Here is a 57,671-nt window from a genome sequence, read left to right as displayed (position 1 = left end):
GGCGGCCTCCACGAGCAGCCGGCGGGCGTGGGTGTTGCCGGTCTTGGTGATCGGCCCCTGTGCTCTGCTGGCCCCGGAGGAGTGCTCGGAGGGCACCAGCCCGAGGAAGGCGCCGATGGTGTTGCCGGTGAAGCGGTGCCAGTCGCCGATCTCCACCGCCAGTCCGAACCCGGTGAGGGTGGATATCCCGCGCAGGCAGCACACCCGGGCCACCACGGCGGTGAACTCGGAGTCAGCAGCCATCGCCGTGATCGTCGCATCCAACCGGTCAAGGCGGGCCAGGGTGGCCAGCACGGTCTCGTGCCCGGCGTCGAAAGCCATCCGGGTCGCCGGGGTGGGAAGGTGCTGTCGGGCCAGCCATGCGTGATGGGCACCGGTCCAGGCCGCCCCATCGGTGTAGACGATCCCGTGGCGCAGCAGCAGCTTCGAGAGCCGGTGACGGGCGCGCATCAAATCCCCGCGGCAGTCCTCCCTGGCCCGCACAAGGTCCCGGGCGGCCTCCTGGTCCACGCCGGGAACCGTCACCGCGGTGATCTCGTCCAGGCGCAGCAACCGGGCCAGGTGCACCGCGTCGCGGGCATCGGTCTTGATCCGGTCCCCGCAGGGCCGCTGCAGCTTCGACGGGGCCGCCACCACGCACCGGATGCCGTCGGCTTCCAGGGCCCGGGACAGCCCGAAGCCGGTCGGGCCGGGCTCGTAGGTCACCGCCACCGGGCCGGGCAGGTCCTGGATCCAGGACCGGATGTGGCCGTGGTCGGGGGTCAGTCTGGTCTGGACCAGTTCGTCGGTGGCGCCGTCGATCGCCGCGGCTACGACCGATCGGGCGTGCACATCCAGGCCTACGCTCGTACGCTCTGTAAACACCGGGGCCTCCCACTGCTGTCGGATAGGCCGGGCAAGGGAGTACTTGTCCGGTAACCCACGAAGATCAGTGAGCGAGGCCCCGGCCCGCAACCCCCTGCACACCCGGGCGGTCACTACATATCGTCTAGTGCCAAGGGGTTGAACTAACTCAGCGGTTGGTGCGGTGGGATCATGGGTCATGGCGAATCATCCTGCGGCTCCGCTGCTGTTGCGCCAGGGCGACCGCGAGGCGCTGCAAAGGCTGGCGCGCTCCACGTCGGTGCGCGCCGGCCTGGCCCAACGGGCGCGGATCGTGCTGCTGGCCGCCGAGGGCATCTCCAACACCGAGATCGCGCAGAAGGTAGGCACGACCCGCAACACCGTGATCGCCTGGCGGGCCCGCTACGACGAGGCCGGCATCGCCGGGCTGGCCGACCACGACCGGTCTGGACGGCCGCGGAGGATCGACCACCGGCTGATCGTGGCCGCCACGCTGAGACCACCGCCGAAGAAACTCGGGGTCACCCACTGGTCCTCCCGGCTGCTGGCCGCCCGGCTGGGCATCGACCACACCACGGTGGCGAAAGCGTGGCGCGAGTACGGGGTTCACCCCTGGCGGGAGGGCACCTTCAAGTTCTCCACCGATCCTGAGCTGGTGCCAAGGTCGTCGACGTCGTCGGGCTCTACCTGGCCCCACTCGAGAACGCGGTGGTGCTCTGTGTGGACGAGAAGTCCCAGATCCAAGCGCTGGAACGCACGTCCCCGGGGCTGCCGATGCAGCCGGGCAAGGCGGCGGCCCGCACCCACGACTACATCCGTCACGGGACTTCCACCTTGTTCGCGGCCCTGGAGATCGCCACCGGCCACGTCACGGCCGCCTGCAAGCCGCGGCACCGGCGCCAGAAGTTCCTGGCGTTTTTGAAGCAGGTCGCCCGGGCCTACCCGGAGAGTGAGCCGCATCTGGTGATGGACAACTACGCGGTGCACAAGACACATGAGGTGAAAGCCTGGCTGGCAGCCAACCCCCGGTTCCGGGTGCACTTCACGCCCACCTCTGCGTCCTGGCTGAATCTAGTCGAGGTGTGGTTCGGGATCATCGAGCGTCAGGCCCTGCACCGAGCCGACGTCACCTCGGTGCCCGAGCTGAACAAGCGGATCCGGGCTTTCGTGACCGGCTGGAACGACCGCTGCCACCCGTTTGTGTGGACCAAGACCAGCACCGAGGTTCTCAAGAAAGCCAACCGCTCAACGACTTCAAAGACGGGCCACTAGTAGTACAACTATAGCCTCGTACCGACCACCGTTTTGCCGCCATCGTCAAAAATGGGCTGGCTCTTAATTACACGCGCGACCAATAAGACCGCCTGTACGACATAAGCAAACGCCAAACCCGTCGCCGCCCCAATCAAGCCGTAAAAACATACGCCCATTGAAATCGCGACCAATGACAAAAGGGACGTAAGAATTGACACGAAAGCGACATATTGCTCCAAAGCTCGGGCTTGCAAAAGTGAAGTCAAAAGTGATGACGTAGAAGAAAACACTAGCCCCAAAACAGCAATACGGAACGCGCCAGCAGCTGGCCCATACTGTGGACCAAACAACAGCAAAACAATTTCGTCCGCGTAATATGCCATGCCAATGTAAAAAATGGATACCAAAGACAAAACCAAAGCGACAGGGATAACCAAGGATCTTTCGATTTTGCCCTTGGCGCCAGCCGCGATGGGCAGTAAAACTGTCGCCAATGACGATGAAATCATCATGAGTGGACTAAGCGAACGTGCCACGGACCCGTAATAGCCCGCCACCACGGGGGTCGCTAGTGTCGCCACTAAAACCACGTCCAAATTGCGCAATTGAACGCCGATCGAATTAACCCAAAACGGCCTGCATGCCGAAAAGAGCTGCCTACATTCAAGAAGACCAAACCTACCAACATACCTAGGACAGTCTATCACTCGCCTACTTAGCCAAAGGCTAAATAATGATCCTAATAATGTGGCAAGGCCAAAATAGAATATAGCGTCCATTGTCGTGTGAAAGCCGACTAATACTCCTATCAGGGTCAGCAGTCTACGTAACGTTAGACCTAAAGCATTTTTCCAAACGTCGCCATCCGCTATGGCGAGCGTCAGCCTTACATCACCCTGCCGTTCAACATAGCCCGCTACAGCGAGCGGAATTAGTAGCCACCATAGAAGACCAGTAGCATTTGCAAGTATTACGGACGCGACTATTAGAAGGACACAGGCTAAAATTCCAAAAACTTGATGGACCTTTAGTGCCAGTGAGATCTGGTTAGAATTAGGGTTATTGACACGCAGTCTGAGTATGTAGGTGCCGATTCCACCATCGGATACAACTTGAATTATTATAACTAGTCCGATAAAGCTGGCCAGAATCCCAAACTGCGACGGCCCGGTGACCCGTGCTATCAGGACGAGAGCCACAGCCTGGAGCGCCGCTGCCACCACGCGACTAACTGCAATCCACGCGAAGCGCTGGAACAAGACCATCGTTTCCTCAAATTCCCTAATTGACAACCAGATCGAAATAGCGAGCATTTAGGTCCGAAGCATTCCCCATCTCCATGCGATTATGTCTTACGCGGCAAATTTGAACACATCCGTAAAGTTTAAAGTGTGCCCGGGCCACTCAGTTGGAAAACATCCGCACTACTCCTTGAGCATAATTTCTGATCATATCGCTCAGGTCAGGGTAGGGAAATGGCTCTGTGGCCCGTGGAAAACCGGTGAAATTCTTCAGCGTCCACGCGAACTTGGTTGGGTCGTCTGCGCTCGTAATACGACTCTTCCCTTCAACTAGATACTCTGCTTCGGGGGCATGATAAGGCCAAGCGGTAGTAATTACCGGTCGGCCAGCTACTAGAGCGTCAACTGCCACTAGCCCTATCCGACCTGGCATGCATACAGCCATGGACGTCTTAAGGGCTAAGGCTTTGTTGCGTCCGCTGAGATAACCAATGGATACTACTTGACCTCGCCCAATAGCGCTTTTTAGGAGCTTTTCGTCTCGCCCTTTGCCACCAACTATTAATTTTATATTCGAGTCAATCTCCCAGAGCGCGTCCAGTGCCTCGCTCAAGAAGTCGATGCGCTTGCTCTGGTCTAGTCCGCCGATGAAACAAAAGGTTTTCCCAATATTGACCCCCAAGCGATTGCTGAATTCAGCTATGTCTGCATCTGAAACAGCAGCCAAGTCTTGTTGCAATTGTGATGTATCCACGGTATTCATCACCGTTGTAATTTTGTTGGGATCAATTCCTGCACTGGAGGCATATTTTGCCCCACCGGGCGTATAAGCGAAAATATGATTGGCGACACGCATTTGTGCGCGTTCTAGAGCCAGATCAATTCTGTGACCCTGATTGACGTAAGGTTTGACGTGGCCCCATACGCCTACACGAAGTGCACGCGCGCGGCTAGTGGCAAGGGCCTTATACAAAGGAATGGATGTACCTTCCAACCCAATAATTACCCCGTCTGCCCCTTCCCACGGAACGGGGCGGCTCCCCAAGTCAAAGGTACGCCCCTTTATCTCTGCCGTGCGCGATTTAGTGCGCACTATCCAATCCCGCTCAACCGAGTCCTGGCGCGCTGCCTGGATCCCCGACGGCACTCCGGCAGCAATTACGCAATTGATGTCATGTTTATGCAATTGTCTGCGCAGTCCCTCAAAAAAACTAACCCGATAAGTGGGCACGTACGGTTGGAGGATCGTTAGCTCTTTCGTCATGCTGCCACCTTATGTCCTGTCGCGTCGCCGTACACTTTTAGCAGTCGCTTTCCAATAGCCTGCATCGAGTATTGATTTTCCACCGCTTTTCGTGCATGCTTCCCCATCGCAATACGAAGATTGGGGTTCCGTAGAAGTGTGTCGATCGCTTGCGTAACCTCGTGTTGCGAATCGCCACACACAATCCCAGCATGATTTTTTCGGACGACGGGTGCCAAGCCGCAGGATTCGGTTACAACCACTGGAAGACCAATGGCCATGGCCTCGAGCGCAGTCATGCCGAAGGGTTCCTGTACCGCAGGGAGGACGTATATGCTTGCTTCCTGCATTCGCATAAGTGTATAACTTGGGTCCATCGCCCCCTCCCATTCCATTACTTCAGTCAGGTTTTGTGCTAAAATAGCTGCTTCGACTTTCGCCCCTTCCCCTTCGTCTGGGCCGACGATGCGCCACCGTGCGCTGGGCCAATGATTCGCTAACTGCGCTGCTGATTCCACCAAGAAAAGTGGACGTTTGCGTTCGTGCAGACGAGCTAAAAAAAGAACCTCGGGCCGCGGGTTGGCACCGGTGAGTTGTTCTCCAGCAAGATAGTTGCCCGCCACGACACCATTAGCGAGTTGCTGGAGTGTAAGAGTCTTCGAACTTCGGGCTATAAGATCTCCGCGCTCTACCTCTGTGAGGTAAAGAACCGTTGAAGATCTGTGAAGGATCGGGTTAGTAATAGTGCAGTCTAATGGCCGAGCTAAGGGATGCTTTGTTGGAGCAATCATGCCGTGGGTCTGAACCACAAGCGGTTTGTTCCTTAACAGAGCAATGGCGGCTGCTGGAAGGGTCACCATGTCCCTGGCCATGTGTACATGGACGACGTCCGCGCCGCGAACGGCGTGTGCGAGCCAGCGGAGTAGTCCGAGCGATGTCAGGCCGGCGAAGCCGGACTTGGGCACCAGTCGCCGCGCGGGAAAGAGTCGTACTGGGAAGCCGTCGAACTCGGCGGGCAGCGAGCCCTCAAACCCACCCGCTGCCGCCGCGACAACTACGTCGTGACCGAGTTCGGTCAGGACCTTCGCCTGATTGATGGCGACGCGCACTGGCCCGCCATAGGCACCGTCCGGGCTGATGTAGGTCACCACATGCAGAATCTTCACAGGTCAGACCCTCGCTCGTTGGCCTTGAAGCGTTGACCCAGCACCTGCGGTGCAGCTTGGCCAAAGACGGCGTTGGCTGGCACATCCTCAGCGACTCGTGTCAGCGGCTGTACCAGTGCGGAACGCCCGACCGTCACTCCCCCGGTGACGACACAGCGGGAAGTGACCCAGGCGCCGTCGTGGATGGTGACGGGCCGGGTGATGAGTCCCATGTCCGTGCGGTGGGCGTGACTGCCGGTGGTGATGAAGGTGTCCTGGGAGACCACCGCGTCGTGGCCGATGGTGACCTGGTCCTGGTTGTGAATCCACACGCCCTCGCCGATCCAGGCGTGGTCGCCGATTCGCAACTTCCAAGGGAACTTGATGCGGGTGCGGGGCCGGATAATGACGCCTTCCCCAACCTCGGCCCCAAACAAGCGCAAGGCACGGACCCGTAGCGCGGAGCTGACCTGCCAGGGGTTGTAAATCACCAGCTGCTCCGCGGCGGCCCAGGCGTAGATCATCCATTTCGGGCGATCCCATGCCTCGCCGGCGCCGGGCGCCCGGGAAAGATCGATGACAGGGACGTCCTGCTGGGCGCTGTCCTGCACGGTGGGGGGAGAGTCGTTCGACATGGTGGGTCCTCGAGCACGTGACGTGCGACATCAGGGGGCGGGGGGGAGTGTCAGATACATGCATCTGGATGTCACCGGTAACGTTACCGGTCGAGTCCCCCGACTCGGCCCCACCCCCGTCTCACTTCGAAAGAGTTTCCTCGATGTCCCCACGTGTGACGATTATTGGCCTGCACTTTGCCCCCGAGCCCACAGGCAATGCCCCGTATACCTCGTCCCTGGCCGCCGGCCTCGCCGACAAGGGCTGGGAGGTCAAGGTGATTACCGGATTCCCGCACTACCCGCAGTGGCAGATCTACGACGGCTACTCCGGACGGGTCCACTGTGAACGGCACGATAACGCCGACGTCTTGCGGCTGCGCCAGTACGTCCCGAGCCGGCCCAGCCTCGTGACCCGCACCCTGATGGAGCTGCACTTCGGGCTGAAGGCAGCACTCGCCGACTGGGGGGACCCCGACGTCGTCCTTCTCGTCTCCCCCGCGATGTTCTCCACGGCCCTGTGCGCGCTGGCCGCGAAGTTCCGGCACCGGGGTGTGCCCACCGTCACCTGGGTGCAGGACCTCTACTCCCGCGGCGTCGAGGAGTCGCACGCCTCCGCAGCCGTCGTCGCTCCCGTGATGCGGGCCATCGAGGGCGCCGCGCTGTCCTCCGCACGCAGGACGATCGTCATCCACGACCGCTTCCGCCAGCACGTGGTGGATCGGCTCAACGTCCCGGGCGAGCGGGTGCAAGTGGTCCGCAACTGGACGCACATCACGCCGCAGACCTCCGTAGACCGGGACGGAGTGCGCCGCCGGCTGGGCTGGGCGCCGCACCGCACCGTGGTCCTGCATGCCGGGAACATGGGCGTGAAGCAGGGTCTCGACAACGTCGTGGAAGCCGCCCGTCTGGCGCAGGAGCAGGGTTCCTTGCTTCGGTTCGTGCTCATGGGCGACGGAAACCAGCGTCGCCATCTCGAAGAGCTCGGCCGAGGCGTGGCGAACCTCCAGTTCCTCGGCCCCCTGCCCAACGACGAGTACGCGGCCGCGCTGGCCTCGGCCGACATCCTGCTGGTCAATGAACTGGCCGGGGTGAAGGACATGTCCGTGCCCAGCAAGCTCACCTCGTACTTCGTGACGGGCCGTCCGGTGCTGGCTGCCGTGGAACGCGAGAGCGCTACGGCCGGGGAGGTCGAGGCCTCCGGTGCCGGCCGGGTCGTGCCCTCCCACGATCCCCGTCATCTGCTTCGGGCGGCCGAGGAGATGAGCGTGGACCCCGCTGCGGCCAATGCCCTGGGGTCGCACGGTCCCGACTACGCCGCCGCACACCTCTCTTCGGAGGCGGCTATGCGCCGGTGGGACGACCTGCTCCGATCTTTGACGCAACATGTCCGCCGCTGATCACCGGGTTTGCCGGTTGATTCACTAGCATAAAGCTGTCCCCCCAACGGCCCACGCCCCATCCCCCCGAAGGACGATCATGCACGCCACCCCCAAGAAGGCCTTCATCACGGGCATCACCGGTCAGGACGGTTCCTATCTGGCGGAGCTGCTGCTCGCCAAGGGGTACGAGGTCCACGGCCTGATCCGCCGGGCCTCCACGTTCAACACCCACCGGATCGACCACCTCTACTCGGACCCCCACGAGGCGGACGCGAAGCTGTTCCTGCACTACGGGGATCTGTCCGACGGGTCCCGTCTGGTCACATTGATGGCGCAGATCCGCCCGGACGAGGTCTACAACCTCGCCGCCCAGTCCCACGTGAAGGTCTCCTTCGAGGAGCCAGAGCACACCGGGGACACCACCGGGCTGGGCACCATCCGCCTGCTCGAGGCGATGCGCCTGGCCAACGTGGACGCCCGTTACTACCAGGCCTCCACCTCCGAGCTGTACGGGGCGACCCCGCCGCCGCAATCCGAGACCACCCCGTTCTACCCCCGCTCCCCCTACGGGGCGGCGAAGATCTACTCCTACTGGATCACCAAGAACTACCGCGAGGCCTACGACATGTTCGCGGTCAACGGCATCCTGTTCAACCACGAGTCCCCCCGCCGCGGCGAGACCTTCGTGACGCGGAAGATCACCCGGGCCGTGGCCGCGATCAAGGCCGGCCAGCAGGAGAAGCTGTACATGGGCAACCTCCAGGCCATCCGCGACTGGGGCTACGCCGCGGAGTACGTCGAGGGCATGTGGCGGATGCTGCAGGCCGACGAGCCCGAGGACTTCGTCCTGGCCACCGGCACCCCCTGCACCGTGCGGGAATTCCTGGAGATCTCCTTCGACCACGCCGGGCTCGACTGGCGCAAGCACGTCGAGTTCGACGAGCGCTACCTGCGCCCCACCGAGGTCGACGCCCTGATCGGGGACCCCGCCAAGGCCAAGGACAAGCTCGGCTGGGAGGCCACCATCAAGGCCCCCGAACTGGCCCGCCTCATGGTCGACGCCGACATCGCCATGCTCCAGGACGACGCCTGGGTCGACTCCGTCGAGCTCGCCTCCTGGGCCAAGTGACGGAAGATCCCACCATGACAGCGCAAACCACCGAGCACTACACCGAAAAGGCCGCTGACACGACGACGTCGTTCGTCCCCGGCCCGCTGGAGCGCACCGCCCCGTTCTACGTGGCCGGGCACCGCGGGCTGGTCGGCTCCGCGATCTGGCGCAAGCTGCAGGCCGAGGGGTTCACCGACCTCATCGGCCGTACCTCCGCCGAGCTGGATCTGAAGGACCGCGACGCCGTGTTCGCCTTCTTCGCCGAGGCCAAGCCGCGCTACGTGGTGCTCGCCGCGGCGAAGGTCGGCGGGATCCTGGCCAACAACACCTACCCCGTCGACTTCCTCTCCGAGAACCTGCGGATCCAGGTCAACGTCCTCGACGCCGCCCTGAAGCACGGGGTGGAGCGGGTGCTGTTCCTGGGGTCCTCGTGCATCTACCCGAAGCTGGCCCCGCAGCCGCTGAAGGAGGAGTACCTGCTCACCGGGCACCTGGAGCCCACCAACGACGCCTACGCGATCGCCAAGATCGCCGGGATCCTGCAGATCCAGGCCGTGCGCCGCCAGTATGGGCTGCCCTGGATCTCCGCGATGCCCACCAACCTCTACGGGCCCGGGGACAACTTCTCCCCCACCGGCTCCCATGTGCTGCCGGCGATGATCCGCCGCTACGAGGAGGCCCGGATCACGGGGGCCGAGTCGGTCACCAACTGGGGCACCGGCACCCCGCTGCGGGAGTTCCTGCACGTGGACGACATGGCCGAGGCCTGCCTGCACCTGCTCGAGCACTACGACGGGGACGAGCACGTCAACGTGGGCACCGGCACCGACGTCACCATCAAGGAGCTCGCCCACCAGGTGGCCGCCGCCGTCGGCTACGAGGGCCGCATCGAATGGGACACCACCAAGCCCGACGGCACCCCGCGCAAGCTCATGGACGTCTCCAAGCTGGCCGCAGCCGGCTGGACCGCCCGGATCCCCCTCGAGGAGGGCCTGCGCACCACCGTGGACTGGTACCGCGAACACCAGGACGGTATCCGCGAGTGACCGTCACGCAACCCCCCACCCCCGAGCCGATCCCGAGGAGAACCATGGAGCACCCTGACGCAGAGCGCGAAGCCCCGGCGCTCGATGCCCGGGATCTGCTGCGTCTGGTGCGCACCCACTGGCGGGCCATCACGCTGATCACCTTGCTGTGCACGCTCCTGGCCCTCGGCTGGACGCTCATCCAGCCGAAGATCTACTCGGCCACCGCGTCCGGGCTGGTCGTGGCGACCGGGGAGCAGGACCTGGCCAGCGCCCTGGCCGGGAACAACCTGGCGCAGTCCAAGGCGGTGTCCTACGAGTCCTTGGCGACCGCACGGCCCGTCGCGGTCAGGGTGATCGACGAGCTCGGTTTGGAAGCCACGCCCGAGGAGTTGCTTCCCCGCATCGCCACGGACGTCCCGGTGGACACGCCGGAGATCCGCATCACCGCCGATGCGCAGGACCCGACGGAGGCCGCCGATCTGGCGAACGCCTGGGTCGTGGCCCTGTCCGAGCAGGCGCGGGAGGTGGAGAGCCAGGGCGACGAGGATGCGATCAACCGCGTGGCCGTCCAGCCGCTGAGCAACGCCTCCCTGCCGCTGGCGCCCTCCTCGCCGAACCTCAAGCTCAACCTGGCCCTCGGCCTCGTGTGCGGTCTGGGGCTGGGTCTGCTCTACGCCTTCGCCCGGTACAAGATGGACCGGCGGATCAAGTCGGTCGAGGAGATCCGGGACGGCTTCGGCGTCGCGGTCCTCGGCGTGATCCCCACGGACGAGCGGCTGGTCGACCACCGCGAGATCATCGAGACCGGCTACTCCGGCGGACGCGGGCACCACGAGTTCTCCGAGGCCCTGCGCGAGCTGCGCACCAACCTCAGCTTCGTCTCCGTGGACAACCCGCCGAAGATGATCGTGGTCACCTCCTCTCTGCCGGGTGAGGGCAAGTCCTCGATCACCGCGAACCTGGCGGTGGCCATCGCCTCGACCGGGCGCAACGTCGTCGTCGTGGACGGGGACCTCCGGCGCCCGGTGATGACGGACCTGTTCGGCCTCGTGCCCGGGGTCGGTGTCACGGACGTGCTGACCGGTCAGGTACAGGTGGACGAGGTGCTGCAGACCTACGACAAGTTCCCGAACCTGCAGGTGCTCGGCGCCGGCCGCACCGCGCCGAACCCCACCGAGCTGCTGTCCTCGAAGGCCATGCACGCCATGCTGGAGACCCTCGCCGAGGATGCCCTGGTCCTGGTGGACGCTCCCCCGCTGCTGCCGGTCACCGACGCCGCGCTGCTCACGGCCTCGGCCGACGGGGCGATCATCGTGGCCACCGCGCAGAAGACCACCACGGACGAGCTGTCCAAGGCGCTGGAGAACCTGCACCAGGTCCGCGGCAACGTCCTCGGTGTGGTGCTCAACCGGGTCCCCACCACCGGCGCGGACGCCGGGTACTACGGGTACTACGGGAAGTCCTACTACGCGAGCTCGGACGACCAGGCGGCGCCGAAGACCGGCGCGCAGCCGGTCGTGCCGGCTGCGGCTCCGGTGGCGCAGTGGAAGGAGCCCACGGCTCCGGCGGCCGAGGACGCCGCCCCGGCTCCGCGGGCCGAGCAGGCCAAGAGCGAGGACTCCGCCGAGCACGAGACCTTCGGGATCGAGGCGTGGGGCCGGTCCGGCTCGTCCTCCGGATCCACGGCCACGGGGCACTGAGCCCGGCCGGGTCCCGGCTCTCCGTCCACGAGGCGCCTTCCTGCGGGAAGGCGCCTCGTGCGTGTTGGTGCTCCTGCGATCAGCTCAGGGTGCTCGGCCTACCCCGGTTCGTTCATCGCCGCGATCTGGATGAGGTTGCCGCAGGTGTCGTCGAGGACCGCGGTGGTCACCGGCCCCATCTGCGCCGGCTCCTGGACGAAGCGCACCCCCAGGCCGGTGAGCCGCTCGTACTCGGCCTGGACGTCCTTGACGGCGAAGCTGTTGAAGGGGATGCCGTCGGCCACCAGCGCCTCCTTGAACGGGCGGACGGCCGGGTGCTCGGAGGGCTCCAGCAGCAGCTCCACCCCGTCCGGGACCTCGGGCGAGACCACGGTGAGCCAGCGGAAGGGCCCGGCCGGCACGTCGGTCTTGAGTTGGAAGCCGAGCTTGGTGGTGTAGAACTCCAGGGCTTTGGCCTGGTCGTCCACGAAGATGCTGGCGGTGGTGATTCTCATGACTCGTCCTTCGGTGGGGGCGGCAGGGCGTCCAGCCACTGCCGCAGGTCGGTGAGCGGGGCGGTGTCCAGGTGGTGCACCGTGGTGCGGCCCCGGACGGTGCTGGTCACCAGGCCGGCCTCGCGCAGCACGGCCAGGTGCTTGGTCACGGCCTGGCGGGTCAGGGACAGGCCGTGGGCGGTGGTCAGGCGCACGGTCAGCTCGAAGAGGCTCTGGTCGTTGCGCGCGCCCAGCTCCTCGAGCAGGATCCGCCGCGCGGGGTGCGCGAGCGCCTGGAAGAGGATGTCCACGCGACCAGAATAGGCAACCCTGGAGTTGCTGATCAAGGATCGGTGGAAGATTGCGGTCCCGGCGGCCGCGTCGTGATGGTGCCGGAGCCGCTCGGACGGCGGGGTCACCGCCGGCCGGCCAGCGCCGTGAGACCCCCGGCGGCGCAGAGGCCGGCGGCCAGTCCCGCCAGGACGGCGGGGTCCAGGAGGTCGCGGGCCAGCCCGAAGCCGACGGAGCCCAGGGCCTGCCCGGTGGCCAGGGCGATGAAGAGCACGGACGTGCCCGCCCCGGCGCTGCCGGGCCAGACCTGGCGCGCCCAGAGGATGAGCACACCGGACAGGCCCATGTAGCCGGCGCCGAAGAGGGCCATGCCCGCGTAGGCCGCTCCGGCGCTGCCCGCCGCCACGGACACCCCGACACCGGCTCCGGCCACGGCCAGGGCGCCCGCACACCAGCACCATCCGCCGCGGGTGCCGGACCGCCGCACGAGCGCTCCGGTGAGGACGCCGAGCACTCCCCCGAGCCCCAGGGCGATCCACAGCCGGCCGACCCGCTCCGCGGGCACGGCGCCGGAGGCGGTGATCAGCAGTGGCCCGAACGTCCAGATCAGGGCGGAACCGGCTCCGGCGATCACCGCCGCCACGGCCGGGACGGCGAGCAGCCGCCACGGACCCCGGACCGGACGAGCGGGCGGAGTCGCGGCGGGCCGAGCGGCCGGCAGGTCACCGCGCGCCCGGGCGGGCCACCACGCCGCCGCCGTGGCCGCCGCGCAGACCAGGGCCATGAACAGCCAGGCCGCGCCGACCGACGCGGCCGCCGAGGCGACCACGCCGGCCCCGATCACTCCCACGGCCGTTCCGGAGTTCACCACGGACTGTGCCGCCGCGCCGGCGCGCGGGGCCACCACCGCGTCGATGACCGGCACCAGGGCGGGCGAGGCGAAGCCGCCGCCCATCCCGCCGACGAACACTGCGAGCACGAACAGCGCCGGGGTGGGGGCGATCGCCACGCCCAGGCACCCCGTGACCGCCGTGGCCCCTGCCAGCAGCAGGCCGGCTCGAGGACGCCGGTCCACCAGCCGGGCGGCCAGCACGGCCGCCAGGGAGTAGGAGGTGAACTGCGCGGCCCCCGCCCAGCCGAGGACGTCCGTGAGCTCCGGCCGCTTCGCACCGATCCGGGGCGCGAACAGGCCCACCCCGAACCGGGCCATGCCGTACGTCGCCGCGATCAGCAGCATCCCCGCCGCCGCCGCCCCCAGACCGGACGCGGCGCGTCGGTCCACCGTGGTTCCCACCATGCCGGCACCTCCATCAGCATAACGATCGTTTCACCATAACAGTCGTTATACTAGCGGCATGGCCAACCCTCAGCACACCCGGGACCGCATTCTCGACGCCGCCGAGACGCTCTTCTTCCAGGAGGGCATCGCCGTCACGGGCGTGGACCGGGTGGCGGCCTCCGCCGGCGTGGCGATCGTGACGCTGTACAAGCACTTCGGCTCCAAGGACAACCTCCTGCGCGAGGTGCTCTCCCGCCGGCTCGACGCCTGGACGCAGCACTGGGACGCGGCCGTGGCCGGTGCCGGCTCCGCGGAGGGGCGCCTGCTGGCGGTCTTCGACGCCGTGGAGACCTTCCGCGCCGCCGCGGGGCCGACCCAGTGGTGCTGCTTCCTGGCCACCGCCTCGGAGCGTCCCGCCCCCGAGGAGGGGCACAGCGACCCGGTCTTCGAGCTGATCCGCCAGGACACCCGGATCGTCACCGACCGGCTGACGGACCTGGCCCGCGACGCCGGGCACGAGGACCCGGCCACCACGGCCTCCACGCTGCTGCTGCTCTACAACGGGGTGCTCAGCAGCCTGTTGCGCGGTGCGCCCTCCGATCCCGTGGCGCTCGCCCGCACCACGGCTCGCGTGCTGCTCGGCTCCCGCGCCGGGCGGCTGTCCTCCAGCCCGGGCTGAGTCCGCGGAGCACCGCCCCGCCCGCGGACGGCCGCACGGCCCCGGAGGTGACCTCCGGGGCCGTGCGGATCGTGGGCTCACCCGGCGCGGCTCAGGCGCGGGTGCCGGTCGTGAGCAGGTACTCCATCTCGAAGCGGGCCCGGTCGGCGGTGCCGCAGTTCCAGCGCTCGCACAGCTCGTCGAGCGCCGCGTCGAACTCCGCGGCACGGCCTTCCCGCTCCGCGTTGGCCCGGACGGCGACAGCGGGGCCGTAGTTGACCCGGAAGTGCTCGCCGAAGTCGCGGGCCCGCGCGAACGCCGTGACCTCGAGGACGTCCCGGCGGACCGTGGCGAACTCCACGCGCCCGCCGAAGAGTCCTCGCTGGTGCTCCTCGCTGCCCCACAGCGGCGCCGGCTGCACACCCGGCGGCGGGGCGGGGGCGAAGGGCTTCATGGTGCGGAAGAGCTCCCCCACCAGCCCCTCGGGCGTCCAGCTCAGCAGCGCGAGGGTCCCGCCGGGGCGGGTCACCCGCACCAGTTCGTCGGCCGTGCGCTGGCGGTGGGGGGCGAACATGGCGCCGATGCAGGACATCACCACGTCGTAGGAGCCGTCCGCGAACGGGAGGTCCTCGGCGTCGGCCTCGATCCAGTCGAGATCGAGCCCGGCGGCCTCGGCGCGGCGCCGGCCGACGTCGAGCAGTTCGGGCGTCAGGTCGCTGGCCGTGACGTGGGCGCCCGTGGCGGCCGCGGGCAGGGAGGCGTTGCCGGTGCCGGCGCCGACGTCCAGGACGCGCCGGCCGGCGCTGATGCCGCCGGTCTCGACGAGGCGCGGGCCCAGCGGGAGCAGGAACGTCTCCACCATGGCGGGGTAGTCGCCCGAGGCCCAGATGGCGCGGTGCTTGGCCTTGAGCTGCTGGTCCGCCGTGGGCGTGCCGGGTGCCGGGGTGCTGAGGGTCTGTGACATGGCGGGGTCTCCTGATCGGTGGTGCGAATGCCTCGGGTCGAGGCCTGCTGCTGGTGTGCGCTGAAGTGCTGTCACGCCATCCAGCATCCGCCGATCGGCGGGGCCGGACATCGGGAGAACGCCCTATCCGGTCCCCATCCCCCGGTCCCTATCCGCAGCTCCTGTCCCGCCGCCCCTGCCCCTGTGCCCGGCTCCGGTCCGTCAGCCGCTGTCCCGGCCGCCGGCCACCGTGTGCGCGGCCGCCTCCGCGCGGTTGTGCACCCCGAGCTTCATCAGGATCCGGCTCACGTGGTGCCCGGCGGTCTTCTGGCTGATGCCCAGCACCCGGGCGATCCGCGCGTTGGACATCCCGAGGGCGATGAGGTCCAGCACCTCGTGCTCACGCGCGGTCAGCTCGCCGGTGCTCCGCGGCCGGGGTGCCGTGCCGCCCCCGAGATCGCGCAGGAGCCGGGCCGCGGCGTCCAGCTCCCGGGCGGCCCCGAGCTCCCGGAAGGCGGTCTGGGCGGCCAGCACCTCCTCCTGGGCCAGCTCCGGCGAGTCGTCCAGCACCGCGCGGGCCAGTTCCAGTCGGGCCAGACCGACGTCCAGCGGCATCGCCAGCACGCCGAAGGCCCGCAGGGCCCGCCGGGCGGACTCCGCCGCGGCGGAGCGGTCCCCGGTGGCCAGGGCGAGCCGGGCCGCCGCCAGGTCGGCGCGCGCCGCGCCGAGCCGCACCCCGGACTCCTCGGCGATCCGCTGGAGCTGCTCGACGGCCACCTCCGCACCGGCGGGGTCCCCGGCCGTCAGGCGGGCGTCGACGAGGGCGGCCAGCAGCTGCGCGGTGCGCACCGCGTGCCCCTCCGTCTCGGACAGGCCGCGCTCGAGCAGGGAGACCGCCACCTGCGCCCGCCCTTCGGCCAGGTGCAGCAGCGCCAGGGCCCGCAGGGTCGCGGGGTGCTCCTCGCGCCGGACCAGCAGGTGCTCGGCCTCGCGCAGCCGGCCCTGGTGGATCCGCAGCTCCGCGAGGGAGGCGCGCGCCGGGACGCTCAGCTCCGGAATGGCGCGGGCGTGGGTGGCCAGGGCGGACGTCAGCGCCGCCTCGGCCTCGGCCCAGTGGCCCGTGGCGATCAGCACGTCGGCGTGCACGGTCCGGCACACCCCCAGCAGCGGGGCCGCCTGGTGGGTCTGAGCGAAGTCCTCCACGCGCTCGCACCACTCCACGACGCGCTCCCACTCCTCGGCCTCTGCGCAGGCCGCCACCAGGGTGCAGTAGGTCTCGCCCAGGGTGTGGACGTTGCGGATCCGGCCCGCCGTGGCCGCGACCATGGCCTCCTCGAGCAGCCGCAGGCCCGGTTCCCGGTGGCCGGCGGTCAGCTCCGCCTTGCCCAGCAGGCTCAGCGCGAGGATCTCGAGGTCCTCCGCCCCGGTCTCCCGGCCGATGCGCAGCGCGAGGGCGGCCTGCTCGGCCTGCTCCTCGACGGCCTCGGCCTGCTGCGCCCGCCCGATCGCCACCCAACCGTGCCCCACGCCGGTGGGGGTGTCCCCGAGGACCCGTTCGGCCCGGGCGAGCCAGCCCCGGGCCGCGGACGGACGGCCCGCGATCAGGTGCTGGTCGGACACCCAGGCCGCCACCCGGGCGGCGTCGTGGACCCGGTGCTGGGCCGCGTAGCTCCCGACGGCGCGCTCGCGCCACTCGATGCCCTCCGCGATCCGGCCCTCGAACCACAGGGCCAGGCCCAGGCCCTCGGCGGCCACCGCGTGCTCGGCGGATCCGCCGCTGTCCAGGACGCGCTCGAGGGCCCGGCGCGCGGCGGGCCAGTCGGCCTGCTCGAGCGCCCGCTCCCCCTCCTGGACCAGCTCGCCCACCTGCGGCGATCCCATGCCAGCAGTATCCCACCGCGTCCGCCGCGGGGACAGGCGCGCAGTGATCCGCTCACAGCAGAGGACCCGCCCGCCGGCGCCGGGACGGACCTAGCATGGATCCATGAGCGACGTGACCGAGCCCACACCGGCCTACCTCCCGGCGCCCGCACCCCGGGAGCGGGCGGCGCCGCGAGCGCCCGTGGACCCGCTGTGGCGGTCGGTGCTGGGGATGTTCCTGCGCCGCCACCGCCTGGCCCAGGGCTTGACCCTGGCGCAGGTGGCCCGCACCTCCGGGGTGTCCACGCAGTACCTCTCGGAGATCGAGCGCGGGGTGAAGGACCCGTCCTCGGAGATCATCGCCGCGGTGGTCGGGGCGCTGGGGCTGAATCTACTGGATCTCACGGCGGGGACCACCGGGGTGCTGCGGGACGCGGCCCCGGCCGCCCGGGTGGCGCCGGGCGGTCCGGTGTGCCTGGCCGGGCCTGTGGCCCTGGCCGTCTGAGCGGCCGGGCCCGCAGCGCCGTGCCCGCGGTGCGGATGCCCCGGGTCACCGGGCCCGGACCTCCCGCGGGGTGACCACCCGGTCGGCCACCCCGTAGGCCACCGCCTCCTCGGCGGTGAGCACCAGGTCCCGGTCGGTGTCCTCGCGGATCTGCTGCGGGGTGCGCCCGGTGTGCCGGGCCAGGACCTCCTCCAGCTGCGCGCGGGTGCGGGCGATCTGCTCGGCCTCGAGGATGAGGTCCGGAATGGTGCCCTGGCCCTGGGCGGCGGGCTGGTGCAGGACCACCCGGGCGTGCGGCAGCACGGAGCGGCGGCCCGGGGCGCCGGCGGCCAGCAGCACCGCGGCCGCCGAGGCGGCCTGGCCCACGCAGGTGGTCTCCACGGGGGCGCCCACGTACTGGATGGCGTCGTAGACGGCGAGCATCGCCGTGGTGGAGCCGCCCGGGGAGTTGATGTAGAAGCCGATCGGCTGCTCGGAGCCGTAGGAGTCGAGGTAGAGCAGCTGGGCGATCAGGACGTTGGCGACGCCGTCGTCGATTTCGGTGCCGAGGTAGACGATCCGCTCGGCCAGCAGCCGGCTGAAGACGTCCATGCTGCGCTCCCCGTGGGGTGTGCGCTCGACGACGTAGGGCACGGTGTAGGTGCTCATGACCCCACCCCCGCAGCGGCGGGCGACCCGGCGGGCGTCGCGGTGGGTGTGGCGGCGCGGGGCCGCACGTCGTCGAGCCCGGCGATGACCCGGTCCACGAACCCGTAGGCGCGGGCCTCCTCGGCGGTGAACCAGCGGTCGCGCTGGGAGTCGGCCGTGATCTGCTCGACCGGCCGGCCGGTGTGCTCGGCGATGAGCCCGAGGACCGTGTCCCGGGTGTGGCGCAGGTCCTCGGCCTGGATGGCGATGTCCACCGCGGTGCCGCCGATCCCCGCCGAGCCCTGGTGCAGCAGGATCCGCGCGTGCGGCAGGGCGTAGCGCTTGCCCGGGGTGCCGGCCGAGAGCAGGAACTGCCCGGCGCTGCAGGCCAGTCCCATGGCCAGGGTGGAGACGTCGTTGGGGATGATTCGCATGACGTCCATGATGGCGAGCATCGCCGGGACGGAGCCGCCCGGGGAGTTGATCCACAGGCTGATGTCCCGGCGCGGGTCCTGGGCGGAGAGCAGCAGCAGCTGGGTGCACAGCCGGTTGCCGGTGGCCTGGTCCAGCTCGGCGCCCAGCACGATGATGCGCTGCTCCAGCAGCCGGGAGGCCAGTTCGTCGTCGAGCGGGGTCCTGGGTGGTGCGGTGGTGGTGTTCATGGCCCCAGCGTGGACCCGGCCCGCACCGGGCGGAACCCGTTTCTGCTGTGCGCGGCTCCGCCCTGAGCGGCTCCGCCGTGAGCAGTGCGGCTCCCGCGCTGTGGCCCCGGGGACGGCTCTATCCTGGGCACAGCCGGCGGGCAGCCGGGCCGCACGGAAGGACTCCCATGGACGAGCTGGACCGGATCGCCGCCGCCTTCCCGGACCTGCGCTGGTCCCGGGCCCGGCGCATCACGGAGGGCTGGGACCACGTCGTCGTCCTCCTCGACGACGCCCGGGTGTTCCGCTTCCCGCTCCAGGCGCCCTACGCGGACGGACTCGGCCGGGAGATCGAGGTCCTCGACCACCTCGCCGGTCGTCTCGCCGAGCGCTCCGGCGACGGTCTCGCCGGGCCGCTGCCGGTCCGGATCCCGCGCTACGACCGGGTGGCGCCCGACGGCTCGTTCGCCGGCTATCCGATCGTGCCGGGCCGGACGCTGACCCCGGAGCTGATGGCCGCCCTGCCGGCGGCGCAGCGGGAGACCCTCGTCGGCCAGCTGGCCGGGTTCCTCTCCGCCCTGCACACCGCCCCGGTCGCCGGGACGCCGCTGGAGCGGGTGCCGCCGTCCTACCTGGCCGAGGATCAGCGGGAGGTCCGCGAGGGGGTCGCGGCCCATCTGCCGGCCGTGCTGACGCCCGGTGAGCTGGCCGAGGTGGAGGGAATCCTCGCCGACGTCGACGCGCTGCTGGCCGCGGACCTGCCGATGGTGTTCTCCCACAACGACGTCTACAGCCGGCACCTGCTCTGGGACGAGGCCGCCGGGCGGCTGGGGGTCATCGACTTCAGCGACATGTGCCTGGGGGACCCGGCCGTGGACTTCGCCGAGCTGCACGAGTACGGCGAGGAGTTCGTCCGTGCCGTCTACGAGCGCTACACCGGGCCGGGAGACCCCGGGTTCCTGAACCGGGCGTGGACCTATCAGCGCTGGGTCGGGGTGTACATGCTCACCGACCACTTCGAGGTGGGCAAGACCACCTGGTCGGTGGCCCGGGAGACCTTCGACCGCTGCCGGGCACCCGGCAGCTGAGCCGGCCCCGGACCGGCACCGGGGGCCGCGTCCCGACTCGACGCAGGCGCCGCACCGGTCGGGGCGCCGGCAGTTCCGGCGCACGGCACCCAGCAGGAACGCGCCGGGGGCGCCTCCCCTGCGGAAGGCGCCCCCGGCGCGCTGTGGTGCGGCCGGCCGGCACGCTGCCGCGCCGGCCGGCCTCCGGGCATCAGCCCTCGGCGGTGAACCGGCGGCGCAGCACGATCCCGGTGGCCGCGAGCAGGCCCGCGCCGGTCAGGGCCATGAGGCCCAGGCCGCTGCCCTGCTCCGCGGACCCGCCGGTGCCGGCGACGGCCGTCTGCACGTTCATGCCCTGGTTGGTCTCGTACATCGAGGAGCCGGGCACCCAGTGGCTCGGGGAGGTCCCCGGCGTCCAGGGGGTGCTCGGCGCGGACTGCGGGGCCACGACGACGCCGCGGTCCACGTCGACCTCGATGCCGCCGTCGGCAGCGCCACCGTCGGTGTCGTCACCGTCGTCGGCGGTGCCGCCGTTGGAGTCGTCGTCGTCGGAGTCGCCGTCGGCGGCGGGAGCCGCGCAGGCGTCGAGGGCCGCGTCGAAGAGGGCCTCCAGCTCGTCCACGTCGACCCCGACGTCACCGAGCTCGAGCCGGAGGTCGGCGAGCACCTCGATGGACTCGTCCAGGGCGATCTGCGCCTCGACGGCCGCCTCGACGGCGGCGTCGACGTCCGCCTGGGCGGTCTCGACGCGCTCCTCGGCCGCCTCGACGTCCGCCAGCAGCTGCAGCTCGGCGTCCAGCGCGGCCTGGGCGGCGGCCAGGTCGGCCTCCGCCTCGGCCACGGACGCCTCGTCGGAGGCCACGAGGTCGCGGGCGTCCGTGAGGGACTCCGGCTCCACCTCGGCGGCGGCCAGCTCGGCCTCCGCGGCGGCCACGTCCGCGTCCGCGTCCGCGAGGACGGACGCCGCAAGCTCCACGTCCGCCTCGGCGTCGGCCACGGCGGCCTGGGCGTCCCCGACCGTTCCGGCCGCGTCCACCGCGGCCTGGGCCTCCAGGACCGCCTCCGCGGCGGTGTCAGCGGCCGCGACGGCGGCGTCGAGCTCGGCCTGGGCCGCGACGACGGCCTCGCCGGCGGCGACCTGCGCGGCCACGGCGGCGTCGAGCTCCGCCTGCGCCGCCTCGGCCGCCGCGCGGGCGTCGGTCAGGACACCGACGGCGACGTCGAGCTCGGCCTGCGCCGCCTCGGTCGCGGCGACGGCGACGTCCACCTCGGCCGTGGCCGCGAGGACGTCCGCCTGCTCCGCGGCGACCGTGGCGTCGGCCTCCGCGGCGGCGGTCTCCGCCGTGTCGAGGGCGAGCTGGGCGGCAGCGACACCCTCGACGGCCGCGGCGACGGCCGCTTCGGCGTCGACCACCGCGGCAGCAGCGGCGTCGATGTCGGCCTGGTCGGCCGCCGGGTCCGCCTCCAGGGCGGCGAGCGTCGCCTGGGCCTCCGCCAGGGTCCCCTCGGCCGCGCTCTGGGCGGTGACCGCGGCGTCGACGGCCAGCTGGGCCTCCGTCACGGTGGCGGCGGCCGTGGCCTGCACCGCGAGGGCTGCCTCGAGGTCGGCCTGGGCTGCGGCCTGCGTGCGCTCCGCGTCCGCCTGGACGCCGAGCGCCGCGGCCAGGACCGCGTCGAGCGGCTCGACGGCGGCGGCCGCATCAGCCTGAGCGGAGAGTGCCAGGCGCAGCTGCGTGTCGAGCGGGTCGATGGCAGCGTCCGCCTCGACCTGGGCCGCGAGAGCGGCGTCGACCGCGTTCTCGGCCGGGCCGACCGCGGCGTCCGCGTCGACCTGGGCCGCCAGAGCGACGTCCAGCGCGTCGGCGGCGGCCACAGCGGCCTCGAGGTCGGCCTCGGCGTCCGCGAGGGCGCCCTCGGCGGCGTCGAGGCCGGCAGCGGCCTCGGCCCGGACCTCGACCGCGGCGTCGAGGGAGTCCTGCGCCTCGGCGACCGCGGCGTCGAAGGCCTCGAGCTCGGCTTCGAGCGCGGCCTGGGAGGTCTCGAGGTCCGTGTTGGCGGCGTCCAGGGCCTCCTGGGCGGCGTCGAGGTCCTCCTGGGCGGCCTCGATGTCCACGTCGACGGCGGCCTCGACCGCCGCGTCCAGGGCGGCCTGGGCCGTCTCCAGCTCCACCGCGGCGTCGAGGGCGGCCTGGGCCAGGGTGTTGCGGGCCAGCTGGGCCGTGACGACGGCGTCGACGGCCCCCTCGAGCTGGTCGACGAGCTCGGCCTCGAGACCGGCCTGCTCGAGGGCGGTGCGCAGCTCGGCCTCGGCTGCGAGGCATGCGGCGTCGCCCGGGGCGGCGGCGGCCGGGGTCGCGGTCAGGAAAAGACCACCGGAGGCCAGGGCGGCCACGGTTCCGGTGGCGAAGAATGTCTTGCGGAGGGTCATGGGGGGTCCTCTTCAGGCAGCAGGCGGAGGGGGCTCCACCCTGGGGGGGGGGACTGTCAGCAACCGACCTGGGTGCGGTCGTGTGACCCACGGTACACGTCATTCGCGTTCGTGAAGGGACCTGCCGACGGCGTGCCCGGTGGGCGTGGCGACCACGATGCTCATGCCGGGCCCTCCCGCCCCGTGGCCGCACGGTCGGGGGCGCTGCGGTCCGGTGCACCGCGGTCCTCGGCGGCGCGGTCCTCGGTCCCGGCCGGGTCGGCGACGGCCACGGCGAGCGCCAGCAGGCCCGCGGACACCTCCCGGATGACCTGCTCGGCCTCGGCCCAGGGTGGCTGGAAGCTGTGGGCGCACTCGATCGTGAAGCCCAGCACCCGGGTCCGGGACGGGTCGCTGAAGTGCCGGCTGTAGGCGTAGTCGTCACTGGCCCCGGAGGTGGGATACAGCCCGCCGAAGGCCGGCACCACCGGGTACTCGTCCCCGCGCACCTGCCGGATCGCCTCGCTCATCCGCGCCCCGAGCGCCAGCTCGGCGTCGAGGTCCGCGGCCGGGAGGTACTCCCGGTAGGCGGTGTCCCCGGGGATCCCGCGCAGCGCGTCGAAGGCGGGATTGCGGAAGTTCTGCTCCGGGTCCGTGCTCTGGTGCTCGTCGCTGCCCCAGTTGTGCAGGATCACCGGCACGAAGCTGTGCACGTCCACGTGCCAGCGGATCCCCGGACGGGTGTCCAGCAGGTGCACGACGTTGCGGGTCTCCGGCTCCGAGGCGGCCGCGGGCCCGCGGTAGACCTGGCGGGGGTCGCAGGGGTCGGCGGAGGTGGCCACGTCCGCGTCGGGGTGGAACTTCGCGGTGTGCTCCCAGAGGAAGTCGAAGTTGCGGTTGACGTCCACCCCGGTGCAGAGGCCGCCGGCCGGGTGCGGGCGCCGGTTTCCGCGCCACATGGGCTCGGCGGTCTGGCTGTGCCGGCGCCCGTCCGGGTTGACGCAGGCGACGACGTAGAGGGTGGTGCCCTCCAGCACCTGCCGCACCTGGTCGGCGGGCACCCGGTGGTCCCCGTAGTCGAGGCCCGTGCCGCGGGTGGCGGCCTCCAGCAGGTCCGCGGCCAGGGACACGAGCGCGTCCGGCGGCACCCACTCCCGGGCGTGCACCCCGCCCAGCAGCAGCACCCCGTGGCGCTGCGGATCGGCCCCGATGCGCAGGCACCGCACGCGCCGGCCCTCGTGCGTGCGGTGCGGCAGCTCGATGAGCTCCGTGAGCCCGGGGTACTCGGCGGCCAGGGACTGCAGGGCCGTCTCGATCTCGTCGACGTTGAGGTAGCTCATGGCGATCAGCGCTTTCCCCCCAGGCCCCGTACGGGACGCAGTCGTGTTCCGGGAACGGTGGTCGCGCCGCGGGCGGCTTCACCGTCCGCGGCTTCTCCCGGGGCCGCTCCACCCGGTGCCGCCCGGCCGCGGACCGCCTCGCCCGCCGCCGCGTCACGGGCGAGGAACCGGTTGCCGGTGCCGACCTCGGCCTGGCGCTCGCGGCCCACGGCGGTGGCGTTCTCCCGGACCTCCAGCCGCACGCGGGCCCCGGAGCGGGCGCTGCGGGCGGCCTCGAGCCGGTCCTCCGGCAGGTAGGCGTCCACGGTCCAGCCCTCGGCCTCCCGCCGCGGGGTGGCCCGGCAGCCCAGGTCCGCGCCGGTCTCCCGGGCGAAGTCCCGCAGGTCGCCCAGCTCGGCCCCGTGGACCTCCACGTGGATCAGCGGGGGCAGGAACGGCCCGCCGCCCACCACGTCCTCGGTCGGATCGTCCTCGCTCATGACATCTCCCTCACCGGCGCGGGGAGCAGGGCCTCGGCCGCCTGCACGGCGGCCGCGGCGCTGACCCGCCCGTAGCCGTAGTCGTCGTCGTGCCCGGCGTCGTCGTAGGACGCGCCGCCGATCTTCGTCGCGGACTGCCGCAGGACCGCCCGCAGCTGCGCCCCGGTGAGCCCGGGGTTCACCGCCAGCGCCAGTGCCGCGCAGCCGGCCGCGCACGGGGCCGCGAAGCTCGTGCCGGTGGCCACGTGGTAGCCGCCGTCGCCCCCGGTGCTCAGCACGTCCACGCCCGGCGCGATCAGCTCGACCGCCGGGCCCCGGGCCGCGTGGTCCTCGAGGTCGTCGTGGGTGGAGCGCACCACGGCGACCACGTCCGGGTGGGAGACGACCTCGTCCTCGAGCACGTCGACGTTCCGCCCGTTGCTGGCCGCCCAGAAGACCGCCATGCCGGCGCCGCCGCGGGCCCCGCGCGCCACCGAGGCCAGCGCCAGGTCCAGCACCGTGGCCAGCTCCCACGCGGCGTCATTGGGGCCCAGGCTGCAGACCACGATGTCGGCCCCGGACCCCGGATCGGCCCCGGGGACCTCCGACGACGGATCGGCGGCGCAGGCCACCGCCCGCGCCAGGGTCGTCTGGTCGCCGACCTGGTCCGGCAGGCACGCCAGCAGCACCAGCCCGCACTCGGGGGCGGCCCCGGAGCCGCCCCGGTCGTTGCCCTGCCGGGCGCCGACCATCCCGGCGCAGAAGGTCCCGTGGTCGCCGGACGGCATGCCGGCCGTGCCGGGCACGAACCGCGGCCGCGCGCCGGGTGCCGGGCCGGGGTCGGTGAAGTACCCGGACGTGCCCAGCACGCCGTCCCGCAGGTCCTCGTGCGTGGTCAGGAAGCCGTTGTCGATCACGGCCACCCGCACGCCGGCCCCGCGGGTGCGCTCCCAGGAGGCCTCGGCGGCGACGTCCGCACCGGGCGTGCCGCCGGTCTGCCCGGTGTTCGACCACTGCCACTGCTCACGGTAGCGGGGATCGGCCGGCGCGGCCCGCCCGGGGACGTGCTCCTGGAAGCTGGGCTCGGCGAGGCTGACCCGGGGGTCGTCGTGCAGGGCCACGGAGGCGTCGAGGGCGTCCGGATAGGCCGTGGCGTCCACCTCGAAGAGGTTCGGGGCGAAGCGCAGCCGTCCGACCTCGTCCAGGTCCAGCTCCGCCAGGACGGCGGCGGCGCCCTCCTCGGGGATCTCCTGCAGCAGCTGCACCACCAGGCGGCGCGTGACGATCCCGTAGCGGCCGTCCTGGCGCCTGACCAGGACCCCGGCCGGCGGTGCCGTCCCGTCCGCCCGCGGCTCCGCGACGAGCCGGGTGGTGCCGAGGGTGGGGCGCACGAAGACCCAGCCCGCCCGGTGGAACGCCTCGAGGCAGTCCTCCGGCATTCCGAGGGCGGCGGCGTCGACCTCCGGCCCCAGGGCCTCCCACCGGACCCCCGCGGCCGAGGACTGCACCGGGGCGACGTCCTCGATCTGCTCCACGGTCCTGAGCCGTCCGCGCTGGTAGTAGCTCCGTTCCACTGCGCCCCTCCCGGGATGGTGGCCGTCGCGCCGCGCGGCGGCCGCACGGGTCGTGTCGGCCCCGCCGCCGACCTCGCACCTGCCTCGTGGCACACACCTAACCACTCCGGCGGCACGGCCGCACCTGGGGCGTCGTCACAGTTCGCCCGGTCGGCCCGCTGGTGCCCCGGCCCGGGACACGCGAGACTGCAGAACAGCGGCAGCGCACCGCGCGCTGCGGGAAAGGCGCGTTCCATGGGGTGGGAGCACTGGGTGACCGTGGCACTCGTGCTCCTGGAGTACGGGCTCAAGCTGGTGGCCGTCGGCACGGTTCCGGAGAACCGCCGGCCCTCCTCGTCCTCGGCGTGGCTGCTGCTGATCCTCTTCGTGCCGGTCGTCGGCTTCCCGCTGTACTGGCTGATCGGCAGCCCCTACGTGCGCGGGCGCCGGCACGAGATCCAGGAGCGGGTCAACCGGCTCCTGGCCGAGCACACCGGGCACCGGCCCACGGTGCCTCCCGGCGCCGACCCGTCCGCCGAGCTGGCGTCCGTGCTGCGGATGACCCGCCGGCTCACCGGGATGCCCTGTGTCACCGGGACCCACGAGGACCTGCACGGCGACGCGTCCTGCACCTACGCCGCCATGGCCGAGGCCGTCGCGGGCGCACGGACCTACGTGCACGTGGGATTTTACATCATGGCCTGGGACGGGACCACCGACCGGTTCTTCACCGCCCTGGCCCAGGCCGTGCGCCGAGGGGTGCGGGTGCGGCTGCTCATGGACCACCTCGGGTCGCGGAAGTACCCGGGCTGGCGGGCGTTCCGCCGCCGGCTCACGGACGCGGGCATCGACTGGCACCTGATGATGCCGATCGCCCCGCTGCGCGGCCGGTGGAGGCGCCCGGACCTGCGCAACCACCGCAAGCTGCTGGTCGTCGACGGCGAGGTGGCCTTCCTCGGCTCGCACAACATGATCGACCCGGCCTACGGCAGCGCCCGCAACGCCCGGGCCGGACGGCGGTGGACCGACCTGACCCTCCAGGTGCGCGGCGAGATCGTGCGGGCGGTCGAGGCGGTCTTCGCCACGGACTGGTACCTGGAGACCGGGCAGACCCTGACGCCGGCCGAGCACGTCGTGGACGCACCGTCCCTGGTGCCCTCCGGACCGGCCCACGCGATGCAGCTCATCCCCTCCGGGCCGGGGTTCCCCTCCGAGCCGAACCTGCGGGTCTTCACGGCGCTGGTGCACCAGGCCACCGAGACGCTGGCGCTCACCAGCCCGTACTTCGTGCCCGACGAGTCGCTGCTGTCGGCCCTGACCACCGCCGCCTACCGCGGCGTGCGGATCGACCTGTTCGTCGGCGCGGAGGCCGACCAGTTCTTCGTCGGCCACGCCCAGCGCTCCTACTACCGCGCCCTGCTGGAGGCCGGGGTGCACATCCACCTCTACCCGGCACCGGCGGTGCTGCACGCCAAGTACCTCACCGTCGACGGCACCGTGGCCATGATCGGGTCCTCGAACCTGGACTTCCGGTCCTTCGCCCTGGACTACGAGGTCATGCTGCTGGCCTTCGGCGGGGACCTGGTGGCCCGGCTGCAGGCCAACGACGCGCAGTACCGGGCGATCAGCCGGGAGCTGACCCTGGAGGAGTGGCGGGGCCGGCCCTGGCCCCACCGCTACCTCGACAACGTGTGCCGGCTGGTCTCCGCCCTGATGTGAACCGGTGCGCCGCGGCTCAGCGCAGCCTCGCCACGGCGCGGCGGTACGCGGCCCGGGCGGCGGCGGAGGAGTCCACGCTCCAGTCGCGCTCCTTGCGCTCGTGGAACCAGATGACCCCGAGGACGTCCCCCTGCCGGACGAGGTAGTCGAAGAGCTGGGTGATCCACTCGGCCTTGGAGCGCCCGGGCTCCTGCCCCTCGGCCGACGCCGTCTCCGTCACCATGATCGGCAGCCGGGCCCCGAGTCCGCGGAGCTCCGCCAGGCCGGGGCCGAGGAGTTCTCCGGGAGCGGTCCAGGACAGCGGAGGCTCCGAGGACCCCCAGTTGTAGCCGTCGATGCCGAGGACGTCGACCACGTCCTGCCCGGGGAAGCAGTCGGCCAGCCGAGCGCCGCCCGTGTCCATGCCCGTGTCCACGCACGTGTCCACGCCGAGGGCGGGGACGTTGGGCGCCCAGCACCAGCGCACGTTGGTGGCCCCGGCCGCCGCGAACGTGCTGTGGACGTGCCGCCAGGCCCGCACGTACTGCTCGGCGGTGTTGCCCTGGACGCCTGCCGCCCACGGGTACCAGGTGCCGTTCATCTCGTGGGCGAACCTCAGGACGACGTCGTGGCCCCACGCGGCCAAGGCCTCCGCCCAGGTGCTGATGCGGTGGTCGTGGTCCCCCGCCGCGAACCGGGACAGGGCGAAGGCCGGCTGCTGTGCGGCGTCCGCGGGCACCCCGCCCGTGGCCGGTGCGACCCAGGGCTCCCAGGTCAGCACGGGAGTGGCTCCCTGGGTCCGCACGGCGTCGAGGGCCTCCACCGGCGGCATCTCATGGGTCCAGTCCCGGAAGAGCAGCATCCACCGGGGTGCGGCACCGGTCATGGCCGTGAAGGCCGGCCCGTCCTGGGGCCCGTGGGGCAGGAAGACGCCGTGCTCCAGCGGGCGGATGCGGTGATGGGGAGGGAGGCTCTCGAGGGTGGTCCTGTCCGTGCAGGCCGTCACGAGGACGGCCGTGAGTGCGGCGGTGAGCACGGAGCGCCGGTCCGGTCGGTGGAAATCCATGGTTGTCGATGCCTGACTCGCGGCGGGCTCTGACGGTGCAGTCCTGACGTGATTCCGGAACGGAACGGCATCATCGGGCCTCGCTGTGCACAAGCTCCTCCTCCGGGGTGAAGCCGTCGTAGCGCACGGCCTTGATCAGCACGCTCAGCAGCACGAGGTCGAACACCACCCAGGCGACGTTGACCAGGGTGCCGATCGGCTCGTTCAGCCCCAGGGCCAGGCGCGCGATGCCGATCACCGCCGCCGCGGCGAGCAGGCCCATGGCGATCAGCTGGGGCCGGATCAGGTGCCAGTCCCGGCTGTTTCCCTCCTTCACCTTCGGGGTGACGGCGAAGCCGAGGGGGCGGCCGAACCACACGTTGCGCGCGGCCGTGGTGCACGCCTTGATCCAGGTGGGGAACATGGCCAGGCTGTACTGCTGTCCCCGCCAGGTCTTGGCGCCCCGCCCCGCCACCGCGAACAGCACCTGGTTGATGAGCATGAACGGGATGAACCGGATGAAGAACTCCGTGCTGAGGCTGTTGACGGGCAGCACGCCGAACAGCAGGTAGATGATCGGCGCCGCGATGTAGACCACCGCGGTGAAACCGGACAGGTAGCTCCACATGGTGGCGAAGTACATCAGGCGCTGGGTCCACTTCATGCCCCGCTTGGACAGCGGGTTCTCCCGCAGCAGCACCTGGATGGTGCCCTGCGCCCAGCGCAGGCGCTGCGTGAGCATGGTCTTGAGGTCCTCCGGGGCCAGGCCCAGCGCCAGGACCTCGTGGTGGTAGACGCTGCGCCAGCCCAGTGCGTGCATCCGCATGGAGGTCGCCATGTCCTCGGTCACCGAGATCGTCGCCAGCGGCATGACCGGCTGCGCCTCGTCGCCGCGTTCCACGGAGATGGCGTCAAGCACCGCCTGCACGGACTCCAGCGCCCCGAGCGGGGACCACTTCCGGGAGGAGAGCTGTTCGACGGCTGCCTCGACCTCCTCCGGGGTCAGGTGCCCGTGCTCGCCGTCCAGCCCCAGCGCGGAGATCTCCGCCAGGTCCGCCTGCAGCGCAGTGACGTCCGCGGCCACGAGCTCCTGGACGGCGCGGTCCACCGTGCGCCGCAGGTCGTAGGTGATCTCGCTGTAGGAGCGCCCGGACTGCAGTTCCGCACGGGCCGTGCGGGTGGCCTGCTCCACCTCGTCGAGCAGGCGGCCGACCACCGGGTCGGCGGCCTGCGCGGATCGGCGTGCCTTGCGCACCGCGGAGCGCGATCCCTTGAGCGCGGCGCGGATGTTGCGCTCGACCTCCTGCACGTAGCCGACCAGGCCCAGCTGCATCAGCGCCTCGCGGCGCAGGATCGCGTTGGAGCCGCAGAAGAAGGCCGCGTTCCAGCCGTCCTTGCCCTGCTGGAGCGGACCGTAGAACAGGGGCGCCTGGCTGCCCAGCGGGTCGTCATCGGGGACGTTGACGAACCACTGCGGGGTCTGGACCAGGCAGACCTTGCGGTTGTTGAAGTAGCCCAGCGTCCGGTCGAGGATCTCCGGCTTCGGGACCTGGTCGGCGTCGAGGATCAGCATGAACTCGCCCTGGGTGAGCATCAGGGCGTTGTTGAGGTTGCCCGCCTTCGCGTGGCGGGGCCGGTCCGCCCAGTCCGCGCTGCGGGTGAGATAGCCGATGCCGTGGGCCTCGGCCAGCTCCCGCAGCTCCTCGCGCGCCCCGTCGTCGAGGATCCAGGTGGCGTGGGGATACCGGATGCGCTGGGCGGCCCGGGCGGTGTCCATGACCATGTCCAGCGGTTCGTTGTAGGTGGTGATGAAGACGTCCACGGTCATCCCGGGCGGGGCCTCCGGGGGCGTGCGCTCCTTGACCCGCCACATCGTGAGGCCGAACAGCATCACGTCGATCAGGCTGTAGGTCTCGGCCAGCACCAGCGGCACGGCGATCCACCACGCCGACCAGTTCAGCGACTCCAGCCAGCGCCACGTCACGTAGTTCACGCCGAGGATGACGGTCAGCAGGACCAGCAGGCGAATCACGAAACGGTGCACATCATCTCCCCGGGGGTGTCTGCGGCACGGGAACCCCGCCCACGGTCACCCAGCCTAGTGTGGGCGCAGCGGTCGTCGCCGGGCCGCGCCTTGATCTCCGGCACCGGTCGGCTGGACATGGTGCAGGCACCGACGCCGCGCGAGGTGGTGGCCGAGGCGGTCGCCGCGCGGACCCGGGATCAGAAGTCCTCGCCCGGCTCAGCCGACACGGCGCAGAGCCAGGACGGTCGTGTCGTCCTCGGCCACGGCGGAGTCGGCGTAGTCGCTGCACAGCACCACGAGCTCCTCGGCGGTCGCGGCCAGCAGGTTCAGCGCCGCGGCAGTGGAGACCGCCTCGTCGAGGTCGGTGAAGAAGTCCAGGAAACCGTCCGAGACCACCAGCAAGGTCTCGCCCGGCGCCAGGGCATCGGTGTGCAGGTCCCAGGTCCAGCCCGGCATCACGCCCAGTGGGGGTCCGGAGGAGGTCAGCCGGCGCCAGGTCCCGTCGGGGCGCAGGACCAGGGCCAGACCGTGACCGGCGTCGATGTACTCCAGGGCACCGCTGCTCATGTCCAACCGGGCGATGAACGCGGTGATGAACGCCCCGGCCTCCTCCAGCAGCGGGGTCAGCGCCCCGCTGGCGCGAGCCATCGCCTCGGACGCAGCGTTGTACTGGAACGTGCCGCGCAGCACCGCGCGTGCCGAGGCCGCCAGCAGGGCCGCCGGGATGCCCTTGCCCATCACATCGGCCACCATGACCTGCAGCTGGTCGTCCTGCACCGTCCAGTCGTAGAAGTCACCGCCCAGCGATCTGGCCGGAAGGCACCGCCCGGCCACCTGGATCTCCGGCGTGGTGAGGGCGGTGCGGGGCATCAGCATCTGCTGCACCTGCTCGGCCCGCTCCATCTCCCGGGCCGCGGCCAGCTCGCGTTCGACCCATGCGGCCATCTCGCCCAGCAGACGCCGCTCCCGCTCGTCCAGCTCCCTCGGCTGGCTGTCGACCAGGCACAGCGACCCCACCGGCTCCCCGCCGGGAGCATGCAGCGGGTGCCCGGCGTAGAACCGCACCGGGTCCGGGTCCGCGATGAAGGAGCTGCCCGTGAACCGGTCGTCGGTCCGGGCATCCGGGACCACCAGCAGTTCGTCGGCCTCCACGGTGCGGGCGCACAGCGAGTCGGTGCGCGTGGCGTGGACCAGACCGTCCAGGCCGACCTCCGCCTTGGTGAACTGGCGATCGGCATCGATCAGGTTCACCGCGGCGGCCTTCACCCCGAAGACCTGCTGGGCGATGCGCACCACCCGGTCGTAGCGCTCCTCACGGGGCGTGTCGAGGACGTGCAGCGCGTGCAGCGCCCGGACCCGAGCCGCTTCCTCCGGTGTCTCCGCTTCGATGGTCATGCCCTCTACGCTACCGATCCGTCACGTCCACGGGCCCGGCCGACGACGCACCGGTGACGCACGACCGGATCTCCGTCCGCGTCCGGGCCGCGCGCGGCCGCTGGAGCGGGTCCGTGACGAGGCCCGGATGCCGGTCCGGCGGATCACCACGGCACGTCGGGCCGTCGGCTAGGACGCCGGCGCCCGCCCGGCGCAGCGCCGCTCCCACGCGATGACGGCGTCGGTGGCCTCGAACAGCTCCTCCGTCATCTGCCGGAGCACCGCGTCCTCCTGGCGGTAGGGGTCGATCACGTCGTTGCGCTCGGGGTGGCGCACCGGCACGCGCTGGCGCAGCCGCGGCGCCTGCTGCACCAGCCACGCCCAGCGCTCCGCGCGGTCGGCCGGGACGGCGGCGTCGAGCTCCGGGTCGGTGGAGAGGTACTGGAGGATCCGGGCGAACTCCCGCAGGGTGAAGACCTTCTTGAGCAGCCGCGGCGACTGCTGGAGCACCGGCTGGGTGTGCTCCCGGGCCATGACCAGCACCAGGTCCACGTCCCGCAGGATCTCCGGGGTGACCTGCCGGGCCCGGTGGTCGGCGGCGGCGTCCAGGCCGCGGTCGTGGGCCAGCCGGCCCACCCGCTCCTCGAAGCCCTGGTCCACCAGCGCGTGCATCCCGGCGCTGGTCACCGCGAAGCCGCCCGGGGAGACGGCGTTGAGACCGTGGTCGAGCTCCACCGCCGCCATGGGCGAGCGGCAGACGTTGCCCGTGCAGACCGTCAGGATGCGCGTGGGGGGCATGGTTCTCCTCCGGGAGTCGAGTCCGGTTCATCGTATCCGGCGGGACCGGGCCGAACGGTCCGACGCGCACCCGGCCGAGCCGCGCTCGTCACCGGCCCGTCCAGACTGGATTGAAATGCATGTAACACGACGCGTCGTTATTGATTATTTATGCAAACGCGCCTTTATACTCGTCGTGGCTCCAGAGGATCTTCCCCCCATCCCGATGGCCTTGCACGAGTCGTTCCCCCCAACGATCCATGCGAGTTAGGCAATCCAGCGTGAAAGCATCCCCCCGATTGACGCTGCCCGCCGCCCTGACAGCGGCGGTGCTGGCCATCACCACTCTGACCCCGGTCGCGGCCACGGAGACGGCCGCGGCCCCCACCACTCTCTCCGAGGAGCGGCAGGGCCGTCTGGTCTCCAAGGTCGTGGAGTCCGACGGCGAGGTCTTCTCCACCCTCGTGGACGGCACCACGGGCGAGGCCGTCCTCCCCGACGCGGCGCGCGCCGGCACCCGGCCGGCCGAGGGCGAGACCTCCGGCGGCGCCGTGATGGGCCAGTGGGCCAAGTCCGAGCACCACTTCGAGGACCTGGTCGAGAGCTCCGCGCGCGCCGCGGCGGAGCTCGGCGGCGCGACCACCGGCAGCGCGGCCGGCGGCGAGGACGCCGTCGCAGGGGCCGCGGCGGTCTCCGCCCCCGCCGGGATCAAGGGCACCGACGTGTCGAACTGGCAGCCGTCGCTGAACTGGACGAGCCTGTGGAACCAGGGCTCGCGGTTCGCCTACGTGAAGTCCTCCGAGGGCGACAGCATCCGCAACCAGCTGTTCAACCAGCAGTACACCGGCGCCGGGGCCGTGGGCATGTACCGCGGGGCGTACCACTTCGCGATCCCCACCCGGGACTCCTCGGGGGCCAAGCAGGCCGACTACTTCATCAACAACGGCGGCGGGTGGTCGGCGGACGGCAAGACCCTGCCCGGTCTGCTGGACGTCGAGAACAACCCGTACCCCTCCCTGTACGGCAACCAGTGCTACAACCTCAGCCAGGCCGAGATGGTGCGCTGGATCCGTGACTTCTCCAACCGGTACAAGTCCCGCACCGGCCGCCTGCCGGCCATCTACACCAACGCGTACTGGTGGCGGGACTGCACCGGCAACTCGACCGCGTTCAACGACCACCCGCTGCACATCGCCTCCTACGGCGTGAGCTCTCCCCTGTGGTACCCGGGCGGCTGGTCCACCTACGACTTCTGGCAGTACACCGACGCCGGTTTCGCCGAGCGGATCGACGCCAACGTCTACCGCGGCACCGCGGCCCAGCTCCAGGACCTGGTGCGCAACGCCTACTACAAGCCGATCGGCGGCAGGGCCCCGGCGCGCCCGGCCGCCCCGGCCCCGGCCCCCGTGGTCCCGGGCCCGTTCAAGGACGTGCCCGCCACCCACACCTTCGCCCCGGAGATCACCTGGGTGAAGAACCGCGCCGTGCTGCGCGGCTGGCCCGACGGCACCTACCGCCCCGCCCACCAGATGACTCGCGAACAGGTCGCCGCCGCCCTCTACCGCCTGGCCGGCTCTCCCGCCTACACCGCCCCGCGCACCTCCCCCTTCACCGACGTGCCCACCAGCCACGTCTTCTACAAGGAGATCGCCTGGCTGCACGCCCAGGGCATCTCCACCGGCTGGGCCGCCGCCGACGGCACGCGCACCTACAAGCCCGCCCAGCGGGTCAGCCGCGACCAGATGGCCGCGTTCTTCTACCGCCAGGCCGGCAAGCCGGCCTACACGCCCCCGCGGACCTCCCCGTTCGTGGACGTCTCCACCGGCCAGGGCTTCTACAAGGAGATGGCCTGGCTGCAGGCCACCGGCATCTCCACCGGCTGGAAGGACGGCACCTACCGCCCCGGCGCCGGCACCAGCCGCGACGTCATGGCCGCCTTCCTGCACCGCTTCGGCACCCGCTCCTGACACGCCCCACCCCCCGAAACTCCTCCGCCACGGCACCGCTGTGCCCTCCGAACAGAAATGCGGGTGACGTCCCCATGAAGAAGCACCTCGTCGTCCTCGCGGCCACGGCCGCGCTGACCGCCTCCTCCCTCTCCATCACCGCGCCCGCCGCCACCGCCGCGCAGCAGGACATCGTCTCGATGAACGCGCAGACACGGACCACGGACGCGCAGAAGATGCTCGACCTGATCAACGCCCACCGGAAGTCCAAGAACCTGAAGCCGGTCCGGTACTCGGCGACCCTGTCCGGGATCGCCCAGGGAGAGTCCGACCGCCTGGTCCGCCAGGAGGTCATCGACCACACGACCAACTTCCTGTACGACCAGCGCGCCGGGTCATGGGACGCCGCCGGGGAGATCCACGCGATCTCGTGGCGGCACTCGGTCACCGACCTCGTGGACTGGTGGAAGGGCTCCTCCGCGCACAACAAGGTGCTCACCGACCCCAGGATGGAGGTCATCGGCATCGGCCTGACCTATGTCGACGGCTCCCTGACCGGCAACAAGCAGGGCTGGAAGCTGGTCGGGACCGTCGCCTCGTACGGCTACCCGGACGGCAAGGCGCCGGCCGACACCCGCAACACCGTCCCTCTGGGCGCCCCCGACGCGCACGTGGCCGCCGGCCCCTTCCGTGACGTGGCGGCGAACCACCCGTTCGCCACCGAGATCGCCTGGCTGCACAGCTCCGGGATCTCGACGGGCTGGGCCAGCGGCACCTCCCGGGTGTACAAGCCGGCCCAGGCCATCACCCGGGACCAGATGGCGGCGTTCCTCTACCGTCTGGCCGGCTCCCCCGCCTACACCCCGCCGCGGGTCTCCCCCTTCGCCGACGTGCCGACCTCCCACGTGTTCTACAAGGAGATGGCCTGGCTGCACGCCAAGGGCATCTCCACCGGCTGGGTGTCCGCCAACGGGGTGCGCACCTACAAGCCCGGACAGGCCATCTCCCGGGACCAGATGGCGGCGTTCCTCTACCGCCAGGCCGGCAAGCCCGCCTACACGCCCCCGCGGACCTCCCCGTTCGTGGACGTCTCCACCGGCCAGGGCTTCTACAAGGAGATGGCCTGGCTGCAGGCCACCGGCATCTCCACCGGCTGGGACGACGGCACCTACCGCCCCGGCGCCGCGGTCAGCCGCGACGTGATGGCCGCCTTCCTCTACCGATTCGCACACACCTCCTGATCCCCCCGTCACTACACGCTCGAGGAACCCCATGAAGAAGCACCGCATCCCCCCGTTCGCGGTCCTGGGCGCAGCACTGCTCGTCGCTCTGCCCGCCACCGGCGCGCTCGCCGAGGACGCCCCCGCCCCGCCCGAGGCGGTCCAGACCGCCCCCGAGGACCTGCCCACCGACCGGATGATCGTCAAGTACGCCGGGACGGTCGCCGACGCGCAGAAGAACGAGATCCTGGAGAGCGCGGCGGACCAGGCCGACGTGCCGGAGGCCGAGGACACCACCGAGCTCAAGACCACCGCCGACGGCGCGGACGTCGTCGAGCTCTCCGACGAGGTCACCACCGAGGACGCCGAGAAGCTCGCCGCGGAGATCGCCGCGGACCCGGCGGTCGAATACGCCGAGCCCGACCGGCTGGTCTTCGCGGCCCAGATCCCGGGGATGTCCGACGCGGAGACCGACCGCCTGGCCTCGACCGCCGCGGCCGCCTACGACCCCGGCGTCGCCTCCATGTGGGCGCTGCCCACGCTGGGCGCCTTCAACGCGTGGAACACCGCCACCGGCAAGGGCATGACCGTCGGCGTCGTGGACACCGGCTTCGCCAACCACCCCGACCTGGACTCCCAGGTCATCGGCGGCTACGACTTCGTCTCCAGCCCCGCGCTCGGCAACGACGGCAACGGCCGCGACCCCGATCCCCGGGACCCGGGCACCTACTCCACCTACGGCCAGTGCTACAGCGGCTCCCCCGCCTCGAACTCCATCTGGCACGGCACCCACGTGGCCGGGACCATCGCGGCCAAGCGGGACAACTACGGCACCGTGGGAGTCGCCCCCGACGCGACGCTGCTCAACGCCCGCGCACTGGGGGCCTGCGGCACCGGCTACGTCTCGGACATGGCCGACGCCGTGACCTGGCTGGCCGGCGAGCCCGTGGCCGGGGTGCCGGCGGCGAAGAAGCGCGCAAACGTGATCAACATGTCCCTGAGCATGTACGGGTCCTGCCCGGCCGTGCTGCAGACCGCGATCAACAAGGCCTGGTTCAAGGGCATCCCGGTGGCGGTGGCCGCCGGCAACAACTACGGCGCCCAGGCCATCAACTACGCGCCCGGCAACTGCTACAACGTGATCACGGTGGGTGCCGTGACCTCCAGCCGCACGGTGGCCAACTACTCCAACGTGGGCGCGGCCGTGGACATCTACGCCCCCGGCGACCACATCCTCTCCTCCGGGAACACGGGGACCAGAGGACCCGTGGCCCCCAACGTCCGCTACGACTACGGCACCTCGATGGCGACCCCCCACGTGGCCGGCACCCTGGCGCTGATGAAGCAGAAGAACCCCTCCTTCAGCTCCGACCAGCTCAAGAACCTGCTGCTCACCTCGGGGGACCCCTTCTTCGCCGGCAAGACGCTCAACACCCACGACGGCCTCTACGTCACCTCGGCGTTCAACGACGTCTACTGGGGCCGCACCTTCTACAACGAGATCGCGTGGACACGGGCGGCGGGCATCTCCAACGGCTGGCCCGCCGGCGCCTCCCGGGTCTACCGCCCCACGCACAACGTCTCGCGCGAGCAGATGGCGGCCTTCCTCTACCGGGTCGCGGGCAAGCCCGCCTTCACCCCGCCGCGGGTCTCTCCCTTCGCGGACGTGCCCACCACCCATGTGTTCTACAAGGAGATCGCCTGGATGCGCGCCTCCGGAGTCTCCACCGGCTGGGTCTCCTCGAACGGAGTGCGCACCTACAAGCCCACCCAGGCCATCTCCCGGGACCAGATGGCGGCGTTCCTCTACCGCCTGGCCGGCAAGCCGGGCTTCACCGCGCCGGCGACGTCCCCGTTCGTGGACGTCTCTCCCCGACAGGGCTTCTACAAGGAGATGGCCTGGATGCGCGCCACCGCCATCTCGACCGGCTGGGACGACGGCACCTACCGGCCGTCGGCCTCGGTCAGCCGGGACGTCATGGCGGCCTTCCTGCAGCGCTTCGACCGGGCCTACTGAGCCGAGAGGCGGCGGCGCGCACGGGACGGTCCGTCCCCCGCGGCCATCTTGCGACGACCCCCACCGGGAACTTCCCGGTGGGGGTCGTTCGCGTGTCCGGGCAGCCCCGTCCCGGCGGAGGGGCCGTGTCTCCAGGAGGTCCCAGGAGGAGCACAGCCGGGGGCACGTGAGCGAATTCACCATCGTGACGAAGTTTGACTGTGTTTCTCTTGGCAAACCTGTGAATTCTCCTTCGTCGCGCGTCGGCACAATGGGGGACGATCCGCTCGGCGACTGTCCACAGGTCGGGCCACGTTCCCGAGGATTAACTACTGTGCCGTAGCGACAGAATCGGGGCGCGACGGGGTTCGCGCCCGCATTTCCATGCAGAACGATGCGCTGTGAAGCCTGTGCGCATTCATTCGCATTTGTGACAACCGGGGTGCGGCTTGGCACGCTGACCTGGTCGGCCCGTCCGGGGGGATGCGCCGGCCGGTCCGTCGAGGGGGCGGACCGACTTCCGGGGGGAACGAGCGTGCCGTGACCAGAGGCTTTGACGACCGACGAGCACCGCGCCGACGCGCGGAACGGACCGGCAGCACCGTGGCGCCCCCGGTCTTCTTCGACCCCAGCGGCAAGCGCTGGTACCGGGTCCTCGCCACCGTCCTCCTGCTGCTGGTCGTGGCGGTGGGGTCGGTGTCCTGGCTGGTGCCGCAGGCCCTGGCCCAGACCTGGGACCGGCCCGAGAACCAGGACAGCGGCTACGCGCGGGAGCTGCTGGCGACCGGGGACCCGGAGAACATCCCGCTGCTGGGCGACTCCGCCAACCCGTTCAGCAGGATCGCCCTGGTGGGCCACCGCACCGGCGAGACGGTGCTGACGGACCCGTTCACCGACGAGACCTACCGGTCGCTCACCCCGGAGGAGGTCGAGATCGTCGGGGACAGCCCCTACGTGATGGAGCGCTTCGGGTCCCTGCCCGACAAGCAGCTGATGCTCACCTTCGACGACGGCCCGGACGCGACCTTCACCCCCGAGATCCTCGACGTCCTCTCCGCGGAGGGGGTGCCGGCCACGTTCTTCAACATCGGCACCAACGTCGTCGCCCAGCCGGAGCTGTTCCGCCGGATGCTCCGCGAGGGTCACATGGTCGGCAACCACACCATGACGCACACCACCGTGTGGGACGACGACCTGCGCAGCCGCGAGGAGCTCATCGGCACCGACCGCGCCATGCGCTCGATCGACGGCTACGCCACGCATCTGTTCCGGCTGCCCACCGGGGACCCCGACAACAAGCCCCTGCCCATCCTCGAGGCTCAGCAGCTGGGCTACCTGCACGTGGACTTCGACTACGACACCCTCGACTGGGCGGCCGTGCCCGGAGAGCCCGTGGAACTGCCCGAGCTCGACGGCAAGGGGCACATCGTGCTGATGCACGACGGCGGCGGGGACCGCACCGCCACCGTGGCCGCCCTCAAGCAGCTCATCGCCCAGGCCAAGGCCGAGGGGTACACCTTCTCGACCCTGGCCCCGGTGCTCCCGGAGGGCTACCAGCCGGTGTCCACCGACGCGGTGCTGGCCGACGACGCCACCGCCCTGGCCGTGGCCGGGCTGACGGTGGCCCCGCAGGTGGTGATGACCTGGCTGTTCTGGTTCGGCGTCTCCTCCCTGACCGTGATGTCGGTGCTGTACGTGGTGCTGGCGCTGATCGGGCACCGCCGGCAGCAGCGGCGGGAGTGGCCGGAGGTCCCCGAGGACGAGCTGCCGCTGGTCTCGGTGATCCTGCCGGTGTTCAACGAGGAGCCGGTCGTCGCCCGCACCCTGGCCGCGCTGAAGGCCAGCGACTACCCGCACCTGGAGGTCGTCGCCGTCGACGACGGCTCCACCGACAACACCCTGGCCGTCCTGGAGGAGGCCGCCGCGACCTGGCCGGCGCTGCGGGTGATCAGCCAGCCCAACGCCGGGAAGTCCGTGGCCTCCAACCACGGCATCATGGCCGCAACCGGAGAGATCGTGGTGACCCTCGACGGGGACACCCTCTTCGAGCCCCAGACCGTCCGGATGTTCGCCCGCCACTTCACCGCCCCGCACCGGGGCCGCCCGGTCGGGGCCGTGGCCGGGCACGTGAAGGTCGGCAACCGCACCGGGATCCTCACCATGTGGCAGTCCCTGGAGTACATCTCCGGGATCTGCGTGACCCGCATGGCCGAGTCCGTGGTCGGGGCGATCTCCATCGTCCCCGGCGCCTGCGCGGCCTGGCGGCGGGAGGCCCTGCAGGCCGCCGGCGGCTACTCCCACGACACCCTGGCCGAGGACGCGGACCTGACCATGACCCTGCAGCAGCACGGCTGGGCGATCGTGCAGGAGAACCAGGCCGTGGCCTGGACCGAGGCCCCGATGACCGTGCGCGGGCTGGCCAAGCAGCGCCTGCGCTGGACCTACGGCAACCTCCAGGCCCTGTGGAAGCACGCCGGGATGCTCCTCCGCCCCCGCTACGGGTTCCTGGGCATGGTGGCGCTGCCCTACACCGCCCTGGCCACCCTGGTGCCGCTGGTCTTCCTGCCGCTGACCGTGCTCATGGCCGTGCTCAACCTCGCCGCCGGCACCTGGGTCCCCCTGGCCGCCTTCGCCGCGTTCGTGCTGGCCATCCACGCGGTCATCTGCGTGATCGCCATCCGGATGGTCGGCGAGTCCTGGGCGCACCTGCTCATCGTCCCGGTCTACCGAGTCATCTACGAGCCGCTGCGCGCCTACCTGCTCTACGCCTCCGTCCTGCAGGCCCTCAAGGGCCGGATGATCGGCTGGTACAAGCCCGAGCGCACCAACACCGTCCTCGACCTGGCTCCCGCGGCGGAGCCCGCCGACCACCCGGTCCCCTGGCGGGAGGACCGGCGCGATGAGCGGGTCTGAGCCGGGCCGGGACCGGTACCTCGACCTGCTGCGGTCGATCGCGCTGGTCCGCGTGGTGGCCTACCACACGTTCGCGGGCGCCCTCTTCAGCCTGCTGTTCCCCGCGATGGGCGTGATGTTCGCCCTGGCCGGGGCCCTGATGGCGCGCTCCCTGCGCCGGCCGGCGGCCGGGGTGCTCCGCTCCCGCGCCCGCCGGGTGCTGGTCCCGCTGTGGGTCTACGCCGCCACAGTGCTCGCCCTGCTCGTGGGACAGGGCTGGTCCCCCGGCGCGGACGGTTCCTGGGGACAGGTGCTGCTGTGGTTCCTGCCGGTCGGCGACCCGGTCTTCCCGGAGAGCGCCGGGACGGGGACGGTGGACCCCACCTGGCCGGTGCAGGCCGGGGAGATCCTCTGGTACGTGCGGACCTACTTCTGGTTCATGCTCCTCTCCCCCGTGCTGCTGCGGGCCTTCCGCGCCCGGCCCTGGCCGGTGCTGCTCGCCCCGCTGGCCCTGAGCGGGCTGCTGGCCCTGGGCGCGGTGCCGCTGCCCTCCTGGGCCGACGCCCCGGTCACGGACGCCGCGACCTACGGCTCCTGCTGGCTCCTCGGCTTCGCCCACCAGAGCGGGCTGCTGCGCCGCGTTCCCCGCGGCCTCGTCCTCGCGGCCGGTCCCGCGGTGATGGTCCTGGGCCTGTGGTGGGCGGCCGGGCACCTCGGGGAGTCGGGGTGGGACCTCAACGAGATCCCCTTCGCCCAGGCCCTGTGGTCCTTCGGCTTCTGCGCCGTGCTGCTGCGGATCTCCCCGAGCTGGCAGGACCTGCCCCGGCCGCTGCGGTTCCTGGACGGGGTCGTGAGCCTGCTCAACGCCCGGGCGATGACCGTCTACCTGTGGCACAACCTGCTGCTGGTCGTCACCGTGGTCCTGATCGACGTGCTCTGGAGCAGCGACCTGCTGGCCACGGCCGTGCCCGGGATGCTGGAGAGCCCGTGGCTGTCCTTCCTGCTGGTCTGGCCGCTGCTGGCGGCGGTGGTGCTCGCCGTGGGCTGGGCGGAGGACCTCGCCGCGGGACGCCGGCCGCGGCTCTGGCCGGTCCGCCCGGCGCCGGTCCGGATCGTTCCGGGCAGCCCGAGGTCGGCCGGCACGGGCCGGGTGCACCCCGCTCCGGCGGGTCCTGCTGCGGCCGGTTCTGCTCCGGCAGGTTCCGCTGCGGACGGTTCTGCTGCGGCGGGTTCTCCTGCGGCGGATTCTGCTGCGGACGGCACCGGCCCGGGCGCGCCGGTGCCGGTCCGGCCGACGGGCGCTCCGGGCTTCTCCGGCCGGTCCTGGCTGTATCCGCGCGCCGCGCGGGAGCCGGTGCCGCCGGAGGCGCTCAGTCCCCGAAGCCCTGGCCCAGGACCCGGGTGAACTCCCCGGCCTCCTGCTCCAGGCCGCTGCAGAAGTCGTTCGCCTCGGACGGGTCGCCGTGCTCGGCCGTGCAGGGCCGGTCCCGGTTCAGCGACCAGTAGGAGATCCGGCCGACGCCCTGCTCGCGGGCGAACGCGTTGAGCGCCGCGGCGGCCTCCGGGTCCACGACCTCCCCGGGGACGTCGTTCACCCCGATCATCGGGGTCAGGCCGATCCGGCGCCAGGCCTGCTCCTCGGACAGCTCCTGGCCCGCCGCGGCCCACAGCTCCCGCACCTGCCCGTGGGCCGCCCGGGCCGCCTCCGCCGAGGCCTCCACCATGGACTGCCCGTCGGGTCGGCTCTCGCCGTAGTTCATGGTCATGACGTTGACCCCCGCCAGGTCCACCCCGGCGGCGAGCATCTGGGCGACGACGTCCTCGCCGTCCTCGGACAGCCCGGCCGGGGACACCGGCAGGGTCAACCACACCTCCAGCGGCGTGCCCGCGGGGCGCTCCTCCTGCAGCCGGGCCACGGCCTCGGCGCGGCGCTGGTTCGCCGCGGGGTCCTGGAGGTCGTTGAGCTCGACGTCGAAGTCCGCGACCGGGACCTCGTACCGGTCGAGCACCTGCCGGTAGGCGCCCAGCAGGGCCTCGGGGTCGGCGCAGGCGGTGGCCGGCTCGTCGCGGGCGGCGCCGCCGAAGGAGACCACCACGTCACCGCCGGCCTCGCGCAGCGCGGCGATCTGCTCCCCCATCCGCAGCGTCGTCTCCGCCTCCTCCAGGCCGTAGTAGCCGCCCCAGGAGGGCGTGCAGGGCTCCTCCGGGTCGGCGACCACGAAGCCCAGCACGGTGTGCGACTGCCCGGCGGCCGCGGCGCCGAAGTCGAAGTACGGGTAGGCGGTGACGTTGACGTAGGCACCGGCCCAGGGCTCGCCCGGGTCCGGCCCGCAGCCGGTGAGGGCGGCGGCCGCCACGGACCCCAGGGCCAGGGGCGGCAGGAGGCGGCGGGCGCGGGAGGGGGTCATGGGAGGCGGGACGTCCTCTGCGGCGCGGCGGTCCCGGCGACGCCGCAGCCCCTCACCGGGCGGCGAGGGGCTGCGGCGTCGTGGGCCGGGAGATCGGTCACGGAATCGGTCGCGGGATCGGTCAGGAGCGGCCGTTGAACAGGCTCGTCACCGAGCCGTCCTCGAAGACCTCCTGGATGGCCCGGGCGATGAGCGGGGCGATGGACAGGACCGTGAGGTTCTCGAACTGGTGCTCCGGGGGCACGGGCAGGGTGTCCGTGACCACGACCTCGAGGGCGCCGCAGGAGGACAGCCGCTCCACCGCCGGGTCGGAGAACACGGCGTGGGTGGCGGCGATGATGACGTCCTTGGCGCCCTTCTCGCGCAGCACCTTCACGGCGCCGGTGATCGTCCCGCCGGTGTCGATCATGTCGTCGATCAGCACGCAGGTGCGGCCCTCGATCTGCCCGACGACCTCCTTGGACACCGCCTGGTTCGGGACCGTGATGTCGCGGGTCTTGTGCACGAACGCCAGCGGGCAGCCGCCCAGCAGCTCCGTCCACTGCTCGGCCACGCGCACGCGGCCGGTGTCCGGGGAGACCACGGTGACGTTCTCGACGTCGACGACGGAGCGCACGTGGTCCGCCAGCAGCGGGATGGCCATCAGGTGGTCGACCGGGCCGTCGAAGAAGCCCTGGATCTGCGCGGTGTGCAGGTCCACGGACATCAGCCGGTCCGCGCCGGCCGTCTTGTAGAGGTCCGAGATCAGGCGGGCCGAGATGGGCTCGCGGCCGCGGTGCTTCTTGTCCTGCCGGGCGTAGGGGTAGAACGGGGAGACCACGGTGATCGACCGGGCCGAGGCCCGCTTCAGCGAGTCGATCATCAGCAGCTGCTCCATGATCCACTGGTTGATCGGCGCCGGGTGGGACTGGATGAGGAAGGCGTCCGTGCCCCGCACCGACTCCCCGAAGCGCACGTAGGTCTCACCGTTGGCGAAGTCGTAGGCGGCCGTGGGGATCAGCTCGGTGCCGAGCTCCGACGCGATGCGCTCCGCGAGCTGCGGGTGCGCCCGGCCGGAGACCAGGACCAGCTGCTTCGCACCTGCGTTGGTGATGGCGGTCGTCATTCTTGCTCGCTTTCCTCGGTGGTGTGCGCGGCGGTGGTGTGCCCGGCGGCGGTGCGCCCGGTCGTGCTCTGTCCGGGGACGTCCCCGGCCGTCGCGGCGCCGTCCGCCCGGGCGCGCAGCGCGGCCTCGGCCGCCGCCGTGCCCTGGCGGTGCTCCACGACCCAGTTCTCGACGATCCGCTGCGCGCCCTCGGTCAGCGCCAGCGCCCCGGCCGGCACGTCCTTGCGGATCGTGGTGCCGGCCCCGGAGTAGGCGCCGTCCCCGACGGTGACGGGAGCGACGTACATGTTGTCGGAGCCCATCCGGACGTGGTCGCCGATCACGGTGCGGTGCTTGCGCACGCCGTCGTAGTTGACGAACACGGAGGCCGCCCCGATGTTGGAGTGCTCGCCGATGGTGGCGTCCCCCACGTAGGACAGGTGCGGGATCTTCGAACCAGTGCCGATCCGGGAGTTCTTGGTCTCCACGAACGTGCCGATCTTGCCGTCCGCGCCCAAAACCGTGCCGGGGCGCAGGTAGGCGAACGGCCCCACGGAGGCGCCGGGGCCGATCACCGAGCCGGAGCCGTGCGTGCGCACCACGTGCGCGCCGGGGCCGACCTCCACGTCCGTGAGGGTGGTGTCCGGGCCGACGACGGCGTCCTCGGCCACCCGGGTGCCGCCGAGCAGCTGCGTGCCCGGCAGGACCGTGACGTCCGCGCCGATCCGCACCTGCACGTCGATCCAGGTGGTGGCGGGGTCCACGATGGTCACCCCGTTGCGCATGTGCGCCTCGAGCACGCGGCGGTTGAGGTGGGCGCCGAGCTGGGCCAGCTGCACGCGGTCGTTGGCGCCCTCCACCTCCCAGCGGTCCTCGATCTTCAGCGCGTCCACGGCGCGGCCGGCCTGCCGGGCCAGCAGCGGGACGTCGGTGAGATACATCTCGCCCTGGGCGTTGTCCGAGGTGACCTGCGCCAGGGCCTCGCGGAGGGCGTCGGCGTCGAAGGCGAAGATGCCGGAGTTGATCTCGGTGACCGCGAGCTCGGCCTCGGTGGCGTCCTTGGCCTCCTTGATCTCGCGGAACGAGCCGTCGGCGTCCCGCAGGACCCGGCCGTAGCCGCCGGGCTGCTCGTGGTCGGCGGTCAGCACGGTGACCGCGTTGCCGCGCTCCTCGTGGTGGGCGACCAGCTTCTGCAGCACCTCCGGGGTCAGCAGGGGGACGTCGCCGTAGGTGACCACCACGGTGCCGGCCAGCCGCTCCTGGGCGTCGAGCGCCTCCACCGCCACCTGCACGGCCCGGCCCGTGCCGGGCACCTCGTCCTGGTCCACGATCAGCGCCGCGGGATCCTGCTCGAGCACGTGCGGGGCCACCAGGTCCCGCTCGAAGCGCACCACGGCGGCCAGCCGCCGGGGGTGCAGGCTGCGGGCGGCCACGAGGCTGTGCCCCACCATGGAACGACCCCCGATCCGGTGCAGGATCTTGGGGGTCTTGGACTTCATCCGGGTGCCCTTGCCGGCGGCGAGGACGATGACGGCGGCGGGGCCGCCGGCCGTCCCGGGCGCGGAGGCGGAAGTGTGGGGGGTGCTCACAGCGGGATGCAGCTCCTCGGTCGTCGATCGTCGAGAGGCTCCGGTGGGCTCACCGGGTCCGTCTCGGCTCCGTCTTGCAGGCTGTCGGCGGTCAGGCCGTCGGGCGGGATGCGGACGTTCCGCCTCTAGGACTCGAACCTAGACTCCGCGGCTCCAAAGGCCGGGGTGCTGCCGATTACACCAAGGCGGAGCACCGCCGTGGAACGGCAGTGGTGCACACCGTGCACAGGGAGTCACCCTACCACCAGGCGGTCAGGCGCCGGCCGGTCCCGGGCGCCCCAGGATGACCAGGATCCGGGCCGTCGCGGCGGCCTCCCGCAGCTCCGGCACGGCGGCGAACAGGTTCTCCACCGCGTCCTCGTCCACCCCGCACACGATCAGCGGGGCCAGGTCCAGCAGCGGCCGCATCCGCTCGAACGCGGCGGCCGGGCCCTCCCCCGCGGCGGTGGACGCGGCGACGTTCCAGGCCACGGAGGCCAGGTAGTGCGGGTCCACGTCCAGCGTGCCCTCCTTGCGGGCGCGCTCCAGGAACTGGATCAGCTCCACCTCGTCCGCGGTGGCGCCCTCCGTCTCCAGCAGCAGGTGCACCTGGTGGGCCGAGGCAGCCTCGGCGAGCGCCGCGAGCATGGAGAAGATCCGGTCCTCGCTGCGCCCGCGCCCGCCGACCCCGGCCCGGGGCACCACGAGGTACTCGGCGCCCACGCCGGCGGCCAGGGACAGGTGGTCGTCGAGGACGGCGATGACGCCCTCGTCCGGGATGTCCTCGTCGATGGAGATGTCCGCCCGCAGGATCAGGGGCGCGGCACCGGCCCCGCGCAGCGCCTCGCCGACCTGCCGCTGGGGCACCGACCCGAGGTGGCGCCCGGCCAGCTGACCGGGCCCGGCAGGGATCTCCACCGGCCCGGGGTGCTCCCGCACCGTGCGCACGGCTTCCTCCAGGTCCGTGACCCCGTCCAGGCGGGTGCCGATCGGGTGGACGGTGGTCGCGGAGGGTCGCTCCGTCGGGTTCTGCTGCTCCATGCCTCCATGGTCTCACCCGTGCTTGTGCCGTGGCTGAAAGCCCGCTGTCCGCACTTCGGCACCACCCTGGGCGCCCCCTCCTCCCCCGCCGAGTGCCCCAGCCACGCCTTCTGCGCCGACTCCCCCACGTCATGCCTCTCGCACCGAGCCTCCCTGCCACGCCCCTCGCGCCGAGTCCCCCATGTGCTCGCAGATCCCCCCGATGGATCGGGGGGATCTGCGAGCACATGGGGGACTCGGCAGATAGAAGGGGGACTCGACGAGCAGAGGGGGACTCGACGGGAGGGGCGTGGCGGGGAGCTGGGGTGTACGGGGGCAGGGGTGTGCGGGGGCGGCGGGTGCTGGGCGGGGAGCCGGCCACCGCACGCGAGTACCCTTGACGGGTGGCACATCTACTCGGCGGCGAGAACCTGCACCTCGAATTCCCCACCAAGACGGTCTTCGACTCCGTCAGCCTCGGCATCGACGAGGGCGACCGGATCGGCATCGTGGGCCGCAACGGCGACGGCAAGTCCACGCTGATGAAGCTGCTCGCCGGGCGGCTGAAGCCGGACGGGGGCCGCGTCACCGTGCGCTCCGGCGTGCGGGTGGGCATGCTCGACCAGGCCGACGTGCTGGACCCGGGGCTGACCGTGGGGCACGCCGTCGTCGGGGACCGCGAGGAGCACGAGTGGGCCGGGGACGCGAAGGTCCGGGACGTGATCGCCGGACTGGTCAAGGACCTGGACTGGGACGCCCGGATCGGGGAGCTCTCCGGCGGGCAGAAGCGCCGCGTGGCGCTCGCCGCGCTGCTGGCCGGGGACTGGGACGTGATCTTCCTGGACGAGCCCACCAACCACCTGGACGTGGACGGCATCACCTGGCTGGCCCGCCACCTGAACAACCGCTGGCCCAAGAACCAGGGCGGCATGGCCGTGGTCACCCACGACCGCTGGTTCCTGGACGCCGTGTGCACCGACACCTGGGAGGTGCACGACCGGATGGTCGAGCCCTTCGAGGGCGGCTACGCGGCCTACGTCCTGCAGCGGGTGGAGCGGGACCGGCAGGCCGCCACCGTGGAGGCCAAGCGGCAGAATCTGATGAAGAAGGAGCTGGCCTGGCTGCGCCGCGGCGCCCCGGCGCGCACCGCGAAGCCCAAGTTCCGCATCGAGGCCGCCAACCAGCTGATCAACGACGTCCCGCCGCCGCGCGACACCGTGGCGCTGTCCCAGCTGGCCGTCTCCCGGCTCGGCAAGGACGTGGTGGACCTGGAGAAGGTCTCCGTCTCCTACCCCACCGAGGACGACGGCCCGCGGGAGGTGCTCCGGGACGTCACCTGGCTGATCGCCCCCGGCGAGCGCACCGGCATCCTCGGCGTCAACGGCGCGGGCAAGTCCACGCTGCTGGGCCTGGTCACCGGTGACGTCCAGCCCACCAGCGGGCGGGTCAAGCGCGGGAAGACCGTGCGGATCGCCACGCTGACCCAGCAGCTGTCCGAGCTGGAGGACGTGGCCGAGGACCGGGTCTCGGACGTGGTCGCGTCCAAGCGCACCACCTACCTCGCCGACGGCAAGGAGATGACCCCGGGACAGCTGCTGGAGCGGCTGGGTTTCACCAACGAGCAGCTGGCCACCCCCGTCAAGGACCTCTCGGGCGGGCAGAAGCGGCGGCTGCAGCTGCTGCTGATCCTGCTCGACGAGCCCAACGTGCTGATCCTCGACGAGCCGTCCAACGACCTGGACACCGACATGCTCGCGGCGATGGAGGACCTGCTGGACACCTGGCCGGGCACCCTCCTGGTGGTCTCCCACGACCGCTACCTCCTGGAGCGGGTCACCGACCAGCAGTACGCCGTGATCGACGGCCGGTTCCGGCACCTGCCCCGGGGCGTGGAGCAGTACCTGGAGCTCGCCGCCCAGTCGCGCACCGGCACGGCCGCCGGCTCGGCGAACGCCTCGAACCCGCTGGCGGCCACGGGGGCGTCCTCGAACGGGTCCAAGGGGGCGACGGCGCAGGGCGCGCCGAAGCTCTCCGGCGCCCGGGCCCGCAGCGCGCAGAAGGAGGTGAGCGCGATCGAGCGGAAGCTGGAGAAGCTCACCGCGAAGGTCGACACCATCCACGCGGAGATGGCCGCCCACGACCAGTCCGACTACACCGGCCTGGCGGGCATCACCGCCCGGCTGACCGCGGTCCAGGACGAGATCGAGGAGCTCGAGCTGCGCTGGCTCGAGCTGTCCGAGGACCTGGCCTAGACCGGTGGCCGACCCCGAGCGGGAGGCCGTGGCCCTGCTGACCGGCCCCCGGATGGGCCCGGTCCTGGAGCAGGTGCTGCGCCCGGCCGGGCTGGACGCCGACCGGTGGACGCTGCGGCGGGTCCACCACCGCCCCGGGGCGGGCGCGAGCGCCATCTTCGACGTCGTGGCCCTGGACGGACGGCGGCGGGTCGCCGAGGTGGTCTGCGTGAGCACCACCGCCCCTCCGCGGGAGGCCGTCGAGCACGCCGGTGGCCCGCTGCTGCTCGCGCACGAGGGCCTCGCCCTGACCGCGTGGCGGCATCCGCACGACCCCTGGCTGCCCGGGCTGCCGTGGGCGAGCTCGCCCGAGGCGGTGGGGCGCACGGTCTTCGGCTCCGCCGTGCCGGCCGAGCTCACCACGATCTCCTACCGGCCGACCCGCCGGGCGGTGCAGCGGGCCACCCACGACTCCGGGGTCCGCTACCTCAAGGTGCTCCGGCGCGGCCCGGCCGCCGCCCTGCACGGCCGGCTGCGGATGCTGCTCGACGCCGGGCTGCCCGTGCCGGCGCCGGCGGGCGAGCCGGTGCAGGAGGTGGTGGTGCTCCACGAGCTGCCCGGGGCGCCCCTGGCGAGCGCGGTGCGGGACGACGGCGCCGCCGCGCTGCGCCCCGAGCACGTCCTGGCGCTGCTCGACGCCCTGCCCGCCGCCGCCGCGGAGCTGCCGCGGCGGGCCGGCTGGACCGACCGGGTGCTGGACTACGGGCACGCGGCCGCCGTCGCGCTGCCCGAGGAGCGGGAGCGCGCCGAGCGGCTGGCCACCGCGATCGAGGACGCCCGCGGCACCACGGACCCGGGCCCGGCGGTGCCGGTGCACGGGGACCTCTACGAGGCCAACCTGCTGGTGGGCCCCGACGGGCGCGGGCGGTTCGGGCCGCTGACGGGACTGCTCGACGTCGACTCCGTGGGACCGGGCCACCGGGTGGACGACCTCGCCTGCCTGGTCGCCCACGTGGCCGTGCTGCCCACGGTCAGCGACCGCTACGGGCACGCGCCGGCCACCGCCGAACGGCTGCTGGCCGGTTTCGGGGACGCGGTGGATCCCGCCGCGCTGCGCGTCCGCTGCGCCGGGGTGGCCCTGTCCCTGGTCGCCGGCGCCCGGCGCTCGGGCGGCCCGCCGGACCGGGCCCGCCGGCGGCTGGAGATCGCCGAGCGCTTCCTCGCCCAGGCCGAGCAGCGTTCGGCGGGCTGAACACACCGAGCCGAGCGCGTCAGGTCCAGTTCACCGTGCTCGGCACACCGGCCTCGGCACGACGGTTCGAGCACGACAGGCCCAGCACGACGAGCTGGACATGACGGGTCCGGCAGGACGGCGGTGGCGGGAGCTGGTCCCGCCACCGCCGTCGTCGTTCCTCCCCGGGCTATCCGTCCGTGGATTCCGTGGTCTCCGCGTCCTCGGCGGAGTCCGGTGCCTCGGTGCCCGGTGCGGCGTCCAGCCGGTAGGCGTCGGAGAAGTCCAGCTCCCAGACCGCGCCGCCGCCGACGGCCCCGAAGGGGTTCTGCGGGCCGGCCGCGATGCCCTCGGCCGTCGCGACGCTGTTGACCGCTGCGTAGACGTTGCCGTAACCGTCGGCCGCCAGGCCGGCCGGGAGCGGGACGTCGACCGCCCAGCGCGCCGGGTCCTCGTGGTGCCGGTGCAGGACGACCACCTGACCGGGGACCTCCCCCGGGGTGGACGGCGCCTCGTCCGCCGGGGTCTCCCCGGGGGGCTGCGGCGGCGTGGGTCCGAACAGCTGCGAGACGTACAGGTGGTCGTCGTCCACGGCCACGCCGGTCACGGCGGTGAAGCCGTCCCAGCGGTCGAGCTCCACCCCGTCGGCGGAGAACTGCACGACCGAGGCCTCGCCCGGCCGGACGGAGCCCAGACCGCCCACGTAGACGTTCCCGTCGTCGTCGGTGGCGAGGGACGTGGGCACGAACTCGGCCGGCCCGGCCGGGTCGTCCGTGCCGTCGGCGAGGGCGGTGGTCGGCCACGTGGCCCACGCGGTGATCTCGTACGCCGGTGGGGCGTCGTCCGTGGCGGTGGAGAAGTCCGGCTCGACCTTCCACACCGTGTTCGCCCCGGCGTCCGCCACGAGCGCGTAGCCGTCCGGTGATGCGTCCTCGTCCTCGTCCACGTACAGCACCGCGTACGGGTTGGAGTCGACCTGCGCGCCGTCCGGGTTGAGCTCCTCCTCGGCAGCCTGCAGGTCGGCGTACGGGATCAGATAGGACGCCCCGTCCTCCTCGGTCCCGGCCACGAGCATCGACCCGCCCCGCGCCTCGGGCACCGCGAGGTCGAAGCGCGCCGGGTCGTAGCCGGCGACGAGGTACTGCCCCTCCACGTCCGTGGCGTCCGCGCCGGCGGGCCCCTCCGCGAAGGACCCGTCCGGACCCGCCACGGACAGCAGTCCCTCGACCACGGAGGTCACCGTGGGCGTGTGCCGGTGCGGGTCCCCGATCAGCGTGACCGCCCCGGTCGCCCCCGCACACCTCATGTCGACACAGTCCGGACCGCCGCGCCCCGCCTCGGCCACGACCAGGGAGTCGTTTCCCCGGCCCCAGTTCAGCTGCCGCGGGTTGTCCAGGCCCTCGGCGACGACGCGCGGCCCCGGCGGCCGGTCGTCGTCGTGCGCGGTCGCCGCCGGCACCGCACCGGCCAGCACCACCGCCGCCGTGACGGCTCCTGCTCCCAGTCTGTTCATGACCCACCCCCGGTCAAAGTTGCCGCACGCCAGCCGTGCGACAGGCCCAGGCTAGGACCGACGCGCGCGGAACGGCCCGCAACGGCGCCAACCGTGACCGGCTCTTGACCTACCTGCAGGTAGACGGCGGGGACGCGTCACGAGCGGCCGCATCCTTGACACGCTCCCGAGCCCCGGCGTGCACTCGACAGCATGGAGGTCCCACAGCCGTTCCGCACCTCGCCCACCACGCTCCTGCTGCGGCTGGCGCTCGCCCTGGCCCTCGCGCTCACCGGGCTGCTGCTCGCCGCCCCGGCCGGCGGAGCCGCCGAGATCCGCAACGACGAGACCGTGCGGGTCGCCGAGGGCGAGGTCGTCGACGACGACCTGTACGCGGCCGCCGGCGAGGTCGTCGTGGACGGCACCGTGCGCGGTGACCTCGTGGTGGCCGCGGGCCGGGTGACGGTCAACGGCACGGTGGAGGGCGACCTCCTGGCCGCGGCCCAGACCATCGTGGTCGAGGGCACGGTGGGCGACGACGCCCGGGTCGCCGGTCAGGCGCTCTACTTCGGGGACGGGGCCCGCGTGGCCGGGGACCTCGTGGCGGCCGGCTTCAGCCTGCAGACCCGCCCCGGCACCGAGGTCGGCGGGGACGTGCTCCTCGGCGCCTACCAGGCCCTGCTCGCGGGCAGCATCGACGGGAGCGTGACCGCCGGCGCCGCCGGACTCGCCCTGGCCGGTGCGATCGGCGGCAGTGTGCAGGCCGACGTCGGCAGCCCCGACGACGTCGAGGCCGCCTGGGCGCCGGCCACCCAGGTGCCCGTGCCCCCGGTGGAGGGAGGCCTGACGCTCACCGACGAGGCCCGTGTGGCCGGGGACCTCTCGTACCGGTCGGCCGCCGAGGCCTCGATCGCCCCGGGCGCCGAGGTCACCGGGGAGATCTCCTACGAGCGGGTCGTCGTGGACGACGCCGAGCCGGCCGGGCCCACCGGGCCGCTGGCCGTGCTGCTGTCCGGTCTGCGCCTGTTCGTCACGCTGCTGCTGGCGGGGCTGCTGGCGCTGTGGCTGATCCCGCGGACCGTGACGGGAGCGGCCTCCGTGCTGCGGACCCGTCCCCTCCTGAGCCTCGGATGGGGCGTGCTCGCGATCGCCGGCACCGCGGTGGCGGCGCTGGCGTTCCTGGTCGTCGCGATCCTGCTGGGCATCGGCCTGGGACTGCTGACCCTCGGCGGGCTGGCGGCCGCGGTCGTGGCCACCGGCGTGGTGCTCCACGCCGTGCTGGTGCTCGGCCTGATCCTGGCCATCGCCCTGCTGGCCCCGGTGGTGGCCGGCCTCACCGGCGGCGGCCTCCTGCTCCGGGACCCCTCCCCGGCGCGCTTCGGCAAGCGCGCGGGGGCCCTGGCGCTGGGCCTGCTGATCTACGTGCTGCTGCGGGCGGTGCCCTACCTCGGGCCGGTGGTGGCCCTGCTGGTGGCGCTGTTCGGCGTCGGCGCCCTGGCGGTGTGGCTCTGGGACGTGCTGCGCCGCCGCCGGGCGCACCGGCGCGGTCGGGTCGCGGGGCTGCCGCCGGGCGGGACCGCCGGACCGGGTGCCGGAGCCGGCGCGTACCCGCAGGCCGGAGTCACCCCGTACGCGCAGGGCGGTCCCGGCCCGTACGTGCAGGGCGGTCCCGGCCCCTACCCGCAGGACGGTCCTGGCTCCTACCCGCAGGACGGTCCCGGTCCCCACGCACCGGCCGGCGCCGGCGCGTATCCGCCGAGCGGCGCGCAGCGTCCTCCGGCGGGCGGTGACGTCCCGCCCGGAGGCTCGACGTCGGCCCGGCCGCCGTGGGCGGCCGGCGATCGCGGTCCCGGGCCCGGTCCGGGCGCCGACCCCGACACCCGGACCTGAGCAGTCCAGCCCTGCGCAACCCGGCCCTGAGCGACCCGGCGCGGAGCGGTCAGGCGGCCGGCAGTGAGAGCGCCTCCAAAGCGGCGCGCAGCTTCGTGGAGGACGTGTGCACCGTGTACGGGAAGTACACGACCTCCACGCCGACCGCCGCGAACTCCTGCTCGAGCCGGTCCCCCTTCGGGGTGCCGCGCCAGTCGTCGCCCTTGAAGAACACATCGAAGCGGAGCTCCCGCCACGTGTCCATCTTGTCCAGCAGGATCTCGGCGTGGACCTGGTCCACGTAGCGGATGTGCTCGACGATCTCCATCCGCTCCCGCAGGGAGACCACCGGACGATGGCCCTTGGTGATCTCGATCAGGTCGTCGGAGACCACCCCGGCGATCAGGTGGTCGCAGTGCTGCTTCGCCTGGCGCAGGATGTTCAGGTGTCCCACGTGGAACAGGTCGAACGCACCTGCCGCATAGCCGAGCCTCGGCCGCCTCGTGCCGTCCGAGCCCGTGCTGTTCGTGCTGCTCATGCTGTGCGCTCCTTCTCGGCCAGGGCGCCGGGTCCCCGCAGGACTTCCGCGCCGACGGTTCCCCCGAATCGTCCGGAGGAGGGCGGAGCCACGGCGTCAGCCACCTGACGGCCGTAGACCCGCGGATCGTGCCGCCGGCGTGCCACGGGCGCGTCGGCGGCGGCCGCGGCCCGGAACCGCGACCAGTCGGCGGCCACCGCCGCGAAGGCGTCGGCCAGCTGTGCGGCCGCGTCCGTGGCCATCGTGTCCGCGCCGGCCACGCAGGAGTAGTCGCCCACGGCCTCGCGCAGTCCCGTGTGATCGGCCACCACCACGGGACGGGCCGCCAGCACGGCCTCCACGGCGGTGTTGCCGAAGGCCTCGGTCACCACGGGCGGGATCACCACGACGTCGGCCGCCTCCAGCCACGGCCACACGTCGGCGTGGAAGCCGCGGAAGCGCACCCGGTGGGACACCCCTGCGGTCTCGATCGCCCGGCGCAGCCGCTGCTCGTACCACTCCTTGCCCGGAACCACGTCCCCGACCAGGTCGAGGACCGCGTTGACGCCGCGCTCCTCGAGCAGGCGCAGTGCCTCCACCACCAGGTGGACGCCCTTGCGCTCGGACAGCCGTCCCACGTAGACGATGCGCAGCTGCCCGTCCAGATGCGCGCGCGCAGGCCGTGGGTCCGCGGGCCCCGCCACCCCGTTGAGCACCACGGTCGACCGCCCGGCGAGCCGCGGCACCGCCTCGACCAGGCACGCGAGCGTGCACTCGCTGTTGACGAGCACCCGATGAGCCGGAAGGACCGGCAGCGCCAGCCCGAGCCGGATCGGGGCCGGCATCTCGAGCTCCGCCTCGTGGACGTGGACGACCACGTGCGCCCCGGCCCATCGGGACAGGAGCGGCCACACGGGCAGCACCTCCGTGCTGACGTACACGGCGCGCGGCTGCAGACGGCGCATCGTCCGCAGCGCGGGCCGGAGCCCGGCCACGGTGTCGCGCACGAGTGCGGGCCAGTTCCGGGGTTCGAGGTGGCGCTTCTCGAGCACCAGGGAGAAGACCTGTTCGACGCGCGCCCCCGCTGCCAGGAGCAGCGGCACCAGCGGGCCGGGTCCGGGAACGGCCACGACCACGTCGCCGTGGGCGTCGACCAGCTGCCGGACGGACTCGAGCAGCATCCGGTCGGCGCCGTAGAGGTCGGAGCTCGGGTGGACCACCAGGACGGGCCCCTCGTTCCTGGTACGGGTGCGCCGGGTCATCCGAGCCTCCTCATGTCGTTGAACCACTTGGGCAGGGCCAGGGCGGTGTGCCCGGCCAGGGCTGTGCACAGCAGGGTGTAGACGAGCACGAACGCCTCGGTCCACCCCAGCAGCACGAAGGACAGGCACACGACCCCGTAGTCGACGGCCAGCAGCACCACGGAGCGCATCGGCCGGAACTGTCCCGGCCGGCGCAGCGGCACACCCCTGATCTGCTTGAGCGAGTCGTTGAGGATGATGGTGAAGAAGGCCACGTTGTCCAGGGCCAGGAACGCCAGCGGGACGAGCAGCCACGTCTGCGGGACATCGAGGAACCGAGCCGCGGCCACCAGGACCGCGATGTGCAGCAGAGAGATCTTGGCGCAGTCGATGACGTGGTCGAGCCACTCTCCCGCCGCCGAACCACCGCCGCGCAGCCGCGCCACCTGGCCGTCGGCGGAGTCGAGGGCGTAGCCCAGCGCCAGGAGGAACGCCACCAGCACCCCGGACCACATCGTGGGTGCAACGAGGGCGAGGACCAGGATGCCGGCGGCCGAGCAGCCCGCGCTGATGCCGGTCACCTGGTTGGGACTGAGCCCGGCGCGGTGAGCGGCCGCGGCCAGCAGCCGCCCCGCCGGCCGGTTGACGAACACGGAGTACGCGGGCGCCCCCGCGGCGCGGCCCTTCTGCGCCGCGGCGAGCTGCGCCACGGTCTCCCAGTAGGTCGGGGCGCCCGGTCGCTCGGAGGTCGTGGTCACGGGACCCGCACCTCCTCGGCGCCGGTCACGGCCGGGGCCGGCGCCCCGGCGCGGGTGAGGGCGGGCACGCCCTCGGACGTCCGCCGTGCCGTCGGGTCCGAGGCCCACACGCGCCCGGTGCGACGGCCCGTGGCGGAGCCCCGGGTCGTGGTGCCCCGAGCCAGAACGCGGGCCAGCTGCTCGTAGCCGTCCGTCACGCGGTCCCAGTCGTAGCGCTCGCGGACGCGGACCGCCAGTCGTTCACCGCGGCGGACCTGACCGACCGGATCGGCCTCGGCCTCCGCGAGCAGCGAGGGCAGGTCCTCGGCGGCACCGAAGTACCGGGCATCCGCCCCGAGGACCTCACGGTTGAAGACCACGTCGTAGGCCAGCGTCGAGGCGGCCGCGCCCATGGCACGGAGCAGGGACGGGTTGGTCCCGCCCACGGAGTGCCCGTGCACGTAGGTCAGGGCGTTGCCGTACAGCTGGTTCAGCACCTCCTGGTCCCACACGCCCCCGAGCAGCCGGATCCGGGGGTCGGCGGCGGCCGTGCGCTCGATCCGGTCGATGTAGTCGGCGGCGTAGGGCGCGGTGCCCACGACCACGAGCGGCAGGGCCGCCGAGCTGCGGTGGTAGCCCTCCACGATCATCTCCACGTGGTTCTCCGGCTCCAGGCGGGCGACCACGAGGTGGTAGCCGTGCGGGGCCAGACCCAGTCCCGCGAGGGCATCGGAGCCGATGCCCTCCAGAACGGGAGCGCCGTAGGACAGCATCGTGGTGTCGACCCCGAACTCCTGCCGGTAGTAGTCCTGGATCCCGATGGCGTCGGCGATCAGCGCGTCCGCCCAGCGGACGGACAGCGCCTCGGCACGCCGGTAGTAGGCGCGACCCACGGGTCCCCACTTCCCGCGCTTCCAGTCCAGACCGTCCACGTGGACGGCCACCGGGGTGCCTCCGCCGCGCAGCAGCGGCAGCAGCGGGGCGTTGGCCGGGTTGAACACGAAGTTCACGTCCGTGTCCCGCCGCACCAGGTGCCGCAGGCCGGACATCGTCGTGTGGCTGAGCGTCTCCACGGCCTTTCCCCGGATCGCCGGCAGGTGCACCAGGCGCATGCCGCGGTGCGTCGCCGGATCCGGGGTGCCCGGGTCGCCGCTGAGCTTGGCGGCGTTGCCGCGCCGGCAGTGCACCACGACCTCGTGTCCGCGCCCCGCCAGGCGCGAGCCGATCTCCTCGATCGCCGTCTCGAATCCGCCGTAGGCGGCCGGAACCCCCCTGGTCCCGATCATCCCGATGCGCAGCACGCCGGCCCCGCTGCCCTGGCCGGTGGCCCGGCCGTTGTTCTCCTGCATGGTCTCTCCCCCCTGTGGTGCTTCCTGTCCGGAAGCCGGGCGGCCGTCCCCACGGTCGCCCGTTGCTGATGGTGCGGTGCTCCTGGGGTCCTTCCGCCGACACCTCCCGGGTGCCGGCGGAAGGACCCTCCGTGCGGCGGCCGGATCAGTTGGCCGCCGCGGAGCCGGTGGTGCGTGCGGTGAAGCGGTTGACGCTCAGGGTCCCCGGGGCGTTGGTCGCGGACCCCGAGACGTAGTAGCCGAGCTGGAACACCCCTTCTCGCTGCAGGCTCGCGGTGGAGTCCTCC

At 71.7% G+C, this 57,671-nt stretch carries 45 protein-coding genes, 1 tRNA gene and 1 pseudogene (1 of these 47 running past the window's edge); 17 read left to right on the top strand and 30 right to left on the bottom strand.

Going from position 1 to position 57,671, the window contains the following annotated elements; genetic code table 11:
• Positions 1–864, bottom strand: partial view of an IS110 family RNA-guided transposase gene (locus PU704_RS17665; RefSeq protein WP_465261020.1) — the 5' portion only. It extends 243 nt beyond the left edge of the window; only the first 864 of its 1,107 coding nucleotides appear in the window; it begins with the start codon at positions 862–864; its stop codon lies beyond the left edge, outside the window.
• Between the two features lie 178 nt (positions 865–1,042).
• Between PU704_RS17665 and PU704_RS17660 the strand changes: the two are divergent.
• Positions 1,043–2,115, top strand: a pseudogene (locus tag PU704_RS17660) (IS630 family transposase).
• An 8-nt stretch (positions 2,116–2,123) separates the two neighbouring features.
• On the opposite strand, the gene PU704_RS17655 reads toward PU704_RS17660, so the two are convergent.
• From PU704_RS17655 to PU704_RS17640, 4 genes are all read right to left on the bottom strand, one after another.
• Positions 2,124–3,362, bottom strand: coding sequence for an oligosaccharide flippase family protein (locus PU704_RS17655; RefSeq protein ID WP_277552182.1), 1,239 nt, complete (start codon positions 3,360–3,362; stop codon positions 2,124–2,126).
• A gap of 139 nt (positions 3,363–3,501) precedes the next feature.
• A complete protein-coding gene (locus tag PU704_RS17650) occupies positions 3,502–4,602 on the bottom strand; it encodes a glycosyltransferase (protein WP_277552181.1) in 1,101 nt (366 codons plus the stop codon).
• Positions 4,599–5,747 carry a glycosyltransferase gene (locus tag PU704_RS17645; RefSeq protein WP_277552180.1) on the bottom strand — a complete coding sequence of 383 codons (1,149 nt, stop codon included), beginning with the start codon at positions 5,745–5,747 and terminating at the stop codon, positions 4,599–4,601. The genes PU704_RS17650 and PU704_RS17645 overlap by 4 nt, the downstream gene beginning before the upstream one ends.
• A complete protein-coding gene (locus PU704_RS17640) occupies positions 5,744–6,361 on the bottom strand; it encodes an LbetaH domain-containing protein (RefSeq protein ID WP_277552179.1) in 618 nt (205 codons plus the stop codon). Before PU704_RS17640 ends, PU704_RS17645 begins: the two co-directional genes overlap by 4 nt.
• A 143-nt stretch (positions 6,362–6,504) precedes the next feature.
• On the opposite strand from PU704_RS17640, the gene PU704_RS17635 reads away from it, so the two are divergent.
• From PU704_RS17635 to PU704_RS17620, 4 genes are all read left to right on the top strand, one after another.
• Positions 6,505–7,740, top strand: coding sequence for a glycosyltransferase family 4 protein (locus tag PU704_RS17635; protein WP_277552178.1), 1,236 nt, complete (start codon positions 6,505–6,507; stop codon positions 7,738–7,740).
• A 79-nt stretch (positions 7,741–7,819) separates the two neighbouring features.
• Entirely contained in the window at positions 7,820–8,851 is a 1,032-nt protein-coding gene (gmd, locus tag PU704_RS17630) for a GDP-mannose 4,6-dehydratase (protein ID WP_277552177.1), read from the top strand.
• 14 nt (positions 8,852–8,865) lie between these two features.
• Positions 8,866–9,879 carry a GDP-L-fucose synthase family protein gene (locus PU704_RS17625; protein WP_277552176.1) on the top strand — a complete coding sequence of 338 codons (1,014 nt, stop codon included), beginning with the start codon at positions 8,866–8,868 and terminating at the stop codon, positions 9,877–9,879.
• 44 nt (positions 9,880–9,923) lie between these two features.
• On the top strand, positions 9,924–11,561 hold the full coding sequence (locus PU704_RS17620; RefSeq protein ID WP_277552175.1) for a tyrosine-protein kinase domain-containing protein: 1,638 nt from the start codon (positions 9,924–9,926) through the stop codon (positions 11,559–11,561).
• 98 nt (positions 11,562–11,659) lie between these two features.
• Here PU704_RS17620 and PU704_RS17615 read toward each other — a convergent pair whose 3' ends face one another.
• From PU704_RS17615 to PU704_RS17605, 3 genes are all read right to left on the bottom strand, one after another.
• Positions 11,660–12,055 (bottom strand): VOC family protein, encoded by a 396-nt coding sequence (locus PU704_RS17615; protein ID WP_277552174.1) that lies wholly within the window; start codon positions 12,053–12,055, stop codon positions 11,660–11,662.
• Entirely contained in the window at positions 12,052–12,345 is a 294-nt protein-coding gene (locus tag PU704_RS17610) for an ArsR/SmtB family transcription factor (protein WP_277552173.1), read from the bottom strand. Before PU704_RS17610 ends, PU704_RS17615 begins: the two co-directional genes overlap by 4 nt.
• 104 nt (positions 12,346–12,449) lie before the next feature.
• The gene (locus PU704_RS17605) at positions 12,450–13,622 is read right to left on the bottom strand and encodes an MFS transporter (protein WP_277552172.1); all 1,173 of its coding nucleotides are present in this window, start codon (positions 13,620–13,622) and stop codon (positions 12,450–12,452) included.
• Positions 13,623–13,680: 58 nt separating this feature from the next.
• On the opposite strand from PU704_RS17605, the gene PU704_RS17600 reads away from it, so the two are divergent.
• On the top strand, positions 13,681–14,283 hold the full coding sequence (locus PU704_RS17600) for a TetR/AcrR family transcriptional regulator (protein ID WP_277552171.1): 603 nt from the start codon (positions 13,681–13,683) through the stop codon (positions 14,281–14,283).
• Between the two features lie 91 nt (positions 14,284–14,374).
• Here the strand turns inward: PU704_RS17600 and PU704_RS17595 are convergent, their stop codons facing one another.
• On the bottom strand, positions 14,375–15,226 hold the full coding sequence (locus PU704_RS17595; RefSeq protein ID WP_277552170.1) for a class I SAM-dependent methyltransferase: 852 nt from the start codon (positions 15,224–15,226) through the stop codon (positions 14,375–14,377).
• A 201-nt stretch (positions 15,227–15,427) separates the two neighbouring features.
• A complete protein-coding gene (locus PU704_RS17590; RefSeq protein ID WP_277552169.1) occupies positions 15,428–17,086 on the bottom strand; it encodes a helix-turn-helix transcriptional regulator in 1,659 nt (552 codons plus the stop codon).
• A gap of 103 nt (positions 17,087–17,189) precedes the next feature.
• Here PU704_RS17590 and PU704_RS17585 point away from each other — a divergent pair, with 103 nt between their 5' ends.
• A complete protein-coding gene (locus PU704_RS17585) occupies positions 17,190–17,570 on the top strand; it encodes a helix-turn-helix domain-containing protein (RefSeq protein WP_277552168.1) in 381 nt (126 codons plus the stop codon).
• Positions 17,571–17,615: 45 nt separating this feature from the next.
• Here PU704_RS17585 and PU704_RS17580 read toward each other — a convergent pair whose 3' ends face one another.
• Both PU704_RS17580 and PU704_RS17575 read right to left on the bottom strand, forming a co-directional pair.
• Entirely contained in the window at positions 17,616–18,218 is a 603-nt protein-coding gene (locus tag PU704_RS17580; RefSeq protein WP_075872076.1) for a ClpP family protease, read from the bottom strand.
• Positions 18,215–18,859 (bottom strand): ClpP family protease, encoded by a 645-nt coding sequence (locus PU704_RS17575; protein ID WP_277552167.1) that lies wholly within the window; start codon positions 18,857–18,859, stop codon positions 18,215–18,217. Before PU704_RS17575 ends, PU704_RS17580 begins: the two co-directional genes overlap by 4 nt.
• A 167-nt stretch (positions 18,860–19,026) precedes the next feature.
• Here PU704_RS17575 and PU704_RS17570 point away from each other — a divergent pair, with 167 nt between their 5' ends.
• Complete coding sequence (locus PU704_RS17570; RefSeq protein WP_277552166.1) at positions 19,027–19,926, top strand: phosphotransferase family protein; 900 nt, start codon at positions 19,027–19,029, stop codon at positions 19,924–19,926.
• Positions 19,927–20,116: 190 nt separating this feature from the next.
• Here PU704_RS17570 and PU704_RS17565 read toward each other — a convergent pair whose 3' ends face one another.
• From PU704_RS17565 to PU704_RS17550, 4 genes are all read right to left on the bottom strand, one after another.
• Complete coding sequence (locus PU704_RS17565) at positions 20,117–22,333, bottom strand: coiled-coil domain-containing protein (protein ID WP_277552165.1); 2,217 nt, start codon at positions 22,331–22,333, stop codon at positions 20,117–20,119.
• 161 nt (positions 22,334–22,494) lie between these two features.
• Positions 22,495–23,652, bottom strand: a complete 1,158-nt coding sequence (locus PU704_RS17560; protein ID WP_277552164.1) for a M14 family metallopeptidase — start codon at positions 23,650–23,652, stop codon at positions 22,495–22,497.
• A gap of 5 nt (positions 23,653–23,657) precedes the next feature.
• Complete coding sequence (locus PU704_RS17555) at positions 23,658–24,131, bottom strand: hypothetical protein (protein ID WP_277552163.1); 474 nt, start codon at positions 24,129–24,131, stop codon at positions 23,658–23,660.
• Positions 24,128–25,684, bottom strand: coding sequence for a S8 family peptidase (locus PU704_RS17550; RefSeq protein ID WP_277552162.1), 1,557 nt, complete (start codon positions 25,682–25,684; stop codon positions 24,128–24,130). The genes PU704_RS17555 and PU704_RS17550 overlap by 4 nt, the downstream gene beginning before the upstream one ends.
• Before the next feature lie 234 nt (positions 25,685–25,918).
• On the opposite strand from PU704_RS17550, the gene cls reads away from it, so the two are divergent.
• Entirely contained in the window at positions 25,919–27,382 is a 1,464-nt protein-coding gene (gene cls / locus PU704_RS17545; protein WP_277552161.1) for a cardiolipin synthase, read from the top strand.
• Between the two features lie 16 nt (positions 27,383–27,398).
• On the opposite strand, the gene PU704_RS17540 is transcribed toward cls, so the two are convergent.
• The 4 genes from PU704_RS17540 to PU704_RS17525 all read right to left on the bottom strand — a co-directional run bounded on the left by PU704_RS17540 (position 27,399) and on the right by PU704_RS17525 (position 32,604).
• Complete coding sequence (locus tag PU704_RS17540; protein WP_277552160.1) at positions 27,399–28,427, bottom strand: glycoside hydrolase family 26 protein; 1,029 nt, start codon at positions 28,425–28,427, stop codon at positions 27,399–27,401.
• Positions 28,428–28,497: 70 nt separating this feature from the next.
• Entirely contained in the window at positions 28,498–30,450 is a 1,953-nt protein-coding gene (locus PU704_RS17535) for a glycosyltransferase (RefSeq protein ID WP_277552159.1), read from the bottom strand.
• Positions 30,451–30,648: 198 nt separating this feature from the next.
• A complete protein-coding gene (locus PU704_RS17530) occupies positions 30,649–31,827 on the bottom strand; it encodes a PP2C family protein-serine/threonine phosphatase (RefSeq protein WP_277552158.1) in 1,179 nt (392 codons plus the stop codon).
• 168 nt (positions 31,828–31,995) lie between these two features.
• A complete protein-coding gene (locus PU704_RS17525; RefSeq protein WP_277552157.1) occupies positions 31,996–32,604 on the bottom strand; it encodes an arsenate reductase/protein-tyrosine-phosphatase family protein in 609 nt (202 codons plus the stop codon).
• A gap of 260 nt (positions 32,605–32,864) precedes the next feature.
• Here PU704_RS17525 and PU704_RS17520 point away from each other — a divergent pair, with 260 nt between their 5' ends.
• The 5 genes from PU704_RS17520 (at position 32,865) to PU704_RS17495 (ending at position 42,042) form a co-directional block, all read left to right on the top strand.
• The gene (locus PU704_RS17520) at positions 32,865–34,550 is read left to right on the top strand and encodes a GH25 family lysozyme (protein ID WP_277552156.1); all 1,686 of its coding nucleotides are present in this window, start codon (positions 32,865–32,867) and stop codon (positions 34,548–34,550) included.
• Positions 34,551–34,624: 74 nt separating this feature from the next.
• Positions 34,625–35,770: a CAP and S-layer homology domain-containing protein gene (locus PU704_RS20015; protein ID WP_338130241.1), complete on the top strand. Its 1,146-nt coding sequence runs from the start codon at positions 34,625–34,627 to the stop codon at positions 35,768–35,770.
• Positions 35,771–35,801: 31 nt separating this feature from the next.
• Positions 35,802–37,766 (top strand): S8 family serine peptidase, encoded by a 1,965-nt coding sequence (locus PU704_RS17505; protein ID WP_075872889.1) that lies wholly within the window; start codon positions 35,802–35,804, stop codon positions 37,764–37,766.
• Positions 37,767–38,348: 582 nt separating this feature from the next.
• Positions 38,349–40,658, top strand: coding sequence for a bifunctional polysaccharide deacetylase/glycosyltransferase family 2 protein (locus tag PU704_RS17500; RefSeq protein WP_277552155.1), 2,310 nt, complete (start codon positions 38,349–38,351; stop codon positions 40,656–40,658).
• Positions 40,645–42,042, top strand: a complete 1,398-nt coding sequence (locus PU704_RS17495; RefSeq protein WP_277552154.1) for an acyltransferase family protein — start codon at positions 40,645–40,647, stop codon at positions 42,040–42,042. Before PU704_RS17500 ends, PU704_RS17495 begins: the two co-directional genes overlap by 14 nt.
• On the opposite strand, the gene PU704_RS17490 is transcribed toward PU704_RS17495, so the two are convergent.
• From PU704_RS17490 to PU704_RS17470, 5 genes are all read right to left on the bottom strand, one after another.
• Positions 42,008–43,045 carry a chitinase gene (locus PU704_RS17490; RefSeq protein ID WP_277552153.1) on the bottom strand — a complete coding sequence of 346 codons (1,038 nt, stop codon included), beginning with the start codon at positions 43,043–43,045 and terminating at the stop codon, positions 42,008–42,010. The genes PU704_RS17495 and PU704_RS17490 overlap by 35 nt on opposite strands.
• A gap of 121 nt (positions 43,046–43,166) precedes the next feature.
• Positions 43,167–44,150 (bottom strand): ribose-phosphate diphosphokinase, encoded by a 984-nt coding sequence (locus PU704_RS17485; protein ID WP_047804102.1) that lies wholly within the window; start codon positions 44,148–44,150, stop codon positions 43,167–43,169.
• The gene (gene glmU, locus PU704_RS17480) at positions 44,147–45,628 is read right to left on the bottom strand and encodes a bifunctional UDP-N-acetylglucosamine diphosphorylase/glucosamine-1-phosphate N-acetyltransferase GlmU (protein WP_380112481.1); all 1,482 of its coding nucleotides are present in this window, start codon (positions 45,626–45,628) and stop codon (positions 44,147–44,149) included. Before glmU ends, PU704_RS17485 begins: the two co-directional genes overlap by 4 nt.
• 207 nt (positions 45,629–45,835) lie before the next feature.
• Positions 45,836–45,908 (bottom strand) — tRNA-Gln (locus PU704_RS17475).
• Positions 45,909–45,970: 62 nt separating this feature from the next.
• A complete protein-coding gene (locus PU704_RS17470) occupies positions 45,971–46,738 on the bottom strand; it encodes a hypothetical protein (RefSeq protein ID WP_047804100.1) in 768 nt (255 codons plus the stop codon).
• A 383-nt stretch (positions 46,739–47,121) separates the two neighbouring features.
• Between PU704_RS17470 and PU704_RS17465 the strand changes: the two genes are divergently transcribed.
• Positions 47,122–48,969: an ABC-F family ATP-binding cassette domain-containing protein gene (locus PU704_RS17465; protein ID WP_277552151.1), complete on the top strand. Its 1,848-nt coding sequence runs from the start codon at positions 47,122–47,124 to the stop codon at positions 48,967–48,969.
• A gap of 4 nt (positions 48,970–48,973) precedes the next feature.
• On the top strand, positions 48,974–50,200 hold the full coding sequence (locus PU704_RS17460) for a phosphotransferase (protein ID WP_277552150.1): 1,227 nt from the start codon (positions 48,974–48,976) through the stop codon (positions 50,198–50,200).
• Between the two features lie 169 nt (positions 50,201–50,369).
• On the opposite strand, the gene PU704_RS17455 is transcribed toward PU704_RS17460, so the two are convergent.
• The gene (locus tag PU704_RS17455; RefSeq protein ID WP_277552149.1) at positions 50,370–51,692 is read right to left on the bottom strand and encodes a ScyD/ScyE family protein; all 1,323 of its coding nucleotides are present in this window, start codon (positions 51,690–51,692) and stop codon (positions 50,370–50,372) included.
• Positions 51,693–51,884: 192 nt separating this feature from the next.
• On the opposite strand from PU704_RS17455, the gene PU704_RS17450 reads away from it, so the two are divergent.
• Positions 51,885–53,561, top strand: coding sequence for a polymer-forming cytoskeletal protein (locus PU704_RS17450; protein WP_277552148.1), 1,677 nt, complete (start codon positions 51,885–51,887; stop codon positions 53,559–53,561).
• Positions 53,562–53,610: 49 nt separating this feature from the next.
• Here PU704_RS17450 and PU704_RS17445 read toward each other — a convergent pair whose 3' ends face one another.
• Genes PU704_RS17445 through PU704_RS17430 form a run of 4 tightly spaced genes read right to left on the bottom strand, consistent with a single transcriptional unit; the run spans position 53,611 to position 57,384 of the window.
• On the bottom strand, positions 53,611–54,078 hold the full coding sequence (locus PU704_RS17445) for an FAD synthase family protein (RefSeq protein WP_277552146.1): 468 nt from the start codon (positions 54,076–54,078) through the stop codon (positions 53,611–53,613).
• Complete coding sequence (locus PU704_RS17440; protein ID WP_277552145.1) at positions 54,075–55,319, bottom strand: glycosyltransferase; 1,245 nt, start codon at positions 55,317–55,319, stop codon at positions 54,075–54,077. The genes PU704_RS17445 and PU704_RS17440 overlap by 4 nt, the downstream gene beginning before the upstream one ends.
• A complete protein-coding gene (locus PU704_RS17435; protein ID WP_075872562.1) occupies positions 55,316–56,056 on the bottom strand; it encodes a CDP-alcohol phosphatidyltransferase family protein in 741 nt (246 codons plus the stop codon). The genes PU704_RS17440 and PU704_RS17435 overlap by 4 nt, the downstream gene beginning before the upstream one ends.
• On the bottom strand, positions 56,053–57,384 hold the full coding sequence (locus PU704_RS17430) for a DUF1972 domain-containing protein (protein ID WP_277552144.1): 1,332 nt from the start codon (positions 57,382–57,384) through the stop codon (positions 56,053–56,055). Before PU704_RS17430 ends, PU704_RS17435 begins: the two co-directional genes overlap by 4 nt.
• Between the last annotated feature and the right edge of the window lie 287 nt (positions 57,385–57,671).

Source organism: Kocuria oceani (assembly GCF_029524215.1).
GTDB lineage: Bacteria > Actinomycetota > Actinomycetes > Actinomycetales > Micrococcaceae > Kocuria > Kocuria oceani.
The sequence above is the reverse complement of the archived record's forward strand: the minus strand, read 5'-3'. Positions and strand labels throughout refer to the sequence as shown.

Bases quoted from the DNA above. Each gene is read 5' to 3' on its own strand.
- glmU (WP_380112481.1), bottom strand. From the start codon at position 45,628: ATGAAGTCCAAGACCCCCAAGATCCTGCACCGGATCGGGGGTCGTTCC.
- PU704_RS17605 (WP_277552172.1), bottom strand. From the start codon at position 13,622: ATGGTGGGAACCACGGTGGACCGACGCGCCGCGTCCGGTCTGGGGGCG.
- PU704_RS17470 (WP_047804100.1), bottom strand. From the start codon at position 46,738: ATGGAGCAGCAGAACCCGACGGAGCGACCCTCCGCGACCACCGTCCAC.
- PU704_RS17585 (WP_277552168.1), top strand. From the start codon at position 17,190: ATGAGCGACGTGACCGAGCCCACACCGGCCTACCTCCCGGCGCCCGCA.
- PU704_RS17650 (WP_277552181.1), bottom strand. From the start codon at position 4,602: ATGACGAAAGAGCTAACGATCCTCCAACCGTACGTGCCCACTTATCGG.
- PU704_RS20015 (WP_338130241.1), top strand. From the start codon at position 34,625: ATGAAGAAGCACCTCGTCGTCCTCGCGGCCACGGCCGCGCTGACCGCC.
- PU704_RS17495 (WP_277552154.1), top strand. From the start codon at position 40,645: ATGAGCGGGTCTGAGCCGGGCCGGGACCGGTACCTCGACCTGCTGCGG.
- PU704_RS17575 (WP_277552167.1), bottom strand. From the start codon at position 18,859: ATGAACACCACCACCGCACCACCCAGGACCCCGCTCGACGACGAACTG.
- PU704_RS17600 (WP_277552171.1), top strand. From the start codon at position 13,681: ATGGCCAACCCTCAGCACACCCGGGACCGCATTCTCGACGCCGCCGAG.
- PU704_RS17455 (WP_277552149.1), bottom strand. From the start codon at position 51,692: ATGAACAGACTGGGAGCAGGAGCCGTCACGGCGGCGGTGGTGCTGGCC.
- PU704_RS17490 (WP_277552153.1), bottom strand. From the start codon at position 43,045: ATGACCCCCTCCCGCGCCCGCCGCCTCCTGCCGCCCCTGGCCCTGGGG.
- cls (WP_277552161.1), top strand. From the start codon at position 25,919: ATGGGGTGGGAGCACTGGGTGACCGTGGCACTCGTGCTCCTGGAGTAC.
- PU704_RS17485 (WP_047804102.1), bottom strand. From the start codon at position 44,150: ATGACGACCGCCATCACCAACGCAGGTGCGAAGCAGCTGGTCCTGGTC.
- PU704_RS17525 (WP_277552157.1), bottom strand. From the start codon at position 32,604: ATGCCCCCCACGCGCATCCTGACGGTCTGCACGGGCAACGTCTGCCGC.
- PU704_RS17440 (WP_277552145.1), bottom strand. From the start codon at position 55,319: ATGACCCGGCGCACCCGTACCAGGAACGAGGGGCCCGTCCTGGTGGTC.
- PU704_RS17635 (WP_277552178.1), top strand. From the start codon at position 6,505: ATGTCCCCACGTGTGACGATTATTGGCCTGCACTTTGCCCCCGAGCCC.
- PU704_RS17615 (WP_277552174.1), bottom strand. From the start codon at position 12,055: ATGAGAATCACCACCGCCAGCATCTTCGTGGACGACCAGGCCAAAGCC.
- PU704_RS17655 (WP_277552182.1), bottom strand. From the start codon at position 3,362: ATGGTCTTGTTCCAGCGCTTCGCGTGGATTGCAGTTAGTCGCGTGGTG.
- PU704_RS17620 (WP_277552175.1), top strand. From the start codon at position 9,924: ATGGAGCACCCTGACGCAGAGCGCGAAGCCCCGGCGCTCGATGCCCGG.
- PU704_RS17560 (WP_277552164.1), bottom strand. From the start codon at position 23,652: ATGAGCTACCTCAACGTCGACGAGATCGAGACGGCCCTGCAGTCCCTG.
- PU704_RS17640 (WP_277552179.1), bottom strand. From the start codon at position 6,361: ATGTCGAACGACTCTCCCCCCACCGTGCAGGACAGCGCCCAGCAGGAC.
- PU704_RS17595 (WP_277552170.1), bottom strand. From the start codon at position 15,226: ATGTCACAGACCCTCAGCACCCCGGCACCCGGCACGCCCACGGCGGAC.
- PU704_RS17530 (WP_277552158.1), bottom strand. From the start codon at position 31,827: ATGACCATCGAAGCGGAGACACCGGAGGAAGCGGCTCGGGTCCGGGCG.
- PU704_RS17590 (WP_277552169.1), bottom strand. From the start codon at position 17,086: ATGGGATCGCCGCAGGTGGGCGAGCTGGTCCAGGAGGGGGAGCGGGCG.
- PU704_RS17565 (WP_277552165.1), bottom strand. From the start codon at position 22,333: ATGACCCTCCGCAAGACATTCTTCGCCACCGGAACCGTGGCCGCCCTG.
- PU704_RS17555 (WP_277552163.1), bottom strand. From the start codon at position 24,131: ATGAGCGAGGACGATCCGACCGAGGACGTGGTGGGCGGCGGGCCGTTC.
- PU704_RS17430 (WP_277552144.1), bottom strand. From the start codon at position 57,384: ATGCAGGAGAACAACGGCCGGGCCACCGGCCAGGGCAGCGGGGCCGGC.
- PU704_RS17625 (WP_277552176.1), top strand. From the start codon at position 8,866: ATGACAGCGCAAACCACCGAGCACTACACCGAAAAGGCCGCTGACACG.
- PU704_RS17445 (WP_277552146.1), bottom strand. From the start codon at position 54,078: ATGAGCAGCACGAACAGCACGGGCTCGGACGGCACGAGGCGGCCGAGG.
- PU704_RS17580 (WP_075872076.1), bottom strand. From the start codon at position 18,218: ATGAGCACCTACACCGTGCCCTACGTCGTCGAGCGCACACCCCACGGG.
- PU704_RS17540 (WP_277552160.1), bottom strand. From the start codon at position 28,427: ATGGATTTCCACCGACCGGACCGGCGCTCCGTGCTCACCGCCGCACTC.
- PU704_RS17450 (WP_277552148.1), top strand. From the start codon at position 51,885: ATGGAGGTCCCACAGCCGTTCCGCACCTCGCCCACCACGCTCCTGCTG.
- gmd (WP_277552177.1), top strand. From the start codon at position 7,820: ATGCACGCCACCCCCAAGAAGGCCTTCATCACGGGCATCACCGGTCAG.
- PU704_RS17570 (WP_277552166.1), top strand. From the start codon at position 19,027: ATGGACGAGCTGGACCGGATCGCCGCCGCCTTCCCGGACCTGCGCTGG.
- PU704_RS17505 (WP_075872889.1), top strand. From the start codon at position 35,802: ATGAAGAAGCACCGCATCCCCCCGTTCGCGGTCCTGGGCGCAGCACTG.